Raw genomic sequence first — 55,885 nt, forward strand, 5'->3', positions numbered from 1 at the left:
TGACGGCGGCAGCATCCGGCGACGGGCTGAACAATCTTGCCGGGCGCAATGCCGGCCAGACGAATTCCGCAGGCAAGGATGAGCAGGCGGCGCAGGCGCTTGCCGCGACCTTCTTTGATCCGACGCCACGCATCTCGCTTTCGGCCGATGCCCTGCTTTATCTAGGCCAGACGAAGAAGGGATCCGACGGCCAGCCGGCGCTCACCCGCGAGGAATGGAACAACCGACTGTCGCCGCAACTGGCCTCGCGCGAGTACCAGGCCTTCGGCAAGTTTCTCGATTCCGGCGATCACCAGGCCTATTACAAGAACTTCATCGACTACTACGACGGCCTTCGTCCGGAGGACCAGAACAGTTTGCGCTATTTCGGGACACGCGAGGCGGCGGTGGCCGGTCTGCGGTCGCTCGAATATGAAGAAGCAAGCGGTGCGGACGGAGACGCGGCGTTCCAGACTTTGGTGAGCGTCCTGCTCGACGAAGACAAGACGGCGCAGTCCGAAACCCTGGCGCAGCCGGCCGGTCGCCAGATTTTTGCCTGGGACCTGACGAGCATCAGCTACGAAGAAGACCAGACGGAGCGGCGATCCGTGTCCGAGATCGAGCGCCTCTATTCCGAACTGATCTAGCGCTAGGCTCCTCGTGCCCGGGCGGCAGCTGTGACGCTGCCTCTAGCATGCCCTTGACGGGCGACGGTCGACCTATGGTTAGCATTTGGTCAAATTAGTCCTTTGGTGGGGTCTGCCTTAACCACGCGGTAACTCTAATACGCTTTAATCAATCCACATCGAGTTGCGTTCGGAGTGGGTAAGCGTCATGCGTAAGTTTGTATCTCCCGGGGTTGGAAAGTCGACGATCCGCCTTTGCGTGGCGGTCCTGCTGGCAGGCGTCGCAACAGGCTGCAGTTCGGATGCAAGCCGGTTTGACGGCCTGTTCTCCCGGTCCGACAACATCACCACAAATTCCATCCCCCGAGACGCAACGCCGGTTCCGCGCGGCGATGTGTCCGTCGGTCAGATGGCGGCAGCGCCGGTTGATAACCGTGGTTCAGCCCTCGGTCAGCCCTATCCCGCGGCAGCCGGGCAGGGTGCCTACGATCCGGTAAACACGGCCTCCACGCCCGTATCCAACGCCCGCGTCGCCTCGACCCCGATCTCCGTTCAGCGCACCACTCTGGCTGACCCGAGCGCTGCTGGAAACCAGCGCGCCGAAGCCCAGCCGTTCCCGGCAGCACGCCAGCAGGCCGCACTCGCCACGCAGCAGACGCTTCCCGCAACGGTCAAGGAAACCGCAAGCAAGAGCGGCTGGACGACGCAGAACGCTCCGACGATCATGGTTCGCCCGGGTGACAATGTCGCCGTTCTCTCCAAGCGTTTTGGTGTCCCGGAAAAGGAAATCCTGAAGGCCAACGGTCTGCAGTCCGCAGCGCAGGTCGAGACCGGTCAGCGTCTCGTCATCCCGACCTTCGGCGTCGCAGGCAGCGCTGCCAAGGCGGCAGCCACGAACTCGATCGCCGATCTCGATGGCAACAGCCGCCAGCCGTCGCCGCTGCCGGTCAACCAGCGCGACGTTGCGATCCTGCCGGGTTCGGCCCAGTCCCGCGAAAAGGGTGAAGGCAAGTCTGACGTCGTTGCAGGCAAGCCGGCAACGAACGGCGAGGGCGCCGGCGGTGGATCCTACACCGTCAAGCCGGGCGACTCGCTCAACCGTATCGCCAAGACGACGGGCGTATCCGTTGCCGCCCTCAAGCAGGCAAACGGCCTGACGGCCGAATCGATCCGTGTCGGCCAGACGCTGCAACTGCCGGGCGCAAATGGTGCCGCTCCGGATCAGCTCAAGACGGCCTCGGTTCCCAAGAAGGCCGAGCAGCCGCAGGTTGCCTCGCTCGACAAGAACAAGCCGGCTGAATACCAGGCGCCGGTTGCCAAGCAGAGCGTCAGCGAAGTCGCCAGCAAGACGACGGATATCGACGACGATTCTCCGAAGTCGACCGGCATCAGCAAGTACCGCTGGCCTGTGCGCGGCGCAGTCGTCGCCGGCTACGGCGCCAATGTCGATGGCAACCGCAACGACGGTATTAACATCTCGGTGCCCGAGGGCACGCCGATCAAGGCGGCTGAAAACGGTGTCGTTATTTATTCGGGCAGCAGCCTGAAGGAACTCGGCAACGCCGTCCTGGTGCGCCACGACGACGGCACGGTCACGGTTTATGGTAACGCTTCCGAACTCAAGGTTCAGCGCGGCCAGAAGGTTCAGCGCGGCCAGACGCTCGCTGCTTCGGGCATGACCGGCCGGGCAAGCCAGCCGCAGGTTCACTTCGAGGTGCGCAAGAACGCCACCGCGGTAAACCCGGCGACCTTCCTCGAATAGTCTCGATCGGTCGCAAAGCCGATCCGGATCCGATGTTTGCACCGCTTGCCCTCTCGGGCAGGCGGTGCTTTCTATTTCAGGATGTCGGCAAGGCGTGCGGTTCGCGACGCGCCCGGTTACCCGTCGAGCCTGTGGCGCAGGCGGCCGGCGAGATCCTGGATGAATTGCCAGGCGACGCGGCCGGACCGTGCGCCACGGGTCGTTGCCCATTCCAGCGCTTCGGCGTGCAAGGTGTCGCGATCGAGCTTGAAGCCATAGTGCGCGGCATAGCCGTCGATCATCGCCAGATAGTCGTCCTGGCTGCACTTGTGGAAGCCGAGCCACAGGCCGAAACGGTCGGACAGCGAAACCTTCTCCTCGACCGCTTCCGACGGGTTGATCGCGGTCGACTGCTCGTTCTCCATCATATGCCGCGGCAGCAGGTGGCGCCGGTTCGAGGTGGCGTAAAGGAGCACGTTGGAAGGGCGTCCCTCGACGCCGCCGTCGAGCACGGCCTTCAGCGACTTGTAGGACGTATCGTCGTGATCGAAGGACAGATCATCGCAGAAGACGATAACCGGGACCGGTGCCGACTTCAGAATGTCCATCAGCGCCGGAAGCGTGGCAATATCTTCGCGATGCACCTCGACCAGCTTGACCGCAACACCGGTGTCGCGCGCAACCTGCGCATGAACCGATTTTACCAGCGAGGATTTGCCCATGCCGCGTGCGCCCCAGAGAAGCACGTTATTGGCCGTGTAGCCCTCGGCAAAGCGCAGCGTGTTGTCGAGCAGGATGTCACGGACATGGTCGACCCCGGTGATCAGGGACAGTTCGATGCGGTTCGGCTTGGTGACCGGCTGCAGATGGTGTGTCGCCGGGGCCCAGACGAAGCACTCGGCAGCGGTCCAGTCGTTCGCTGCAGCGGCGGGTCCGGCCATGCGCTCGATCGCCGCGGAAAGCTTCTGCATTTCCCTGATGAGAACGTCGATCTTGGCTTCCGGCATATGTCTCTCTCCACTCGCTGAATCAGGTGTTTGGCCGTGCCGTCATGATTCGAGGCGGCGTGGCCCTGGTGTTTACCGTAACCGCGTCGCGGCCAGGTCCCACCAGAAACCCGGTAGCACGCAGGTTTACGCTGGAAAAGGTCACCGAGGCCCGCGCGAGGGGTTCTCCTCTTGTGTAAATTGTGTCAGAGGCACAGGAACGGGTACGGGTGCCCGCGGCTTTGCAGAGCGGCGGGGCGTCCCTATATTCCGGCCGATTTGGCGCGGAGGAACCGCCGATATTTGAACTCAAGGAGTGATCGATGTTCATTACCGAAGCTTTTGCGCAGACTGCCGGCGCCCCTTCCGCCGGCGGCGCGGACATTCTCATGTCCATCCTGCCGTTCCTGCTGATTTTCGTCGTTATGTATTTCCTGATCATCCGTCCGCAGCGCGCTCAGATGAAGCGCCGCGAGGAACTCCTGAAGAACATCCGTCGCGGTGACCAGGTCGTGACCGGTGGCGGCATCGTCGGCAAGGTCACCAAGGTCGTTGACGACAGCGAACTCGAAGTCGAAATCGCCGATGGCGTGAAGATCCGCGTCGTCCGCAGCGGCGTGTCGGAAGTTCGCGTCAAGGGCGAGCCTGTCAAGGAATAAGGCAGGAACAGCCACCACCAGCCGAGCAACTGGAGCGTTTGAGGCATGCGCAGATTACCGCCGTTGAAACGTATCCTCGTCTGGTTGGTGGCGCTTGCCGGCATCGCCTTTGCGCTGCCGAACGTTCTAAGCCGGGAGGAGGCAGCCGAACTTCCGTCTTGGCTGCCCCATCGCCAGGTGGCGCTCGGGCTCGATCTCCAGGGTGGCTCCCATTTCATGCTGCGGGCGGCGCGCAGCGACATCGTCGCTGAACGGCTCGAGACGATCGCCAACGAGGTCGGCAAATCGCTGCGCGATGCCGACATCGCCTATATCGGCCTTTCCGGCGAAGGCCAGTCGATCGCCTTCCGCGTTCGCGACCGGTCGCAACTCTCTGCCGCTCGCGAGCGGCTGAGGCCGCTGACGGCGCCCGTCGATATCGGGGGGTTCGGCTCCGAGCCGATTTCCGAGGTCGTGTTCGACAGTGCAGAACCGGATGAACTGGTTCGCCTGCGCCTCACGGACGAAGGCATCGACTACCGGCTCTCGCTGGCCGTGGCGCAGTCCATCGACGTCGTACGCCTCCGCGTCGCCGAAGTTGGCGCCATCGAGCCGCTGATCCAGCGCCGTGGCGATGACCGGCTGATCGTGCAGGTGCCTGGCCTCGGCGATCCGCAGCGGTTGAAGGATCTGCTCAGCCAAAGGGCCAACCTGGCCCTGCGGATGCTGGATACCTCCGTGCCCGTGCAACGCGCCGTGGAGGGCCAGCCTCCGTCCGGCACGGAAGTCCTATATTCCTTCGACGACCCGCCAGTGCCCTATCTCGTCGAAAAGGCACCGCTGCTTGCAGCGGCGAATTTTGTTGCAGCCCAGCCGGAACCTGATGCTTCCGGCGAAAGCGCGTCGGTCGCCATCAAGATCGATACCGCTTCGCAGCAGCGTGTTGCCGCCCTTGCGGCGCAGCAGCCGCCAAAGGATGCAGCGATCGTTCTCGATGGACAGGTCATCGCGACGCTCAAGCTGTCGGAGGCTGTCAACGGCGACACCTTGCGCATCTCCGCAGACCTGCCGACCGAAGGTGCGACCGACCTTGCCGCTCTCGTGCGCACAGGGCCACTCGCGACGCCCCTGACCTTCGTCGAAGAGCGAACGGTCGGCCCCGGCGTCGGTGGCGACGCCATCGCAGACGGCCTGAAGGCGGGTCTGGTTGCGGCTGTCGCAGTCGCCGCATCGATGATCTTTTTCTACGGCGTCTTCGGCGTCTTTGCGGTCATTGCGCTCGCCCTGAACATTGTCCTGATTATCGCGGCGCTTTCCCTTTCGGGCGCGACGCTGACCCTTCCGGGCATTGCCGGCATCATTCTGACGATCGGCGTGGCCGTCGATTCGAACGTGCTGATCTACGAGCGCCTGCGTGAAGAGGTTCGCGGCGCCGAGCCCCTGCGGCGCACCATCAACAACGCCTTTTCGCGTGTCTTCAGCAGCATCTTCGATGCCAACCTGACGATGCTGATTGCGAGCGCCATCCTCTTTTATCTTGGCTCCGGATCGGTGCGCGGCTTTGCCGTTACGCTTGCGATCGGTAGCGTGACGACGCTCTTCACCGCTTACACGGTCACCCGCCTGATCGTGAAGCGCTGGCTGCGCCAATGGAAGTCGGAACGCTTGCCGAAGGGTATTCGGACCGGCCGCTTCAGCGACCTGGACATCCGCTTCATGCGGATCCGCAACCCGGTCTTCATCCTGATGGCGGCGCTGTCGCTCGCCTCCGTCCTGCTGCTTGCCGGCATCGGGCTCAATCTCGGCGTCGACTTCAAGGGCGGCTCGATCATCGAGCTGCATTCCAAAGGCGGACCGGTCGATGTCGCCGATCTTCGCGCGCGCCTCGACGAGCTGAATTTCGGCGAGGTCCAGGTGCAGCAGCTCGGCTCGGGCGAGGACGTTCTGGTGCGGGTACCGTCGCAGGAGGCGGGAGACAACGCCGAACAGACGGCCGCCGGCGTCATCCGGTCGGAACTTTCGGACGAGTATGATTTCCGCCGCGTCGAGGTGGTCGGCCCCGTCGTATCCGGCGAACTGACACGCGCCGGCACTATCGGGCTTGCTGTTTCGTTCCTTGCTATCCTGCTCTATGTGTGGCTGCGCTTCGAGTGGCGCTTCGCCGTCGGCGCGATCATTGCCACGACGCACGACGTCCTGCTGACGATCGGTTTCCTCGTGCTGACCGGCATCGAGTTCAATCTCGGCAGCATTGCCGCGGTTCTGACGATCGTCGGCTACTCGCTGAACGACACGGTCGTCATCTACGATCGCATCCGCGAAAACCTTGCACGCTACAAGCGCATGCCGTTGTCGGTGCTGATCGATACGTCGATCAACCAGACACTGTCGCGCACCATCCTGACAGCGCTGACGACCGTTCTGGCACTGACAGCGCTTTATCTCTTCGGTGGCGGCCTTATCCGCGCCTTCAGTGTTACAATGCTGTTTGGCGTTATCGTCGGAACGATCTCGTCCATTTACATCGCCGGGCCGATCCTCATCCTCTTCAGAAAGCGCACCGACCACATTCCGGGGGACGAGAACGCCTCCGGCGCGGATACGGGTGCGGCGGGCGCGGCAAAGGGTGCTGTTTGAAATGCCTAAGGGAATTGAAATTCGCGAAGCCCATTTTCCGGGACGTGCGCCCATTGATGCCTACGGCAATGGTGGCTTTCGCTTCGCAGACATGTCGCATCGTGGCTCGATCCTGATGCTGCCCTCGGGCGTCTATGCATGGGACGTCGCGGAGGGCGATGCGCTGACGGTCGAGAAGTTCTACAAGGTCGTCGATGAAGCGAAGGACATTGAGGTGCTGCTGGTCGGCACCGGCAAGGACATTCGCCCGCTGCCGGCCGATGTGAAGACAGCTTTACGCGCCGCCAACATATCGTCGGATCCCATGAGCACCGGGGCCGCTGTCCGCACCTACAATGTGATGCTGGCCGAATCGCGCGCAGTCGCCGTCGCACTGATCGCAGTCTGATCGGCCTGGGGAAGACGACGTGCACGACAATTCTGCCCAGATTCTGGCTGACCTGCGGGATACGGACCGCGACCGCTATCTCGCCTGCCTGCTTGCGCCGGCCGACAAGCAGCCCGCGCTTGCCGCACTCTATGCCTTCAGTGCGGAGATCGCCCGCATCCGCGATCTCGTGCACGAGCCGATCCCCGGTGAGATCCGCATGCAATGGTGGCGGGACCTCATCGGCAACGACGCATCGACCGGAGAAGGGCATCCGCTTGCTGAAGCGCTCCTTGGCTGCATTCGCACGCATCGGCTGCCGGTCTCCGTGTTCGAGAACATGATCGATGCCCGGATCTTCGATCTCTACGACGATCCGATGGAAGACCGTTCGGCGCTTGAGGGCTATGCCGGCGAGACCGCCTCGGCGCTGATCCAGCTCTCATCCCTGGTCCTTGATCCAGAGAATGCCGCGAAATCGGCCGAAGTCGCCGGTCACGGCGGTGTCGCGCAGACGGTCGCAGGCCTCCTCATGCTGTTGCCGCTGCATTTGCGCCGTGGCCAGGTCTACCTGCCGGCTGAATTGCTGCGCGCCACCGGTCTCGATCGCGAAACGCTGATCGCCGGCGAAGACAGCGCCGCGATCAGCCAGGCGATCCGGGCCTTCGCGGGCTTCGGGCGAGATCATCTCGCCAGGGCGCGTGCGCAGCTGGCGGCGATCGCGCCGTCGAATTTCCCCGCCTTCATACCGCTTGCGCTTGTCGAGCCTATCCTTAACCGCGCGGAGGCTGCGGGCGCCGGGCTTCTGCAGAAACCCATCCGCCCGGCCCAATGGCAGCGGCAATGGTGGATGTGGCGCGCGGCACGGCGCCGCCGCTTCTGATACGTCAGAGGTTCGGCCTGATCGGTCTGCTCGGGGCTTTGGCGCAGACGCGCACGCCGTGACGACAAATTGGCGCAAGCCTCGCAGCGTATAGAAGCGCTTTATCGGCGTCATGCCGAGCGAAGGGGAGCGCCCGCGGATGCTTTGGTTATTGCTCATCGCCGTCATCGTCTTGGTCGGCGCATTCTACATGTGGATGAACGCCCGCGCCGAGCGGGACTGGGACAATCCCGATGCCGGCTCTGCGATGGTGGAATTCGGGCGTGCCTTTCCGGACGAGGCGATCCGGGCGCTGCACTCGACGGCGGACCGCACGGCGATCTTCCTGCGGCTGCATGACGGCAAGGCGGGCTTCATCCAGTCGCACGGCACCCACTATGTCTGCCACGTGATCCAGCCCGGAAAGGTTCGGGTCAATAGCTCCGAGACCGGCCGAGGCCTCATCGTGCATTTCCCCGATTTTGCTTATCTCGACAACGACTTCGAGTTTCAGAGCGCCGGCGAGGCGGCCGAGGTTTCGCTCTGGCTGCTCGGCAGCTTCAGTCCGAAATCGGAGTTCGAGCAGCCCGCCGCCGAGCCGCCGCATACGGCACAGGCGACCGAGTAGCTCTCACCGCGTTCTTCCATAAGAAAAGGCCCGCTTGCATCACTGCAGGCGGGCCTTTTGTCGTGGAACAAATGCGTGTCCGCCTGTCAGGCGGACTTGCCGAGCCAGGCGGCGCAATCAGCGAGCGCGCGCGACGCCGTCGCCTGCTTCTTGGCGACTGCCTTTTCCTTACCACGGAAGCGCTTGACGCCTTCCGGCTTGGTGATCGCGCCCGGATCGAGCGGCGGGAACAGGCCGAAATTGACGTTCATCGGCTGGAAAGAGCGCTTGCCCGGTTCATCGTCGGAAACGATGTGGCCGCCGGTGATGTGGTTGAGCAATGCGCCGAAGGCGGTGGTCGCCGGCGGGGTCGCCAAAGTCTCGCCCTTGCGTTCGGCAGCGGCGAAGCGGCCAGCGAGCAGGCCAATGCTGGCGCTTTCGACATAACCTTCGCAGCCGGTGATCTGTCCGGCAAAGCGCAAGCCCGGCCGCGACTTCAGCGTCAGCGTTCCGTCGAGCAGCGTCGGCGAGTTGATGTAGGTGTTGCGGTGCAGGCCGCCCAGACGGGCGAATTCGGCATTCTCGAGGCCGGGAATCATGCGGAAGACTTCGGCCTGAGCGCCATACTTCAGCTTCGTCTGGAATCCGACCATGTTGTAGAGCGTGCCGAGCGCATTGTCCTGGCGCAGCTGTACGACGGCATAGGGCTTGACGGTGGGGTTATGGGCATTGGTGAGGCCCATCGGCTTCATGGGCCCGTGGCGCAGCGTCTCGCGGCCGCGTTCCGCCATCACCTCGATCGGCAGGCAGCCGTCGAAATAGGGCGTGCCTTCCCATTCCTTGAAGCCGGTCTTGTCGCCGGCGATCAACGCATCGACGAAGGCATTGTACTGCTCCTCGGTCATCGGGCAGTTGATATAGTCCTTACCGGTTCCGCCGGGGCCGACCTTGTCGTAGCGCGACTGAAACCAGCAGATGTCCATGTCGATCGTCTCGGTATAGACGATCGGCGCGATGGCGTCGAAGAAGGCGAGCGCATCGGCGCCCGTTTCCGCGCGGATCGCTTCGGCAAGACCGGGTGCGGTCAGCGGGCCGGTCGCGATGACGGCGAGATCCCAATCTTTCGGCGGCAGACCGGTGACTTCTTCGCGCACCACCGTGATCAGCGGATGAGCGGCGATCGCCGCGCTGACCGCGTCGGAGAAGCCGTCACGGTCGACCGCAAGCGCACCGCCCGCAGGCACCTGGTTGGCGTCGGCGGATTTCATGATCAGCGAGCCGGCAAGGCGCATTTCCGCATGCAGCACGCCAACCGCGTTGCTGGTCGCGTCATCCGAGCGGAAGGAATTGGAACAGACGAGTTCGGCAAGGCCGTCGGTCTTGTGCGCGTCAGTGCCGCGCACGCCGCGCATCTCATGCAGGATGACCGGTACGCCGGCTTCGGCGATCTGCCAGGCGGCTTCCGATCCGGCAAGGCCGCCGCCGATGACGTGGATGGGGGAGTGGGAAGAAGTGTCTTTGCTCATGGCCGGCTTCCTATCACGGCTCGGCCTTTCGTTCCAACGCCTATAAACGAAAACGGCGCCTTGAAGGCGCCGTCTTGGAAGTCCTGGTCGTTCGTTCCGATTAACGGAAGGAACGGGCCGCAATGTTGCGGATGTCGTAACGGGTGATGCCGATGTCATTGAGAGCGTGGTTCGACAGGTTGCCGAGCTCGCTGACGGTGCGGCGGTAGTTGATCCAGCTTTTTGCGATACGAATCGGGTTCATGGTCTTTTCCTCAAAATCAGGTTGTCGCGACAGCCATCTGTCTGCGTCGTTGAGGTTCTTATACGCTTGTCTAATTAGAAGGTGGAGTGCAAAGAAAATGCAGCTGCTATGCATTTGTGCAGTGCATCGCCGCATAGATGGGCACCGCTTCAAAAGGCGGCATCGATTAATGATTGATTAAAAGCTTAATTGCCCGTTGATAAGCGATTGTTTTCAAAGGGACTTACGAGCCGATGGTGAGCAAGGACGCAGCGTCTGTCGATGGACGCGGTTCGGCCGCATGGGCAGTCGCAGATGGCGAAGCATCCGGGCCTCTCGCAAGTGCGAAGGCGTCACCTGGATCGTACTCGCTGCGACAAAAGAAAACGCCCCCCGGAATGAACCGGAGGGCGTCTTACTTGGAGGTCGGTTGCGCTTGACGCGCAGCCTGAACTACTTGATCGCCTGGCGAGCAACGTACGGGATGTCGCCACGGCCGATGCCGAGGTCAGACAGTTCGCGGTCGGTCATACGGCCGAGTTCGTTGCAGGTCTGACGATACTTGCGCCAATTGTTGAAAGAACGTGCGAGGTTCATGATCCTATCCTTTCTAGGGTCGTGTGCCAGCGCTCATCTCTCTTGCTGGCCGTCATCTGATGCTCTGAAATATAATCTTTTTGAGCAGAAGTTACAGAGACAATGCTGCATCGCACCCATGCAGGCCGTGCAAGCCTCTACGCGATGGCGTGTTCGCAGCTGGCGCCTAAAACGCGCGGCGCAATCGAGTTGTCGTGGCTGGAAAGCTGCCCGAAATGTGAGGGGCCAAAAACAAACAACGCCCGCTGGGGGAGGAGATCCAGCGAGCGTCGCTTTGTTCTGATCGGCAACCGGGAGGAGGAGTGTCGCCGATCCAAATCGAGGGGCGCTGGGAGGAGGAGTGCGCCGCCCCGATCGATGAGTTGAAGATAGTACGCAGGCGGGTGGAAGGGTAGCGCTGTTCCAGAATGGCACCTATGCATCCAGTGCATGGCGTGGGGCGAGCGCAGCGAAATTATGCACGAATATTGTGCAGGTGCGCAGACGCAGGCTTCTTTGTGGAGAGGAGGGCTGAAAAGAATAACGCCCGCTGGGGGAGGAGGTCCAGCGAGCGTCATTAGGGGTGATTGGCAACTGGGAGGAGGAGTGTTGCCAATCTGATCGGAAGAGCGCTGGGAGGAGGAGTGCGCTCGTCCGAATTCCGTCGGTTTTACCCGGGCCTTTCTCAGCAAACTGAGGCGGCTGGCCATTTCCGCTGGCGACCGTCTGGCTTCATGCCTTCGTTCGCCTTTGATGATTTGAATATAGGACCTTTAAATCGATTTGTGCAGTGCAATATCTGCATGGAAGATATGCGCATTGCGCAAGCCGTTCGTTCGTCCTCATCGGTTTGGTGCGCAGTCGCGAGTGAGCGATTGTGTTTCCGCACCGATACGTGATTAGTTGGGAGCTGAACCGGACCATTTCAAGCATCGGATTCTAGGCTGGGGGCAGGATGTACCGCGCGCGTCTCGAACGAGACTTCAAGCACTGGATGGACAAGGGGCTGCTGCAGGAGAATGCAGCACGCGCAATGCTGGCCGAATATGACGGTCGCGAGTCCACGTTCCGGGCAGGGCGCGTCCTGCTCATTCTCGCCGCACTCCTGTTGTCCGCCTCAATCCTGCTGCTTGTCGCCGCCAACTGGGAGGCGCTGCCACGCCTTGCGCGGGTGGCCGGCATCGTCGCTCTGGTCTGGGGCTTTCATTTCGCCGCTGCCTGGCTGACCCAGACCGGCCGCACGACGCTTGCCGCAGCGGCCCTCGTTCTGGGGGTGGCCGCCTTTGGGGGCGGCATCGCGCTGATCGGGCAGATGTATCACCTGTCGGGTGACGCGGCCGATGCCGCGCTGCTGTGGTTTGCCGGCGCCGTCCTCTCTGCCTTGGCATTTCGCTCAGCAGCAATGACCGCAGTTGCGGGTGGGCTTGCCTGGTTCTATTTCGGAACGGTGCTGCAGGACAATGGGTTCGGCGCCACGCCGGACTGGCGCGTGTGGTCCGTTCCGGTGCTCGCGGTGATCGTCGTTCTGCTGGTGCGCCTCACGGCCGCCGACCGGGCCCGTCATCTCCCCTATCTGCTGGTCCTGTCGTGGCTGGCCTGGCTTTACCTCGACAACGCGTCGCTTGCCTTGGCAGGTGGCCTTGCGGCGTTCGGCCTCGTGGCCTTTCTGGCGGCGACGCTGCCAGGCTCTCCGCTTCGCGCCCTGGCGGTCGATGCCGGTTCGGCACCCGCTTTCTATTCCTTCGCGCTCGCCTTGCTCGGATTTACCGCTCTTCAATTTGAAGCCGTCGGAGTGACAACGGAGGTCGCGACCGGGGCGGGCACGCTGCTGGTGGCCCTCCTTGGGATCGCGCTTGCCGGGGCGCAGAACGGCGCCGTGCGCTATCTCGGCTACGTCGCCTTTGCCGGTGAGCTTCTCTATCTCGCCTTCGAAACCCTTGGCTCCATGCTCGGTACCTCCGGTTTCTTCCTGATCTCCGGATTGGTGGTTGCCGGCATCGCCTGGCTCGTCATCCGCATCGAGGGGCACTTGGCAAATGCGCGCGGGACGGAGGCGCCACGATGACCACCGCAAAGACCCGTTGGTTGAACCCATTGCTGGCGGCCCTGCTGGTTGCGGGCGTACAGACGGCGGCACTTGGCTATATGATCGAGAGCAGGGCCTCGATCCTCAGAAGCGGCCGTGACGTGCTGTTGAAGACCGTGCCTGTCGATCCCCGCGATCTGCTTCGGGGCGACTACGTGATCTTGAGCTACGACATTTCAAGGCTCCAGCCGGAATTGTTCAAGGGCGATACGCCGAAGCAGTCGGAAGAGGCTAAGGTCTACGTTCGGCTGGAAAGGCAGCTCGACGGCTTTTGGGCGGCGACCGAAGCGTCCTTCGCGCCGCTTAGCCCTGCCGGCGACAGCGTCGTCCTTCGCTCTCTGCCATTTACCTACTATCCCTCGTCTGCGCTCTCGTCCGTCAATGTAGAATACGGGATCGAGCGTTTCTATGTGCCGGAAGGCGAGGGGCGGACGCTGGAGGAGGCGCGCAACGCCGAGGCGCTCTCCGTCAATATCCGCGTGGACGCCAAGGGAAAGGCCCAGATCCGCGAGATCGCAGTCAATGGCAGCCCGGTCTATGAGGAGCCTCTCTATTGAGGCACGCCGTGCCAACCCGCTTGGTCGTGGAATTCCCGCATTTTCCCTTTGATCCCGCGAAAACGAGTGATATAGAGACGCCGCGCTCGGGAAAGCCCTGAACTTTCAGCATGCCCATTCTATCCGCGGTATTCCGCTGGTTGGTCTTGCGGGAATACGGTCAGGCGGTGCGATTGTCTGAACGCGGGTATGGTGAAATTGGTAGACACGCCAGATTTAGGTTCTGGTGCCGTAAGGCGTGGGAGTTCAAGTCTCTCTACCCGCACCAGATCAGCGATCGCGCCCAAAGTCCGGATTCTGCGAGGATGAGGGGGGCTGGAGTGCCATTTTGCTTGCAAAACGGTTGCAGAACTGCGTAAAGCCACTCCCGGCAAATGGATCGGCTCACGTGCTCGCCAGACCTTTCGAAGGGGAAGAGCACAGTCAACGTGAAATGAAGGTTTGAACATGCAGGTTATCGAAACGCTCGCTCAAGGGCTGAAGCGCGAACTCAAGGTCGTTATCCCGGCCAAGGACATGGAAGCTCGGATGAACGAGCGTCTGGCCGAAGTGAAGGACCGTGTGAAGATCAACGGCTTCCGTCCCGGCAAGGTGCCGGTTGCGCATCTGAAGAAGGTCTACGGCAAGTCGATCATGGCTGACCTGGTCAACGAGATCGTTCGCGACAAGCCGACCGAGATCCTGTCGGGCCGTGGCGAAAAGTCGGCCACCCAGCCGGAAATCGCGATGACCGAGGACGAGGCCGAAGCCGACAAGATCCTCAACGCTCAGGCCGACCTCGAGTTCACCGTTGCCTACGAAATCATCCCGGCGATCGAACTCAAGGACGTCAGCGGCATCAAGGTGACCCGCGAAGTCGTCGAGATCGCTGAAGACGAAGTCAACGAGCAGATCCTGAAGATCGCCGAAAGCGCCCGCAGCTACGAATCGAAGAAGGGCAAGGCCGCCAACGGCGACCGCGTCACCATCGATTACCTCGGCAAGGTCGACGGCGTCGCCTTCGACGGCGGCAAGGACGAAGACGCTGAGCTGGTTCTCGGTTCCAACCGTTTCATCCCGGGCTTCGAAGAGCAGCTCGTTGGCCTGAAGGCTGGCGACGAGAAGGTCATCACCGTGACTTTCCCGGCTGAATACCCGGCTGCAAACCTTGCTGGCAAGGAAGCCACCTTCGACATCACCGTCAAGGACGTGGCTGGCGCCCAGGACATCGAAATCAACGACGAACTGGCCACCAAGCTCGGCCTCGAATCGGCTGACAAGCTGAAGGAAATCGTCCGCGGCCAGATCGAAAGCCAGTACGGCAACCTGACCCGTCAGAAGGTCAAGCGTCAGATCCTCGACCAGCTCGACGAACTCTACCAGTTCGAAACGCCGGAGCGCCTCGTCGAGGCCGAATTCGAAAACATCTGGCGCCAGATCAACACCGACCTGCAGCAGGCCGGCAAGACCTTCGCCGACGAAGAAACCACCGAAGAAGAAGCCCGCGCTGAATACCGCAAGCTCGCTGAGCGTCGCGTTCGCCTCGGCCTCGTTCTCTCGGAAATCGGTGAAAAGGCCGGCGTCCAGGTCAGCGACGACGAACTGCAGCGTTCGCTGTTCGAACAGCTCCGCCAGTTCCCGGGCCAGGAGAAGCAGATCCTCGACTACTTCAAGAACACCCCCGGCGCTGCTGCTTCGCTGCGCGCTCCGCTGTTCGAAGAAAAGGTCGTCGACCACCTGCTCGGCGAAATCTCGGTAACCGACAAGACGGTTTCCAAGGAAGAGCTGACGGCTGACGACGAAGAGACTGAAGGCAAGGCTGCCAAGAAGGCTCCGGCCAAGAAGAAGGCCGCCGCCAAGGCTGAAGCCACGGAAGGCGAAGAAGCCGCTGCTCCGAAGAAGAAGGCTCCGGCCAAGAAGAAGGCCGCTGACGACAGCGCCGAGTAATCGGATCGAAGCCTTAGGAATCGAAAGGCCCTGCCGCTTGCGGCAGGGCCTTTTTCGTTGCGGGAGGCGAGCTCTTCGTCCAGCGCTGGCCGAGAGCATGCTGCTTTCAGCGACACACGGAAGTGTCAGCTGATTCAGCCAGAGCCGACTTCGTGGCTCAGTGAAACCCGCGGCGCGCTAAGCGATGTCGAGGAGGAGGGCGCGATGGTCGGAGACTTCGGGCTCTGCGACGACATCGAAGCGAGCGACGCTGACTGCACCGTTCGCCAGCATGTAATCGGCAAAGCGGCCGCTCTTTAGATAGTGCGACGTGCGCGTGTCCGTGTGGCCGCGGGAAACGACGAGGTCGACGAGCCCCAACTGGCCGAGCGTCTGAAACGTTTGGCTGTCTGGGAGCACATTGAAATCACCGCACACGACAAGCCGCTCGTCTCCGGGCCAGACCTGGTGGACGAGACCTACCAGCGCCTCCGCCTGCGCGCGGCGTGCCGGACTGTCGTTCTTGCCGCCGACCTCCCGCAGGCCGTGCATCTGCGCGATGGTGATGGGAGTGCCAGCGTCGTGATCGAACAGGCGAATGCAATGGGCGTTGCGCGCACGCGGATGCGGCCCCCAGCTGTCGGGCGAAAAACTGCCATGCACAAAACCGAGGGCCTGGCCGATGACGGAATAGCCCCGCCGAACGAATGTTGCCAGACCGAATTCCGATGCCACGGGCGTGTCTCCAGAAAAGAGCGTCCCTCGCGCGGTCGGGCAGAAGAATCCATCATGTCCCGGTAGTACGGCGGCGATCTCGTCGAAGAGGTTGGCGCGTTGCGGCAGTTCCACATCCGCATCGCGATAGCTCAGCCATTCGGCCTCGGTCGTCGGTGATCGTGCGACCTCCTGCAGGCACAGGACATCGGCGTCGACATCGGCGAGATATTTCATCAAGGGCGAATGGAGCTTGCCGCCCCAGGCATTGAGCGAAAGGATGCGCATGGTGTTCGGCTCTCTTGATCGGGAGAGGTGAAGCTAGCCGATTCGCCGGCGTCCTGCGCACTTCGGATGCGGTCTGCGGGATGGCAAACCCGGAGAGATCGGTTCGGCAACGCGGAACCAAAATCGTTGCCCTCTAGGCACGTGGCCGCCGCCGTCAGCGTTGACGGCGGTCAGCTCTGTCGCTGGATGCTTACGCTTTCGGCGCTTCCTGCTTGATCTCGCCCATACGGTTCCAGGCGTCGAGGCCGGCGATCTTGTAGGCCTCGGCCAGCGTCGGGTAGTTGAAGGTGTTTTCGACGAAGTACTCGACCGTGCCCTTGAGGTTCAGCACGGCCTGGCCGATATGCACTAGTTCTGTCGCGCCTTCGCCGATGATATGCACGCCGAGCAGGCGGCGGGTCTTCAGCGAGAAGATCATTTTCAACAGGCCGGAATCGAGCCCCATGATGTGGCCGCGCGAGGTCTCGCGGAAGCGGGCGATGCCGCATTCGTAGGGGATGCCGCGTTCCTTGACCTCTTCTTCCGAGAGACCGCAGGTGGAGATCTCAGGCACGGCGTAGATGCCGTAGGGGAAGTATTTCTGCGGCTCCATCGCGATCGCGCCGATGGCGACCCGGGCGGCGATGCGCCCCTGTTCCATCGAGGTTGAGGCGAGGCTCGGGAAGCCGACGACGTCGCCGGCGGCGTAGATGTTCGGGACGGAGGTCTGGAACGTCTCGGGATTGACCTTGAGGCGCCCTCGGTTGTCGGCTTCGAGCCCGGCTGCGGGCAGGTTCAGCGTATCGGTGGCGCCCATGCGGCCCGCGGCAAAGAGCACCATGTCGGTTGTGATCTTGCGGCCGTTGTCGAGCGTCAGCAGCACCTTACCATCGTCGAGCCGCTCCACCGTGTCGGCCTTCTGCCCGAGGTGCAACTTCATGTTGCGGTCACGCAACTGGTAGATGAAGTCTTCGACGATTTCCTTGTCGATGAAATCGAGCATCGTCGTCTTCGGATCGATCACCGTCACCTGGGTGTCGAGCGCGCTGAAGATCGTCGCGTATTCGATACCGACGACGCCGGCGCCGATCACCACCATGGAGCGCGGCAGGGTCTCGATATCGAGCAGTTCATCGCTGTCGAGCACAGTCTTGCCGTCGAACGGCATGTAATCCGGGCGGAAGGGCTTGGTACCGACGGCAAGCATGATGCTGGTGCCGGACACGAGCATGGTCTCGCCGTCGTCCTTGACGACTTCGAGCGTGGTCGGATTGACGAAGCTGGCTTTCCCGCGCATCTGCTGCACGCGGTTGCGCGCGAACTGATGTTCGAGAACCTCGACTTCATGATTGAGGGTGATGATCAGCCGCTGCCGGAGGTCATCGGCGCTGATCTCCTGCTTGACGCGATAGGAGCGCCCGTAAAAGCCGCGCTCGCGCCAGCCCGAAAGATTGAGCGCCGTTTCGCGCAGCGTCTTGGAGGGAATCGTACCGGTGTGAACCGAAACGCCGCCAACGCGTTTTCCCTGTTCGATGACGAGGACCTTCTTGCCGAGCTTGGCTGCCTGGATGGCGCCGCGGCGGCCGGCAGGTCCGCTTCCGACAACGATGAGATCGAACTGGTTCATAGGCGTTTCCGTTAGAAGGTGGAATCGTTGTGCGTTGCGAAAACTCTCGCTCGCAAGCCTCTATACCGTCAATGGCACGGTTTGATGAAGTGGTTTTCATAGCCGAAACAGTCGGATGAGAATATATAAGGGAGTGCGCGTATGCTTGGCTTCGTTACGACATGCGGAGCCCGTCGGTGTCGTATTTGCCTGGGAGGCTGACGATGGGATTGGAGCTGACGAACAGGGCTTTGCCACAGTCTGGCGCTGAGGGCGTCATGCCGCATTCGCAGCCGCAGCCGGGCGTCGTAGCGGCCGCGGTCTACGAGAACGGCGTTCGCGTCCGCGATATCCGCATCGAAGACGCAGGCAAGTGGCGCGGCCGCCCGGGCACAGTGATCTGGATCGGCCTGCATGAGCCCGATGCGGAACTGTTGCGGCAGATCCAGCAGGAATTCGATCTGCATGACCTGGCGATCGAGGACGCCTGCAAGGCGCACCAGCGGCCGAAACTGGAGATCTATGGCGACTCGATCTTCGTCGTCGCCCGCACCGCGCATATGGTTGGCGACGAGATCGCCTTCGGCGAGACGCATCTGTTCGTTGGGCGCGGTTACGTCATCTCGGTCCGGCACGGCGCGTCGACCTCCTACATGGCCGTGCGCCAACGCTGCGAAGCATCTCCTGCAGCCTTGGCCCACGGCGAAAACTACATCCTCTATTCGATCCTCGATTTCATCGTCGACAACTACATGCCGGTGATCGAGGCGATCCACGAAGAGGTCGAGGAACTGGAAGACCGGCTGCTGCGCGAGCGGCTGGTCAAGGGCGACATCGAACGCCTCTATCTGCTGCGGCGCAATCTCTTGCGCCTGCGAAACGCGGTCGTGCCGCTGGTCGACGTCTGCCGACGGCATGAGCACATCGATCTACCGGGCATGGATGCAGCACTGCAGCCGCTCTTCCGCGACGTTACGGACCACGTGCGCCGCGTTCAGGAGGATATCGACGCTTTGCGTGAGGTTCTTGCCTTCACCTTCGAGGCGAGCCTGATGGTCGGTCAATCCGAGCAGACGGAAATCTCGCGCAAGCTCGCGTCCTGGGCCGCGATCCTCGCGGTGCCAACGGCGATCGCCGGCATTTACGGCATGAACTTCGACGACATGCCGGAACTGAAGTTCCGCTACGGCTACTTCGTCGTCCTTGCAGTGATCATCGGTCTTTGCGGCACGCTCTACCGGTTCTTCCGCCGCGCGAAATGGCTTTAGGCCGGAGCACCGACCGGCAGACCTTACCAATTCCCGAACTCGGAGGATGTGGTGGCAACCCTTCTGCAAACGCTCGGCGACCTGATCGGTACGAACTGGAAACATCGCGAGGTACCCAAGCGGTACTCGCGCACCTTTGTGTGTCGCTGTGGCAGTCACGTGTTTTTCGGCAACATGTTTTGTAACAGCTGCCAGACGCCGCTCGGATATCTGCCAGGTGAAGATGCGTTGCTGCCGCTCGACCCCGGCCCACAGCCAGGTATCTGGGCCGCAGGCGAGGAACGGCCATTGCTGAAGTATTGCGGCAACCGTGACACGCCGGCGCAGTGCAACTGGATGCTGATGGCCAGCGAGCCGGGGGAACTTTGCATCGCCTGCCGGCTGAACCGGACAATTCCGAATCTCGATCGCGAGGACAATGCCCGCTACTGGGGTCTGCTTGAGGTGGCGAAGCGACGGCTCGTGTCGCAGTTGCTGGCACTCGGCTTGCCCGTGAAGTCCAAGGTCGACGAGGACGAGAAACACGGTCTGATGTTCGATTTCCTGCGTTCGCCACCGAGCGGGCCGCGCGTGCTGACCGGGCACGCCGACGGTTTGATTACGGTCAACATCGAGGAGGCGGATTCGGTCCAGCGCGAGAAGATGCGGCTCGAATTCTACGAGCCCTATCGGACGCTGCTGGGCCATCTTCGACATGAGGTCGGTCACTACTACTGGAACCGGCTCGTTTTCAACGGACCCTGGCTGGAGCCGTTTCGCACGCTGTTCGGCGATGAGCGGGCCGATTACGCGGCGGCATTGAAGGCGAACTATGACAATGGCGCACCCCCAGACTGGGCCGATCGGTACATCAGTTCCTATGCTTCCACACATCCCTGGGAAGACTGGGCCGAAACTTGGGCGCATTACCTGCATATGATCGATAGCCTGGGCACGGCACTCGGCTTTGGGCTCGATGCAGAGGATCTTGAAGCGATTGTCGAGCCATTCGAGCGCGACGCCTTGTATGCGCCCGACGACACCGGCGCCGACGGGTTTCTGTCGCTGTTGAACTCCTGGATCGAAATGACGATGGTGCTTAACGAGTTGGCGCGCAGCATGGGCCAGCCGGACTTCTACCCCTTCGTAATGTCGAAACCGTCAGTGGCGAAACTGCAGTTCGTGCATATGGTCGTCGAGGCTTCACGCTCGGCGGGGACGGAGTCTGTCGAAGCCGGCTTTTTGGGGTAAACGCCTTCGCCACTGTTTGCGGCAGGGCGGCGTCACCACCGGGCTGCTACCTCCGCCGCGCGAAACGGCTGGGTGCCAGCGCGCTCAGAACAGCCGCAGCCCTTTCAGGCTCACGTGGCCGTCCTTGCCGATGATGATGTGGTCGTGCACGGCGATCCCCAGCGGTTTCGCCGTTTCGACGATCAGCTTCGTCATGTCGATATCGGCGCGCGACGGGGTCGGATCGCCGGATGGATGGTTATGCGCCAGGATGATCGCGGTGGCCGAGAGTTCCAGCGCGCGCTTGACCACTTCACGCGGGTAGACCGGCGTGTGGTCGATCGTACCTTTCTGCTGCACCTCGTCGGCAATCAGCGTGTTGCGCTTGTCGAGGAACAGGATGCGGAACTGTTCCTTCGTCTCGTAGGCCATCGCCGCGTGGCAATAGTCGATGACGGCGCTCCAGGACGAGAGAAGCTGCTTCTGGCGAAGTTCGCTCTTCAGCGTGCGGTGACCAATTGTGGAGATCAGCTTGAGGTCGAGGGCGACGGCCTCGCCGATACCGCTCACCTCCTGCAACAGCGCGATCGGGGCGCCGAAGACACCGGCGAGCGTGCCGAAGCGCGCGAGCAGAGCCTTGGCGATCGGCTTGGTATCCTTGCGTGGGATCAGCCGAAACAGCAACATTTCCAGGATTTCGTAGTCGGCGAGTGCGGCATCGCCGCTTTCGCGGTAGCGCGCCCTGAGGCGATCGCGATGACCGTGATAGTGCGCCTCGAGTGCCGGCGCCTTCTTGGCGGCCGGCGAGTTATCTAACTGCAATTGCGGAAAAAACGTCCTCTCGTCCGCCGATGGCACAAAATCGCCGTCAGGGGAGATCGAGCGTTTCGTCATGCGGCGCCGAGCGTGCTGACGCCGGGCTTGAACAGGCCGGCGGGCGAAAGCGTGAAGATCTCGCAGCCATCGGCGGTGACGCCGACCGTGTGCTCGTATTGCGCCGACAGCGACCGGTCGCGGGTCACGGCGGTCCAGCCGTCCGAGAGCACCTTCACATGCGGGCGGCCGAGATTGATCATCGGCTCGATGGTGAAGATCATGCCCTCGCGCAGTTCCGGCCCTTCATTGGCGCGGCCGTAGTGCAGGATGTTCGGCGCGTCGTGGAAGAGCTTGCCGACGCCGTGGCCGCAGAAATCGCGCACGACGGAGCAGCGCTCCGCTTCGGCATAGACCTGGATCGCTTCACCGATGGCGCCGGTGCGGGCGCCGGGGCGCACGGCGGCTATGCCGCGCATCAGGCTCTCGTGGGTGACGTCGAGCAGTCGCTCGGCCGCGCGCTTGATCTCGCCGACCGGATACATCCGGCTCGAATCGCCATGCCAGCCATCGACGACGTAGGTGACGTCGATGTTGACGATATCGCCCTCGCGCAGCGGCTTGTCGTTCGGGATGCCGTGGCAGACGACGTGGTTGATCGAGGTGCAGGACGATTTCGTGTAGCCGCGATAGTTGAGCGTCGCCGGCAGCGCGCCATTGTCCATGCCGAACTCGAAGACGAACCGGTCGATCTCGTCGGTGGTGACGCCCGGCTGTACCCGCGAGACGAGCTCGTCCAGACAACGCGCAGTCACCTGGCAGGCCTTTCGCATGCCCTCGAAACCTTCCGGTCCATAGAGCCGGATTACGCCGGTGTTCTTGTAGGGCGCAGACCCTGCCTCGATGTAAGTCACCATTCGAAAGCTTTCAGTTGTTCCAGTCGGATTTCATAGAGCAGCGAGGGCCGCTTCGTCCACTGTCATCAATCCAGTTGGGCGGATTTGCGTTGGCGAAACCTGACATTTGACCGCATAGGCCTCAACCCCACGTGACATCGCGCGGTCGAATGCGCGCGCATAGGCGGGATCGAACTCGCGGCAGATCCTCAACCGGTCACAATCGTCGCGCTGCACGAGATAGATCATCACCGCGCGGTGACCGGCCTCAACCATATCACCGAGTTCGTCGAGATGTTTCGCCCCCCGCGTGGTCGGACTGTCAGGAAATTCGGAAAGACCGGGCGAGCGGCTGAAATGCACGTTCTTGACCTCGACATAGGCACGGCCGCGCTCGGGATCGCTGAGGAGAATGTCGATGCGCGAGTTGCGTCCGTATTTCTGCTCGCGTGCACTATGCTCATAGGTATGCAGGTCGGAAACGAGCCCCAGCCGGATGGCTTCTTCCGCAAGCCGGTTGGGCAGGCCGGTATTGATGCCGACCATCGTTCCGTCGGCTTCGACGATTTCCAGCATCTGGCGGTACTTCCGCGTCGGGCTGTCGTGTTCTGACATCCAGATGCGTGAACCGGGTGTCGTCAGCCCGCGCATCGATCCCGTGTTGGGGCAGGATCCGGTCATGGCCGTGCCATCAGGCAACAGGGCGTCGAAGAGAAAGCGCTTGTAGCGCTGCACAAGGGTTGCGGTCGTCAGCGGAGGATCGAAGATCAAGGCAGGTCCTGCGAATGATTCAGGCGCGGGCGCGTACGTAGGAGCCCGGCGCTTCCTCGAGCGAGTTCAGCGGACCGCCCGGCTTGCGGGGCGCAACGCGTCGCTTGTCGAGTTTCTCGATCCATTGGTGCCAATGCGGCCACCAGGATCCCGGTGTTTCCTTGGCGGCCTTGAACCAATCGTCGAAGTCACCCGTGGGGGCGCCTCCGGTCCAGAACTGATACTTGCCCTTGTCCGGCGGATTGACGACGCCAGCAATGTGGCCCGAACCCGAGAGAACATAGGTGACCTTGCCGCCGAACGAAGCGCTGCCGAGAAATACAGAGCGCGGCGGGGCGATGTGGTCTTCCTTGGTCGCGAGATTGTAGATCGGGATCTTCACGTCGCCGAGCGATACCTGCTTGCCGGCAAGAACCATCTCGCCCTTCGAAAGCTTGTTATCGAGGTAGCAGTTGCGCAGATAGAAGGAATGGTTGGCGGCCGGCATCCGCGTCGAATCGGAGTTCCAGTAGAGCAGGTCGAAGGGCAGGGGTTCCTGGCCCTTGAGGTAGTTGTTGACGAAGTAGGGCCAGATCAGCTCCGAGGCGCGCAGCATGTTGAAGGCGGTCGCCATCTTCGAGCCGTCGAGATAGCCGGTCACGCTCATGTTCTGTTCGATCTGGCTTATCTGGTCCTCGTCGACGAAGACCTTGAGGTCGCCAGCGTGAGTGAAATCGACCTGCGTCGTGAACAGTGTCGCCGAGCGGATGCGATCGTCGCCCTCGGCCGCATGCAATGCGAGCGTCGCGGCAAGCAGGGTGCCGCCGACGCAATAGCCGATGGCGTTGACTTCCCGCTCACCGGTGGCCTGCTCGACGATATCGAGCGCAAAGCCGATGCCTTCGCGGGCATAGGCTTCCCAGTCCTTGGTCGCGTGCCGTTCGTCCGGGTTCACCCAGGAGATGACGAAGACCGTGTGTCCCTGATCGACCGCCCATTTGATGAAGGATTTCTGCGGGTTGAGATCGAGCACGTAGAATTTGTTGATCCAGGGCGGGCAGATCAGCAACGGCCGCTTCAGCACGGTTTCCGTCGTCGCCTCATATTGCAGCACCTGGCAGACGTCGCTCTGGGCAATGACCTTGCCCGGCGTCATCGCGATATTCTCGCCGATCGCAAACTTGCTGGTGTCGGTTTGCCGGAGCTTGAGGTCGCCGCGACCGGCGGCGATGTCCTCGGCAAACATCTGCATGCCCTTGACCAGATTGGCGCCGCTTGAGGCAACCGTCTCGCGGTAGAGCTGCGGATTGGTGGTGACGAAGTTGGTCGGAGACAGCGCGCTCGAAACCTGGCGAACGTAGAAAGCAGCCTTGTGTTTCGTGTGGTCGTCGAGCCCCTCGGCGTCTTCGACCATGCGTTCGGCCCAGTCCGACGTTACGAAATAGGCCTGGCGAATGAAGTCGAAGAACGGGTTCTTCACCCAGTCCTCGTCGGTAAATCTCTTGTCGTTGCGCTGGAGGCCGGCCGGCTCCGCCGTCTCTTCGCCGGACATCCGGTGCAGCGTGCGCGACCAGATCTCGAAGAAGCTGCCCATCAAGTGAGTCTGCGCTTCGAGCGTGCGGCGCGGATCGGAAAGCCAGTACTCCGAGACCTTGGACAGCGTCTTGACCATGTCGGTGACGGGTTCGGCGAAGGTATCGGACTTCTGGCCCGATTCCCGCGGCGCCAGCCAGGCGGAAGCCGCTTTGCCAAGCTGTTCCATGGCGCGGGCGAGGTTGACTGCGAGGCTTTCCGGATCCTTGACGATATAAGGTTCGACGGATTTGGGATCGAAGCCTGCGTAGCCGTCCTTGCCTTCCGCATTCCTCTCTGCTGTCACCCGGCGTCCTCCACAGCATCTTGTTTGTTTTGTATTTTTACATTCTGCCCGAAAATGATTACAAGGGCTAGCGCATCGTCGCGCCATCAAAATAGAGGTCGTCTCCAGTATGCTTGCCGTCGGAAAACAGCGTTCCATCACCTGGGTTGCCGGGATCGTTCTGCTAGGCACGCTTGCAGGCTGCAACAGCCAGGGGACCAACTTCGAGAACTATCCGTCGGTTTACGGCCAGAAGCCGGCCGCAACGACGCAGATGACCAACGATGAAGCGGCAAGCATGCAGGCGCGCCTGAGCTCTCTCGGCGCTGCACGCAAGTCCGGCGCGATCTCCGAAGCCGAGTATCAGCGTCGCCTGAAAGAAATGCGCGCGCTGGCCGAACAGCACGGCGCCGACACGCTGAAAGAGATCCAGAATTAGCGCTTGCCTTTCCGGTGATTTGGACGCAAAGCGTTCAATGGCCGCATGGACGGCCGTTCACCACAGCGCACGGTTTCGCAAAGGCTTGAGCCGCTGGCGGGAGCGTGCGCCAAACGAGGTTTGGAGATGGAAGAGTTTCACAAAGTCCGGCGTTTGCCGCCCTATGTTTTCGAACAGGTCAACCGTTTGAAAGCAAGCGCGCGAGCGGCCGGTGCTGACATCATCGACCTCGGCATGGGCAATCCGGATCTACCCACACCACAGTCGATTGTCGACAAGCTCTGCGAGGCCGTTCAGGACCCGCGCACGCATCGTTATTCGTCGTCGAAGGGCATTCCCGGGCTGCGTCGTGCCCAGGCCGCCTATTACGCCCGCCGCTTCGGCGTCAAGCTCAACCCGGATACCCAGGTCGTCGCTACCCTTGGCTCCAAGGAAGGCTTCGCCAACATGGCGCAGGCGATCACCGCACCTGGCGACGTCATTCTGTGCCCGAACCCCACCTATCCGATCCACGCCTTCGGCTTCCTGATGGCCGGCGGCGTCATCCGCTCGATCTCGGTCGAGCCGGACGAAACCTTCTTCGGACCGCTGGAACGCGCCGTTCGCCATTCAATCCCCAAGCCACTGGCGCTGATCCTCAACTATCCGTCGAACCCGACGGCGCAGGTTGCGACGCTCGACTTCTATAAGGACGTGATCGCCTTTGCGAAAAAGCACGACATCATCGTGCTTTCGGACCTTGCCTATTCGGAGATCTACTTCAACGACGCGCCGCCGCCGTCGGTGCTGGAAGTGCCGGGCGCGATCGACTGCACGGTCGAGTTCACCTCGATGTCGAAGACCTTCTCAATGCCGGGCTGGCGCATGGGCTTTGCCGTCGGCAACGAGCGGCTGATCGCAGCCCTGACACGCGTGAAATCCTACCTCGACTATGGCGCCTTCACGCCGATCCAGGTGGCCGCCACCCAGGCGCTGAACGGTGACGGCAGCGACATCGCCGAAGTGCGCAATATCTACAAGCGCCGCCGCGACGTCATGGTCGACAGCTTCGGCAAGGCCGGCTTCGAAGTGCCGCCGCCGGCAGCGACGATGTTTGCCTGGGCAAAGATCCCGGAGAAGTTCCGTCATCTGGGCTCGCTCGAATTCTCGAAGCTCCTCGTCGAGAAGGCGGATGTCGCGGTCGCTCCGGGCATCGGCTTCGGCGAACAGGGCGACGACTATGTGCGCCTCGCTCTCGTCGAGAACGAGCACCGCATCCGCCAGGCGGCGCGCAACATCAAGAAATTCCTGTCGACCGCCGACGAGACGATGCACAACGTCATCTCGCTCAACGCTCATAGGTAAGAAGTCGGGAGGCGGGCTTGACGCGCGCCTCCTTCCACACTGGCCCCGCTGTTCTCGCGGGCGCCCTCTACATGTTAGGAAATGGCTATGGCAGATGCCCTCAAAATCGGCATTGCGGGCTTGGGTACCGTCGGTGCCTCGCTCGTGCGAATCCTCCAGGATCGTCACGAGATGCTTGCGACAACGTGCGGACGGGCAATCGAGACCACGGCCGTAACGGCGCGCGACCGCAACAGGGACCGCGGCGTCGATCTTTCGAAGACCGCCTGGTTCGACGATGCCATTTCGCTTGCGCGTGACGCCGATATCGACGTTTTCGTCGAGCTGATGGGCGGTGCCGGCGATCCCGCCTATTCGGCCGTCAAGGCGGCGCTGCAGCGCGGCATTCATGTGGTGACCGCCAACAAGGCGCTGCTGGCTGCCCATGGCATCGAACTTGCAAAGATCGCCGAGGAGAAGGGCGCGCTGCTCAACTACGAAGCGGCTGTTGCCGGCGGTATCCCCGTCATCAAGGCGCTGCGCGAATCCATGACCGGCAATACGATCTCGCGCGTCTATGGGATCATGAACGGCACCTGCAACTACATCCTGACGAAGATGGAGAAGGAACAGCTTTCCTTCGAAGCCTGCCTCAAGGAGGCGCAGCGCCTCGGCTATGCCGAAGCCGATCCGGCCTTCGACATTGAGGGCAACGACACGGCGCACAAGCTGTCGATCCTGACGAGCCTTGCATTCGGTACGGCGATCGCTGCCGACGACATCTACCTCGAAGGCATCACCAATATCTCGATCGACGACATTCATGCAGCCGCCGATCTCGGTTACCGCATCAAGCTCCTCGGTGTCGCCCAGCGCACCGAAAGCGGCATCGAGCAGCGCGTCCACCCGACGATGGTGCCTTACGATTCCGTCATCGCCCAGGTCGATGGCGTGACCAATGCCGTTGCGATCGAATCCGACATTCTCGGCGAGCTCCTGATGGTCGGCCCGGGTGCCGGCGGCAACGCGACGGCGTCGGCCGTGCTCGGCGATATCGCCGACATTGCCAAGAGCCGCCCGGGCGCCCAGCACGTTCCGGCCTTCGGCCGTCCGACCAATGCGCTGCTGCCCTATAAGCGCGCGCAGATCCAGAGCCACGAGGGCGGCTACTTCATCCGCCTGAAGGTCGTTGACCGCACCGGCGTCTTCGCCAGCATCGCGACCCGCATGGCCGACAACGGCATCTCGCTGGAATCGATCATGCAGCATTCCAAGCATCTGATGGACACGGGCGAGCCGCAGACGATCATCTTGGTCACGCACGCGACATCGGAGCACTCCGTTCGCGATGCGATCAAGGCGATCAAGGGCGAGGGCTACCTCGTCGGCGAGCCGCAGGTCATTCGCATCGAACGCCCGAAGGCAAACTGACGGCGAAGGACCTCGGGCCGTTCGGCATGACGGTGCGCAGTGCCGTTTGTGGCCAACAAATTAGAAGCCTCGCCGCGCAAGCAAGCCGGCGAGGCTTCTTTTTTGGGAATTGGGCGCCTGCGGCGGCCCAACCCCCTACGAAACGTGGATCTCTGTGTATGCCGTTCCAAAAACGGTCACGATTTCCAGGGTTATGCGCTAAGAGGAATGAAGCGCCAAGCGGATGGACGAGCATGGAAGAATTGGTGGATCCGGTACAGCGGGCCTTTCTGAATGTCGAGCGGTCGGTCAGCGGCCAGCGATGGGTGTCGCGCCTCGACCAGGCGGGCCAGAACCGCGCGCTCGCCATTAGCCAGGTTCACGGCTACTCCGATCTGCTCGGTCGCGTCCTTGCCGGCCGCGGCGTCGTACTCGACGATGCCGCAAGCTTCCTTGATCCGACGCTTCGCTCGCTTATGCCGGACCCGGACACGCTTACCGATTGCCGCAAGGCTGCAGAGCGTCTGGCGGCCGCCATCAAGCGCCGTGAAAAGACGGTGATCTTCGGTGACTATGACGTCGACGGTGCCGCGTCTTCGGCTTTGATGGCGCGTTTCCTGCGCCATTTCGGCGTCGACGCGGAAATCTACATTCCCGATCGGATCTTCGAGGGCTATGGCCCGAACCCGACGGCAATCGAGCAGCTGATCGACAAGGGCGCCGATCTCATCGTCACCGTCGACTGCGGCTCGACCAGCCATGAGGCGCTCGCCGTTGCCGATAAACGCGGCGTCGATGTCGTCGTCATCGACCACCATCAGGTCGGCTCGGCGCTGCCGCCCTGCCATGCGCTCGTCAATCCCAATCGGGAGGACGATCTTTCGGGGCAGGGGCATCTTTGTGCTGCCGGTGTCGTTTATCTGGTTCTCGTCAATACCTTGCGCGTTTTGCGCAACGCCGGCGACAGCCGCGTTTCTTCGTTCGACCTGCTGTCCCAGCTCGATCTGGTGGCTCTGGCGACGGTCTGTGACGTGGTGCCGCTCAAAGGGCTCAACCGCGCCTATGTCGTCAAGGGACTGATCGCGGCGCGTCACATGGGCAATGTCGGGCTTTCGGCACTGCTGCGGAAAGCTGCGATCGGCGGCCCCGTCACGCCCTATCACCTGGGCTTTCTCGTCGGCCCGAGAATCAATGCCGGCGGACGCATTGGCGATGCGGCGCTCGGCAGCCGCCTGCTGGCGATGGAGGATGCGGCCGAGGCGGAGAAGATCGCCGCGCAGCTCGATGAGCTCAACCGCGAGCGGCAGGCGATGGAAGCCGTCATGTTGGCCGAGGCGGAAGCTGAGGTTCTGGCCGAATACGGCACGGGCGAGGGCGCTTCGGTGATCGTTACCGCGCGCGAAAACTGGCACCCGGGCATCGTCGGACTGCTCGCCGCCCGCATCAAGGAAAAATTCCGACGACCGACTTTTGCCATCGCCTTTGATCCGAACGGACGCGGCACCGGTTCGGGCCGCTCGATCAATGGCTTCGACATGGGCAAGATGGTTCGGGCCGCCGTCGATGGTGGCCTGCTGGTAAAGGGCGGTGGCCATGCCATGGCTGCCGGTCTCACCGTCGAGCGCGCGAAACTCGGCAAGCTCAGGCAGTTTTTCGAGGGACGTGCGGAAGCGGCGGTGCGCGAACTCGTCGCCATCCAGACGCTCAAGGTGGACGGCGCGCTTGCAGCCTCCGGCGCGACCCTGGAACTCATCGATCTCCTGGAGCAGGCCGGCCCCTACGGCTCGGCCCACCCGCAGCCGGTCTTCGCCTTCCCGCAGCATCGCCTGCGCGACAGCAGGCAGGTCGGCGCCAACCACATCAAGGTGATGCTGGAGGGGCAGGACGGCAGCCGCCTTGACGGTATTGCTTTCCGGGCGACCGAGACACCGCTCGGCGACTTCCTGCTGTCGAGCCGCGGAACATCCATCCACGTCGCGGGATCGGTGTCCGCCGATCTGTGGCAGGGCCAGCGACGGGTACAGCTGCGCGTCACGGACGCGGCAAAGGCGCTGTAGCACCCGTCGCGAAGTGTGCTGACAGATATTTCGCTGGGCCGTGTTATGGCTGACCGTACCGCACACGCTTCAAAACATCTCGAGGATTCACAGCGAGGATGGTGTTGAAGAACGTCGTTTCGACGATGGTGTCGCCATCGGCTTGCAGGCGAAAATGCACGCTCTTGTTGCCGCCACAGTTCGTTGCGTCGATCATCGCGATAACTCTTTCGACCTCGTCGGGCGTCTTTTCGTCCAGCCTGACAAGGGCAGGATAAAGGGGGGCGCAACTTGCATCGCCGTCGCGAACAAGTTCTCCTTGTCGATCAAAGAGATAGCTGAGGCGTGCGAACTCTCCCTTGTGCGAGCCGCTATGGGCGCTGCCCCACATGGCACTTAGGTACTGAGCCACAGCGCTCAAAGATCCGAGATCATTGAACGGTCGCAAGGCTTCAACATTGTAAACCACGGAGTAGAGGCGACTGCCGCTGAGTGGTGAATTCAGTGTGAGCGAGTAGGTACGACGGAAACCCTGCTGCTGGTCCAGTCGGGTAATGTGTATGCGCTGCAGATAGGGTGCTTTGGCATAAGCTGGGAGCTTCGGGTCTTTGCGATTGTTCAGGCTTCGCGTCGTTTCGGAGCGTTCCCAGTCTTTGAAATCCCGCTCGAGCAACGTTTCTAACTCTTCAATTGGCATCCCCAGCTTGAACACCGGACTCGGTACCAAGTCTGCAGGCGTCAGCGTTTGCTCGCCAGAAACCGCGTTGGTTGGGGCCGCAAAAGGAGATCCGGGACAGCACGAAATTGTGATTGTGGCGAGCGCGGCAGCAATGACGCGAAACAAAACTAGATTCCCGTTCAACTGATTCGAGGAACGCCCGACTTGCGATCGGAGCGTGTTTCCCCAGCGATCAAACGATCAAGAATCAGGTCGAAATCGTCGGCGCGTTGAAGTTGCTCCTGAAGAGCAGGAAGATATTTCGCACGGCTTCGGATGGCGTCGCCAGCAGATCGAAGGCTGAGCAGAATCTGTTTAGAGATTGCGTATTCGCTCTGCAGTCCTTCTGCCTTTTGCCAGATATGGTCTTCCAGAGCGTCAAATGCCGACGCATCGAAGGTATCGGACTTGAGAAGCCGGCCGACTGCTTGATCCGTCAGCCTCTCCAATACGACGTCAAACTGATTTTCCGACACCCGAGTGCGCCTCATTCTGTTGAGCTGTAAACTCAAAGCAGAACTGCAATATTTCGTCGAGTCCGGGTTTTGACATCTGTAGCCGCATCAGAAATCAGGCGGTGAAGGCTGCCGCGCGTGGTCGAGAACGCGAGTCGCCACCGATGCAACAGAACGGCCCCTGCGACCGCGCCGTTGCAGGAGTCCCTGCTTTGGAAAGCTACGCACATACCCCTGGTGTGCGGAAACCGGCCACGATCCTGTTGCCGCTCACGTCGCTGTCTCTTCCAAAGGATATCTGCGAAACACCAGTATGCGCTTGGGAATTACGTGAGACGCGCATCAGTGTGGGCACCCGCATTCGCCAGCAATAGCAATCGGGAATTTGCCGAACCGGCCTTGGCACGCCCAACGGGAATCGAACCCGTGTTGCCGCCGTGAGAGGGCGGCGTCCTGACCGCTAGACGATGGGCGCATCTCTATTCGATTGAGCGCAAGCGGTTGCTGCGCAACGCGCTATCCTAGTCCTGTTCGACGAAAACGACGAGAAGAATCGAAGGCGATCCGTCAGCCGATGGAACAAGGCTTTCGATGTAGGGGAGGTTCAACACAGTGGCACGCCCTAGGGGAGTCGAACCCCTCTTCCCAGAATGAAAATCTGGTGTCCTAACCGATAGACGAAGGGCGCACTCGCTGTGTGGGCGCCTTATAGCCAGCGACTCTGAATAGAGCAAGCGCCAATCTCGGGAATGTTGTGATTTTCCTGTTCAAAATACCAAGAAAGATTCATGGCGGCACGAGGCGGAAATTTAGGTGTCGAAACGCGCGGTAAATCGCTGTTCCAACAACAGAAAATCGATTTTCATTTGGGGAGAAGATCAACACAGTGGCACGCCCTAGGGGAGTCGAACCCCTCTTCCCAGAATGAAAATCTGGTGTCCTAACCGATAGACGAAGGGCGCACTCGCTGTGTGGGCGCCTTATAGCCAGCGACTCTGGATACCGCAAGCGCCAATCTCAGTTTTTTTGTGCTTTCCCTGTTAAAACCGGTGAGAAAAATTCGGCGGTCAAAGAGCTGGAATCGGAGATGCGTACGGTGCAGCGGAGTTGCTGCTTCAGATGCTTAAAACGTCGATTTTCGGGAGAAGGAGATCAACACAGTGGCACGCCCTAGGGGAGTCGAACCCCTCTTCCCAGAATGAAAATCTGGTGTCCTAACCGATAGACGAAGGGCGCACTCGCTGTGTGGGCGCCTTATAGCCAGAGGATTTCAGAACCGCAAGCGGCAATCTTCATATTTCTGTAAAAATTCCACAGGCCGGAAGCAAAGGAGGCTTCTCGTCGAATCCTCCATGGAAACAAATGCTTGCCTTCAGCCCTTGGCGCGCCGGCAGCGCCAGTTCCAGTCCCGCTGTGCGCCGATATCGATATGGACCGACTCCGTGTGGCAATAGGTGCCGACGCCGCCGCGGCCGGGGACGCTACGCAGGAATTCGGCGAGATCCCACTTGCTGACGCCCTGAACCTGAATGTCAGCCGCCTCGCAGCGTGTATGCAGCGATTGCTTGGCGCGGTTGACCTTGATCGGCCTGAGGCCCGAGGTCACCATGACCTGCTTGCCGTAATGCGTTTCCACCTTCTTCAGCATCTGCATGAGCTCGGGCTTGAAACAGCCGGCATCGACTTTCTCGGTCTGCAGAATGAGCCCGCTCGGCGCCAGTCGAGCGAGCCCCGAGAGCGAGGCGACCTGAACCGGTGCGCCGTCGTCGTCATCGCCGAGGTGCTCTTCGTGCTCGTAGTTGTAGAGCGAGTTCAGTTTGACGCCCGGAAGCGTGTAGGCGAGGGAGGCCGTTTGCGGCTGGCTCGCATTGCTGGTGGTAATCGTCTTCTTTTCCGCCGGCGGAGCCGAGCGAAGTGCCGCCTGCTGCGGCTTCTCCTTGCGCTTGCCGGCAAAAAGGGCCGCGAGCGTCCAGGTTTTGGACGTGTCCTTGTTATCGTCTGCTGGCGTGGCTTCTGGTGCTGCCTGCTGCGCGGCGGCGACCTCGGTCGCTGCTGGTGTGGCGTCGGCATTGGCCACCGCCTGTGGCGTCGAAGAGGTCTGGCCGCTGGCGGCAGCCTCGGCGCTCAGCGGCACCGGAACGGCAACAGGAAGGGTGGCGTCCTGCGCGGGAGAGGGAGCATAGGCGGCGACAGCGGCGTCCGTCACGACGTCGTTGGCCGTGTTGGCGGCCCCCTGTTGCGGCGCTATTACCGGCAGCGGCTGTCGCTGGGTGCCGCTGAAAAGACTGTTGTTGGTTGCGTTCATGCCGGGCTGGCCGGCGGGTAGCGGAACAGTTCCCGTCGTCTGCGGCTGGACGGTCGTCGTTGCCTGTGCGGCAGGTGCCTGGCCATAGATGCTTGAGGAGGCGGCGCGCAGGCCGGTGCCCTGCATCGTCAGCGATTGCGGCTGTCCGCCATCGTGGGGAACTGTGGCATTGCCGGCTGCCTGTTGCGCCTGCGGATTGCTGCCGAGCGCAACCACCTGTCCATCCTGGACTGTGGCCTCCGATTCGGCGGTTTGCACAGGGGCTGCTTGCCCCTCGGCCTTCAGCGCGGTCGCTGCATCGTTTTCCCCGACCGCCGACATGCAGCCGCTCAAGGCCAGCAGCGATACGGATAAGGCTGCCGCCCGCGCAATGGTGACGAGCACCGCGCCCTTCGTGTCCGGATGTTGCAACGTCCTATCCCCGCTCTCCGTGCATGACCGACGAAGCCTCGCCTTGTCATGCATTAAGTCTCAGTTCCGAAACATCGCTCAGAACAAACAAACTCATGCTTCTCGCGGCGATCGGAATGAGCGCCACGGGAAAAGATCAGGCCAAGTACAAAAGGGGGTCGCCGCCACGAGATATCGCGGATAGGACCCGGCATCAACGTTTCGCGCGAAAAAGTACTCAACGATACGCGATTTGTAAACCGGCGCTAACCTTGAGCCCGCATGTTTCCAACATGCAAAGGCCCGGATAGACCGGGCCCTGGATCATTCATAGCTGCTGCTGATCGACGGCTCGGCCATGCCCGCCGGATTTCACCGACAGCACGGGGCCATCTTCGTTCGCGAGAATTGTGCGGAGCTTACCAGGCGCCCGTATTGGCCATCGACGCCCAAGGTTCCTGCGGCGGCCGGTTTTCGCCTTTCTGTAGGATCTCGATCGAAATGCCGTCGGGAGAGCGCACGAACGCCATGTGGCCGTCGCGCGGCGGCCGGTTGATGGTCACGCCGTTCTCCATCAGGTGCTGGCAGAAACCGTAGATGTCGTCGACTTCGTAGGCGAGGTGCCCGAAGTTGCGCCCGCCCGTATAATCTTCCGTATCCCAGTTGTAGGTGAGCTCGAGGCAGGGAGAGAGTTCGCCGCGGGCGCGATCGATGTCGCCGGGAGCGGCCAGAAACACCAGCGTGAACCGGCCCTTTTCATTTTCGTAGCGGCGGATCTCCGTCAGGCCGAAAATCTTGCCGTAGAAGTTCAAGGCCTCGTCCAGATTCTTGACGCGAACCATCGTGTGCAGATAGCGCATTGCAATGTCCCTGTTTTGCAGAAGATGGCGTATACTGGTCCGTCAGCAAGCCAGAGGCAAGGCTGCGTCCCCATATTAGTTCTCGGCCAAAATATGCCGAGGGTCTTGCGTATCCGCGGCGGGACGATGTTATTCTGGTCAATAAGAATCAGTTAACCGTATCGGTAGTCGCGCGTAAACGAGGGGCTGGGAGAGAATGGCGGATAGGACATCTTCAAAAGACGTCATGCATGGTGACGACTTTGGCAGCGACGCTCTCGACCTCATCGAAATCACCGGCGTGATCAAGTGGTTCGACGTCGCCAAGGGCTTCGGCTTCATCGTTCCCGACAACGGCATGCAGGATGTGCTGGTGCACGTGACCTGCCTGCGCCGCGACGGCTACCAGACGGTTCTTGAGGGTGCGCGGGTCGTTGCTCTCATCCAGAAGCGGGACCGCGGTTACCAGGCGTTCCGTATCCTATCGATGGACCAATCCACGGCGGTGCATCCGTCGCAGCTGCCGCCGGTCCGAACCCACGTGCAGGTAACGCCGACCAGCGGCCTTGAGCGCGTTCTCGTCAAGTGGTTTAACCGCACCAAGGGCTTCGGCTTCCTGACCCGCGGCGAGGGAACCGAAGATATCTTCGTCCATATGGAAACGCTCAGGCGTTTCGGCCTGACGGAACTGCGGCCAGGCCAGGTGGTGCTCGTCCGGTTCGGCGATGGCGAAAAGGGCCTGATGGCCGCTGAGATACATCCGGATGGACCGTCGCCGACGAGCCGGGCGCACTGATGGTCGCGGCTCGAAACCTTGTCGGAAAAAGCGCCTTCCTGGCGCTTTTTTTGTTGCTTGCCCTGACGGTATCGTCTTTCGCCGACGTTCAGTTCACAACGGACAAGATGCGCCTGGTCACCGCGGACAAGGCTGTGCACGAACTGACGGTCGAACTGGCCCTCGATCCGGCCCAGCGTGAGCAGGGCCTGATGTTTCGTACCTCCATGGCGCCGGATCACGGCATGCTGTTCGATTTTGGCGAGACACGCCGCGTGATGATGTGGATGAAGAACACCCATTTGTCGCTCGATATGCTGTTCATCGACAACAAGGGCGTTGTGCGCACGATCCATGAAGGCGCCGTGCCTTTTTCGGAAGCGATCATTGATTCGAAAGAACCGGTGGCTTTCGTGCTTGAGCTCAATGCCGGCGCGGTCAAGCGGCTGAATATCCGGCCCGGAGACCGGCTGGAAGGTGCCCGCATGCCGTCTTCGAAGCCGTAGACGCCGGGGCCACTTCGCGGTCCGCCTTGCCCTTGCCCGATCATTTCCTAAATTATGTGTCTGAACCCCACGGGTTTCATGGTTGAGATCATGGAGCCTTTCGGGCAGACTGCGCGTTAACGAGTTGCTAATATTCTTCTGGCGACAACAGGAGGCAGCCGTGATGATCCGGAGTGTGCTTGTTGCAATGGTAGCGGCCTGCGCCGTTGCGCAAACAGCGATGGCAGCGGACTTGGCAGCCGATCTGAGCCAGCCGCCGGCACCGGTCGCGCAGCCATCTCCAGGATTCGTCTGGACCGGCGGTTATGTCGGCCTCCAGGGCGGCGGCGGGTGGCTCAATGGCGATTTCAGTGCGCCCGGCAGCAGCGCTTCAGAAGACTTCAATGGCGGATTGCTCGGCGCCTTTGCCGGTTTCAACTTTCAGCAGGGCGACTGGGTTTACGGCATCGAGGGTGACGTCAACTACAATTGGAACGACAAGACGTTCGACGTCGGCGGAACCTCGACCGAAGTTGGTACCGACGTTTCCGGCGCAATACGCGGCCGGGTCGGCTACCTGCTGAATGACAAGGCGCTGCTCTATGGCGCCGGCGGCTGGGCGGTGACCCGCGGCTTCGTCGATGTGCCCGGCGCATCGAAGGAAAAGGAAACCTTCAACGGTTGGACGATCGGTGCCGGTGTCGACTATTCGTTCACCGACAGCGTCTTCGGCCGCGCCGAGTACCGCTACAACGACTACGGTGACAAGGACTTCGGCGGCGTCAATGTCGATCTCGACCAGCACCAGTTCACCGTTGGTGTCGGCGTAAAGTTCTGACCAGCAACCATTGGCATCGCGGAGCGCGCCGGCATGCTGCCGGACGCTCCGCGGTATCCTTTCAACTACGGGCCGCCGCGGGCACGCCGGGCAATCTCGGCACGGTCATCTTCCGCGGTAAGATCGAGGACGATGCGGCTGCCGTCTCTGATCGGGCGTCGCAGGGCCTTCCGCGACTCGGGCAGAAGCGTGAGTCGCCCTTTGGTTTCGAGCTTGCTCAGTCTGGCGCGTGAAAGCGCGAGTTCCGCCGATAGCAGGCGGTCGACGCGCAGGCTGCTTGCCTGGCGCACGACAAGGACAATCTCAAGCCGTGCGCAACCTGCACTCCCACCCAATACGTGCCGTTCCACGTTAGAATCGGCCAAATCCTCGATCCGGTCCGTGCATTGGCGAAGACCTTCGATGTCGAACGCCGCCTGGCGGACCCAGACGGGATCGTTGCTTTGAAGCGCTGCGAGCGCATCCGGGGCGACGCTGGCGACATTCCGCCGCTCGAAGATCGGACGGTTCCAGGTGTCTTCGCAGACGGCGCAGCGATAGATCAGCCAGGCGTCGAGCCGCCGCCCGTTGGCGTTCAACCGTGTCTTGCCGCTGCATACGAAGGGGCGGTGGCCGCCGCAGCGGCTGCAGACAAGCCACGGGCGGGGGGCGGATTGGGGTTCGATGGTCCACTGGACCGTCAATGTATGAGACATGTCGTCTGGTTCTTCCAATTGGAAGTCCATCGAGACGACGGTTTGAGTACCCGTTCCGGGGACGCGGCCTGGCAGCTGTTGGACGTGATGGTTCCGCCTGACGAAGTTACGTCGGGCTTGAGATCGGCAATGCCATTCCGGTCTCGAACCGCCACCTCAACGAACGCATGAAAATTCTATCCGACAGCTGGAGTGCTATCGGGCGTACGGGGTGAAACTAGCGAGACCGGATTTTACAAAGGCAAAGCGAAACTCCAGGAGAGACAGCGCAATCGTGGCTGCCTGAACGTCCTATACGCTTGCGCGGATGGCGAAAAGTGCAACGATGCCACAGGCTCGCGCCAAGGTGGCGTGCGATGGCGCGCTAGGCGAAATTTGGCCACAAGCGAATTCGGCGCATTGCGGTAAAATACGCCTTACACCTCCAATCTGAAGCGGATCGGAAATGCTTGGATCCGCTTCTCTTTTTTGAAGGTGGTCTGCGGCGAAGCATCGCCTGATTAGCCGGCGCGGTGAAGGCTCGCCGCAAGCGGCTTCGAATCCGCAAGCTCCGCATCGGACGCGACACGGTTACGCCCGCCTCGTTTGGCCGCGTAGAGCGCCGCATCTGCCCTATTGAACAATTCCTCCCAGGAACGCTCCGTGCCGCTGGCGGTGGCAACCCCGATGCTGATGCTGACTGCTACGCTTTGCCCGTTGCTCACGACCCGCAGTTCTTCCACGGCGCGGCGTAGCCTTTCGGCGATTGCAAACGCCTGTGTCTCGCTTGTCCGCGGGAGATAGAGCCCGAATTCCTCGCCTCCGAGACGCGCGAAGCTGTCGCCCCTGCGCAGGTTCTTCCTGACCAGATCGGCGAAGGCGACGAGCACCTGATCACCCGTATGATGACCGTAGCGGTCGTTGATACGCTTGAAATGGTCCAGGTCCATGACGAGGAGGCAATCGCCCTGCCAGCTCGCCTGAGGCAGTTGCGCCAGAAACCAGCGCCGGTTGCCGACGCCGGTCAGCGCATCGGTATCGGCAGACCGGCGCAGCTCCGCTTCCGCCCGCTCCTTGACGAGCACGAGGGCGAAGAGCGCGATGGCGAAATGGCAGATGATCGAGAGAAAGAAGGCGTAGGTCGTGGTGATCGGCACGATGCCGGGCTTGAGGAGGCCAATGACCACCGCGAGGCAAAGGCAGGCCCCGACGGCCATGGCGGCCGCCAGCATGGCGCGCGCCGGCAGCGGCTCCTTCGAGCGATCGGCGATGACGGCGACAGCCGAAGCCGCGAGGAAAAGAAAGGCGGCGGCGTTGAAGACGCTGGCCCTGACGACGTTGACGACATGGAAATCCGTGGCGAGTCCGATGAGCGCGCCGGCAAACGGCACAAGAAGCGCCAGCCAGTCCGCCAGCCGGCGCCGGCCGCCGCTGAGGCGTCGCACGCCGATCCAGAACAGGGCGTATCCGCCGATCCCGAGCGTGAAGCTGGAAAGCCTCCACAGAGTGGGCGGCAACAGCTTTTGCTCGCCATAGCCCGCGAGCGTCGAGGCGAGCGCCAGGAAGAGGAAGCCGCTCGCCAGGATACCAAGCCCTTCGTCTCGCGGCGATTGCCAGCGCGCATAGAGGAAGCAGAAGGCGCCGATCAGGAACGACGACTTGTGAAGCAACAGAACGGTGGCAAGGTCGAGTTGGGCAGTCATTGGATCGCTCGGGCGGGCTTGGGGGGCGCGCAGGGCACAAAAGCGCGCCGATTCGCTCTATCCACAATGGATTTAGCGATTCCTAAATTCGTATGACAAATAGGCATTCTTGTCCCAACTCGGGACGATTCGATCGTTTGCCAACGCAATCGAGTGATCTACGGCGATGTTAGCCTGCAGATCTGCGATCACGAACAGATTGAAAAAAAAGGAGAATGACGCTTCCGTCTCAATGAATGGTCGGAGTGGAGAGATTCGAACTCCCGACCCTCTGGTCCCAAACCAGATGCGCTACCAGACTGCGCTACACTCCGTGCCAACGGCGCCGGAGATACACGCTTCGCAGCAGGGCTGCAACAGCAAAATTTCCCAATGCCTCATCTTAGACTGGGACAAGCCCACAAGTTCGCTCATCTCCGACTGAAAGCCAAATTTATCCGCCCAAAAGTCATTCCGTTTTAAATCATTCTGCGTTATGGGAAGACGGAATGCTGGCGCCCGTGAATGTTGCCAGCGAAAGTATGGAGCCGTTCGAAACCATGTCCGCAAAGATCTATCGTCCAGCAAAGACCGCCATGCAGTCTGGCAAGGCCAAGACGAATCTGTGGGTGCTGGAGTTCGATCAGGAAAAGCCGCGCACCATCGACCCGATCATGGGCTACACCAGCTCGGGCGACATGAAGCAGCAGCTGCGGCTGACCTTCGAAAACGCCGAGCAGGCGATCGCATACGCCGAGCGAAACGGCATCGAATACCGCGTCATCGCGCCGAAGGAAGCGACCCGCAAGAGCGTGTCCTATCCGGACAACTTCCGTTTCAACCGGATGCAGCCCTGGACTCACTAAGGTCCTTCAGCCGCATTCGACGGGCACAGCCCGGGACGGCCCCTTAGCTCAGTTGGATAGAGCACCTGCCTTCTAAGCAGGTTGTCGCAGGTTCGAATCCTGCAGGGGTCGCCAATAATTTCAAGAACTTAGAAGCTTTTTTTGGGAGTTCGAAAGAAGCTCGTTTGCAGCTTCCTATTGCCGATAGCCGAATGCGTCGGCCTGGTGATCTCTCATCCGCGAAACGGCACTGTCGCTGGCCCGTTGTCTCCCGGTAGATTTGTTCGTCCGCCGTGAGCGGCAGATCTCCGGTACGCCACCACGCGGCGGATAAGTCCGGCGGTTCGCGCCGCACCACTCAAGGAAAGCTACGCGCTCGTTTCCGGAAGCAGGAAAGAAGCGCGGTAACAGGCTTGAACAAGAGCCTGTGGCCCTTGGTGAACATGCGGCCCGGACGATGGATCGTCAGTGCGTAGAGATACGAGCGCTTTCCTTGCAGGTAGGACCGGAATTTCTGGATCATCTGGCGCCGGGCATCGTTCTCCTGGATTCGACACTTCCGTGATCGAGAGGCGGATCGTTGCAGAGCAGATGGAGCGCAACCGTGTCGCTGACCATCGGAAGTGTAAATGCCCGTGCGCTGAAATCGCTCCATAAAAAAACGGGCCGGCGGACGGTTTCCGACCGGCCCGTTCCGGCAAAAGGCGGAAAGGGGAACGTCTCTGCGCGGGGCTGCAGCGCCGCGCGTAGGGAGATCGATACGGTCTGATAATGCCCGAAAGGCAGCATTGGAATTGACATTTCCCGCTTGAAATTTGACATTTCCCGCATGCCTTCCGATGGACGTCTACAATCTGTGATCGAAGTTTCCGTCGTTATCCTGCCGGAGTCGTCGATCATGTCGCTTGCCTCAGTGCTGGACCCGATGCGCGCCGCAAACCGTATCTCGGGGCGCGAGGTGTTTCGCTGGCGGCTGCTCTCGGCCGATGGCAAGCCGGTGGTCCTGACCTGCGGCGTGCCGATTGCGGTCGAGGGCACACTTCGCCCGCCGCTTGCCGGCGACGCGCTGCTGGTGATCGGCGGCTTCAACCTTGATCGTCACGCCGGCAAGAAATTCATCGGTGCATTGCAGGAGTGCTCGCGCCATTTCGATATCGTCGCCGGCATCGAATCGGGCTGCTGGCTGCTCGGCCGCAGCGGTCTGCTCAATGGCCGCAAGGCGACAGCGCATTGGGAGGAGCTCGAGGATTTCAGCCAGGCCTTTCCGGAGTTGACGGTGCTTGGCGACCGGTTCGTCATCGACGGCAAGTTCTGGACCTCGGGCGGCGCTTCGCCGACCTTCGACATGATGCTGCACTGGATCACCCAGCGGCTAGGGTCTGCACTGGCGCTCGATGTCGCCAGCATCTTCGTCTACGACCAGACGCATAGTGCAGCCGACGTGCAGCCCTATGTTTCGCTCGGGAGGATCGAGACGCGCGACCCGAAGCTCGCCGAGGCCATCCGCCTGATGGAACGCACGCTGGAGCGTCCCTTGACGATCGCCGCGTTGACGAAGCGGCTGTCGATCTCGCAGCGCAAGCTGGAGTTGCTGTTTGCGCGCGGACTATCGACGAGTCCCGGCGCCTATTACCTACGCCTGCGTCTTCAGTTCGCCCATCGGCTGGTGCGCGACTCCGCTAGCCCGATCCGCGAGATTGCCCTTCGATGCGGTTTCGACAGCCTGTCTGCATTTTCGCGCGCCTATAGCCGCGAGTATGGAATGAGCCCGCTGAAGATGCGACTGGCCCGCAGAGGAGCGGAAGCATAGGCAGCGCCGTCAGGCACGCGACTAATGGGAGGCCGGGGTGAGGGGCCCGCGAATTGCTCACGGCATAGCCGATCCGGATTGTTCGCGTGTTTTGAGGCAACCGCGCAGACGGCACCCGCTGATGCGTCCCCATCATGCATGGAGTGCGACGTCGTTCCGCACGCCCGGCGTCGCCGGGCCGCATCCGGCCGGGCGCAGTCGCGGGGTCATTATGCCCTAATGAACCGTTTGTGGCGGCTCGTCGGTAAAGGCTTGGATGCCGTCGCGCTGGACCGTGGCGATAAACTCCTCGAAAGCTTCCCTGTCGGTCGGGAAGGGCTCCTCCCATGTCGTAGAGAAGCCTTCCTCGTCGATGACCTCGAGGGTCCAGTCGCGATTCGTGCCCGCCTCCCGGTAGATCCGCAATTCCACGACGACGCCATCGTCACTGAATTGGCCGGAAAATTCCGAAAACTCGTAGTTCTGTTCTTCGTCAGTCATGTCTGAAGTGTAACACGCTTGCTTGAGGACGTCCTGCCATGTTCGGCCTCGACGATATTGCTCGCAGCTTCAGCCGGGCACACAGGCGCATTCGCCGGCCTCCACGAAGGTTTGGACCGGGGATGCGCCTGTCACCTTGGCGAATGGTCTTGCTGTTACCGGCAGCGGGCTTCGTAGCGGCGGCCGTAGCGGTCGCGATAGATGCAATAGCCCTGGCGCTCCTGGGAGCGTCCGATCAGGTTGCCGATAACGCCACCGGCGACCGCGCCGATTGCCGCGCCGCCCCAGCTGTCGCTGACCGCGCCACCAATGATCGCACCGGTGCCGGCGCCGATCGCCGTGCCTTTCTCGGTCTGCGTGCAGGAAGCAAGCGTACCAATCATCAAAACCGCAATGACAAGCTTTCTCATGCCTTCACCCCTTTGCTCGATACCAAACTGGGCAGTTCACCGCCTTGCATCCTCAGCGTGAGCCTCAGCATCTACTCAACGCGTCGAATTGTCGATAGCACGGAATGCAACAGGCGAAGATACGGCGGGGTTCGCTCCAAAAAGTGTAGAGAATGGGCTCGCATGGCGATGCATTTTGATGTCCAAGGACACCAGCAAGCGATTGATTTCGATGGGGTTTGCGTGGTGAGCGCGCAGGGATTCGAACCCTGGACCTACTGATTAAAAGTCAGTTGCTCTACCGGCTGAGCTACGCGCTCCCTGGCCGCGGCGGTGAAGCCCGGCGGAAGTGGCCGGACATATGCACGCGTGTTTCCCCCCGGTCAACCGAAAAATTGCGGGTTTTGTGAAGAAACGGTGCATGGCGCAATGATCGCCAAAAGGTGATTGGTATCATCATGATCCTGCGGCTAAGGAATGGCCCAAATGCCGCGTGCCGGAGTTGTTGCCGTTGTCGATCGCCGATATTTCCATCTGGACCGCCGTCCTTGCCGGCGCCCTTTCGTTCCTTTCTCCCTGCGTTCTGCCGCTCGTACCGCCCTATCTCTGCTATATGGCGGGCGTCTCGGTCGATCAGTTCCGCAGCGGTGATGCGGCGACCATCGGCAGCACGAGACGCGCTGTCTTGCCGGCAGCCCTGTTGTTCACGCTCGGTTTTGCCACCGTCTTCGTGGCGCTCGGGGCGGGGGCCTCGTCGATCGGCATGCTGCTTCGGCAGCATATGGACCTGCTGTCGCGCGTCGGCGGCGTGATCATCATCATCATGGGCCTGCATTTCCTTGGCGTGTTCAAGATCGGGCTGCTCGCGCGGGAAGCGCGATTCCAGGGCGGCGGCAAGCCGGCGACGCTCTCGGGCGCCTACATCATGGGTCTTGCCTTTGCCTTCGGCTGGACGCCCTGCATCGGCCCGGTACTCGGCACGATCCTCGGCGTTGCTGCCGCACGTGACACCGTGTCCGACGGCGCAATGTTGCTGGCGATCTATTCGCTGGGCCTTGCCGTGCCGTTCTGGATCGCGGCTGCGTTTTCCGGCTCCTTCATGCGCTTCCTCTTCCGCTTCCGTCGCCATCTCGGTCTGGTCGAGAAGCTGATGGGCGGCCTTCTGGTGCTGGCGGGCCTGGCTTTTCTCTTCGGCTTCATCAGTTCCGTCGCCATCTGGTTCCAGACGACCTTCCCGATCCTGATGAAAATCGGCTAGGGCATACCCTCGTATTTTAGAATCACTTTTCGGCTTAACCGGCCTAATCGTCAGGCCGGTTCGTGCGCTAGGCGTGCGGGCGTCGGCGCGGGAAGGTGAAGGATGCGAGGGACAAGATGACGGAAATCGCGGGCCTGGTGCTGCCGTTCTTCGGCCTGATCTTCCTCGGTTATCTGACGGCGCGCTTCGTCCACCATCCGGGCGAGGCGATGGGGTGGCTGAACACCTTCATCATCTACCTCGCGCTGCCGGCGCTGTTCTTCAAGCTCGTCTCGCGCACGCCGATTGAACAGCTGGCGCGTGCCGACTTCATCCTGACCACCGTCGGGGCGACCTACATCGTCTTTTCGCTGATCTTCCTCATCGGGGTTTATGTCAGGCGAAACTCCATTGCCGAGGCGACGATCCAGGGTTTTGGCGCTGCTTATGGCAATATCGGCTACATGGGGCCTGGCCTTGCGCTCCTGGCGTTGGGCGATGCCGCTGCCGTACCGGTGGCGCTGATCTTCAGCTTCGAAAACGCCGCGCATTTCGCGGTCGCACCGGCGATGATGGCGATATCAGGCGGTCGGCAGGAAAAGCCGCTGGCGCTTGCAGCCAGCGTCGCGCGCAAGATCATTCTGCACCCGTTCATCCTGGCCACACTTGCCGGTGTGGTCGCCGCTTTTTTCGCCGTGCAGCCGCCAGTTCCGGTTCAGCGGCTGATCGATTATCTCGCCCAGTGTGCGGCGCCCTGCGCGCTCTTTGCCATGGGGGTGACGCTGGCGCTGCGCCCAATCAAGCGCATTCCCGTCGAGATCGGCTACATCGTCCCGGCGAAGCTGCTCTTGCATCCGCTCGTCATGTTCACGGCAATGAGCCTGACGGGGAATTATGATCCGGTCTGGGTGCAGACGGCGGTACTGCTCGCAGCCCTTCCGACGGCGACGAACGTCTTCGTTATCGGCCATCAATATGGCGTGTGGCAGGAGCGAGCCTCGGCGACGATCCTCATCACGACGACACTGTCGGTCGCAACGGTGACCGGCCTGCTTTACCTGATCCGTTCAGGCGCTCTTCCGCCCGATCTTTTCCCTTAAGCCTTCCTTGAAGACGTTGAGCGCGCTGCCGGGGTGCACGCCTTCGCGCATCAGCAGGCTGCGGAGCGGCCCAACCGCGGAAAGCACGTGCAGCCCCAGCGCGCGCAGCGCCTGCACCGGCAGGAAGCCGGAGAGCAGCGAGCGGTTGAGCAGATCCACACTTGCGGTGCGGCTGATGATGTCCGGCCGGCGGCGGCTGTCGAAGCGGTCACCGATATCGCCGGCAAGCGGCTCGCCGCTGGATACACCGATGATATCGACGAGCGTCATCACATCGCGGAGGCTAAGGTTGAGCCCCTGAGCGCCGATCGGCGGGAAGGCGTGCGCTGCTTCGCCAAGAAGCACGGCGCGGCCCTTGCCGAAGCGCTGGGCGGTCATGCCCGAGAGCGGGAAGGATTGCGGCGTGCCCTCGACGGTTACCTTGCCGAGGATTGATTGCATCCGGTCTTCGACGGCGCGGGAGAGTGCTGCGAGATCCAGCGCCAGCGTTTGTGCGGCATCCTCGGGTTTGCGGACCCAGACCAGGCTGGAGCGGTTGCCCGGCAGGGGCACTTGCGTGAAGGGACCGCTTTCGGTGTGGAATTCGGTCGAAATGTTCTGGTGCGGCAGCTCGTGCGCAAAGTTCAAGACGACCGCCGTCTGCGGATAGGACCAGGTGCTGACGGAGATCTTCGCCGCTTCGCGCACCGGCGACCGACGACCATCGGCGCCGACGAGGAGATAGGCGCTGCATTGGCTGCCGTTTGAAAGCTCGATCGTTGCGACAGCGTCCGAAAGTTCAAAGCCGATCGCCGACGTGGTGATGCGTGTCAGCGTCGGGCTCTCTTCGGCGCGGTGGCAGAGAATATCGATGAAGGGCGCATTGGGGATATTGTAGCCGAAGGCGTCGAGCCCGACTTCCGAGGCACGGAAGTTGACCGGTGGCGCCCGCAGCAACCGGTTGGTGCCGTCGAGGATACGCATGGTCGAAAGCGGAGCCGTCAGCGGCTCGACCTTTTCCCAAAGGTTGAGCGTCTTCAGATACTCGATCGATTGGTCCATCAGCGCGGTGGTGCGTCCGTCGGCAACCGCCGGCTCCGGTCCGATCAAGGCCACGCGGTAGCCCGCATCGGCAAGCGCGATGGCCGCAAGCGATCCGGCAAGGCCCGCACCGATAATGGAGATGTCGAAGTGGTCCATGATGCAAAAGCCCTTTCGCGCAAGCTGTGAGGCGTCTTTGCCCAGCCTCGATCATACCTCTAGTCGCCGGCGCCTGCGAAATAAATGGGTAGAATCAGCGCAGAAGCAATTTGCAGGTGTCCACAGGACAATGGGGCGAGGGGAGGCTGTAATACTTGAATTTTAGTGGCGATGCGTTGCAAAGGGTGCATATTACGGGCAACGCGCCGCACAGCGGTCGAGGCGGGTCAAGGCCCGCACGGGGAAAACAGCAGGGGTGGGCGGCATCCGCAGATGAAGTTCTTTAACTATAGACGAGTTCCCTACGCCGAGATTCGCGCCTTTTCCGTGCATATCTTGACCGCCTCGGGGTCGTTTCTCGCCTTCCTGGGTGTCGTGGCTGCGGCCGAGCATCGCTTCGTCGACATGTTCTGGTGGCTGGGGCTGGCGCTGCTCGTCGACGGCATCGACGGGCCGATCGCCCGCAAGGTGCGCGTCAAGGAAGTGCTGCCCAACTGGTCGGGCGATACGCTCGACAACGTCATCGACTATGTGACCTATGTGCTGTTGCCTGCCTTTGCGCTCTACCAGAGCGGCATGATCGGCGAGCCCTGGTCCTTCGTGGCGGCCGGCGCGATCGTGGTTTCGAGCGCGATCTACTATGCCGATATGGGCATGAAGACGGACGAATACTTTTTCTCCGGTTTCCCCGTCGTCTGGAACATGGTCGTCTTCACATTGTTCGTCATTCAGGCGAGCGAGCTGACCGCGTCGATCGTCGTTTTCGTGTCGGTGGTCTTGACCTTCCTGCCGATCAACTTCCTTCATCCGGTTCGCGTCCAGCGCTTGCGACCGCTGAACCTCGGCATCTTCCTCTTGTGGTCGGCGCTCGGCATCTATGCGCTGCTCCTGCATTTTGCGACGCCGGCATGGGTCGTGACCGGCTTCGTCGTCACAGGCATCTATCTCTACGTGATTGGCTTCGTGCTGCAGATTTTCCCAAGTCTCGGCCGGAAATAGGAGCAGGCAATGGCACAGGCGATTGTGGTACGCGAACTCGGAGGACCAGAGGTCCTGAAGCTCGAAGGCGTGACACTCTCGCCGCCGGGGCCGGGTGAGGTACAGATCCGGCAGGTGGCCGTCGGCCTCAATTTCATCGACGTCTACTTCCGCACCGGCCTCTACAAGTCGGCTTTGCCCTTCGTGCCGGGCAAGGAAGGTGCCGGCATCGTCACTGCGGTTGGCGACGGAGTCAGCCTGTTTTCCGTCGGTGATCGCGTCGCCTATGCCTCGGCCGATGGTGCCTATGCGAGCGAGCGCAACGTCGATGCTGCGCAGTTGGTGAAGGTGCCCGACGGCATCAGCCTCGAGACTGCGGCTGCGATGATGCTGAAAGGCATGACGGCACAATACTTGCTCAACCAGACCTATCAGGTCGGTCCGGGCACGACGATTCTCTTCCATGCCGCAGCCGGCGGCGTCGGGCTGATTGCCGGCCAATGGGCGAAGGCGCTTGGCGCGACCGTTATTGGCACAGCGGGCTCGCAGGACAAGATCGATCTGGCGCTGGCGCATGGCTACGACCACGTGATCAACTACCGCACCGACAATTTCGTCGCGCGGGTCAAGGAATTGACCGACGGCCGCGGCGTTGATGTCGTCTACGATTCCGTCGGGCGCGACACCTTTCCGGCGTCGCTGGATTGCATCAAGCCGCGCGGCCTCTGGGTCAGCTTCGGCAATTCGTCCGGACCGGTGGAGGCTTTTAGCATCGGCATCCTGGCGCAGAAGGGGTCGCTTTTTGCGACGCGTCCGACACTCTTTGGTTACGTTGCCACGCGGCCTGCGCTGGAAGCGTGTGCAAATTCCCTGTTTGATATTGTGCAAAGCAACAAAGTGCGTATCAATATAAATCAGACTTATCCGCTTGCCGATGCGGGGCGAGCGCATACGGATCTCGAGACAAGAAAAACAAGTGGAACAACACTGCTGATTCCGTGATCGAAGCCTTAAGGCGGACGCGGATCAACAGAGGGGAAAGAGGGCAGCGTGCCTGTTGAGGGAGTAGCGGCGAACGGTCATCTATTGGCTGTGAGCAACCTGACGAAATTGTTTGGCAGCTTCGCGGCCTGCAATGGGATCAATCTGCAGATTGAACCGGGCGAAATTCACGCCCTTCTCGGCGAAAACGGCGCCGGAAAATCGACCTTGGTGAAGATGCTGTTCGGCGTATTGGCGCCGACGGCCGGCGAGATCCTCTGGCAGGGCCAGAGCGTGCGCATCGCCAATCCCGCGGCTGCACGCAGGCTCGGCATCGGCATGGTTTTCCAGCATTTTTCGCTGTTCGAGGCGCTGACGGTCGCCGAGAACATCGCGCTTTCCATGGATGCGAACATCTCGCTGGCGAGGGTAGCGGAAGAGGCGTCGCGCCTGTCGCATGCGTACGGCCTTCCGCTCGACCCCAAGGCGCATGTGGCGGATCTCTCGGTCGGCGAGCGCCAGCGCATCGAGATCGTGCGCGCGCTCTTGCAGAACCCGCGCCTCATCATCCTCGACGAGCCGACCTCGGTGTTGACGCCGCAGGAAGCCGACCGCCTGTTCGAAACGCTCTACAAGTTGAAGGCGGAGGGGCGCTCGGTTCTCTATATCAGCCACCGACTGGAAGAGGTGCAGCGCATCTGCGACCGCGCCACGGTGTTGCGTCACGGCAAGGTAACGGGCGCCTGCGACCCGAAGGCGGAAACCCCGTCGTCGCTGGCGCGCATGATGGTTGGCGGTGACGTCGCGGCGGTGACGGCCGAAGGCACCAGCGCCAAGGGCCAGGTGCATCTGGAAGCGCGGCACTTGACCGTGCCGGCGCGCACGCCCTTTGCCGTTTCGCTGAAGAACATCTGTCTCAAGGTGCATGCCGGCGAGGTGCTGGCGATTGCCGGTGTTGCCGGCAACGGCCAGGGCGAACTGTTCGATGCGCTCTCGGGCGAGTACCCGGTTGCCGACGATAATGCGGTGCAGATCCGCCAGAAGCCGGTCGGCAACCGCAACATCAATGCGCGCCGCCTGATGGGCGCGGGCTTCGTTCCCGAGGAGCGCCACGGCCATGCCGCGGTATCGGCGTTGCCGCTTTCGGACAATCTCGTGCTTGCCCGCAGCCGCTCGGACGCCAAGGCGTTTCTCGGCGGCGGCTTCCTCAAGATCATCCGTCGCGATGCGGTGACGAGCGCCACGAAGCGCATCTCCGAGGCGATGGACGTGCGCAAGAGTGGTGAGGATCCGCCGGCCGGCTCGCTTTCCGGCGGCAACCTGCAGAAGTTCATCGTCGGGCGTGAGCTCGACCGTCAGCCGAGCGTGCTCGTCGTCAATCAGCCCACCTGGGGCGTCGATGCGGGTGCTGCGAGCCGCATCCGCCAGGCGCTCGTCGACCTCGCCAAGGCCGGCTCTGCCGTGCTCGTCATCAGCCAGGACCTCGACGAAATCTTCGAAGTGGCGACGGAGATCGCCGTCATCAGCGACGGAAAGCTATCCGATCCCTATCCGGCAAAAGAGCTTTCGCGCGAAAAGATCGGCCTGCTGATGGGCGGCATGTACGGCAAGACGGAAGGCACGGAGGCCGCACATGCGCATTGAACTGGAAAAGCGCGCCAAGGTCTCGACGCTGTTTTCGATCCTGTCGCCGTTCATCGCCTTCCTGCTGACGATCGTCTTCGGCGGCATCATGTTTGCGCTTCTCGGCAAGAATCCGGTCATGGCGCTCTACAGCTTTTTCGTCGAGCCCTTGAGCGAGGTCTGGTCGCTGCACGAGCTGGCAATCAAGGCAGCGCCCCTGATCCTGATTGCCGTCGGGCTTTCGGTCTGCTTCCGCTCCAACAACTGGAACATCGGCGCCGAGGGCCAGTTCATCATGGGCGCGATTGCCGGCTCGATCCTGCCGGTGGTGTTTTATGACTGGCAGTCGCCGCTGGTGCTGCCGCTAATGATGCTGATGGGCATGCTCGGTGGTGCGCTGTTTGCCGCCATCCCCGCCTTCCTAAAGGCGCATATGAACACCAACGAGATCCTGACGAGCCTGATGCTGGTCTATGTCGCCCAGCTCTTCCTCGATTGGCTGGTGCGTGGACCCTGGCGCAATCCAGGCGGCATGAACTTTCCGGAGACGCGCACCTTCGCCGTCGATGCGATCCTGCCGGAAATGCTTGCCTCGGGACGCACCCACTGGGGCTTCGCCTTCGCCATCATAGCGGCGATCCTCGTCTGGTTCATGATGCGTTACACGCTGAAGGGCTTCGAGATTTCCGTGCTTGGCCAATCGGAGCGGGCAGGGCGCTTCGCCGGTTTCTCCTCGCGCAAGATGATCTGGTTTTCGATGCTGCTTTCGGGCGCTTTTGCCGGTCTGGCCGGCATCTCCGAAGTCAGTGGCGCGATCCAGCAGCTGCGCCCGGTCATCTCGCCCGGCTACGGCTTCACCGCCATCATCGTTGCGTTCCTCGGCCGCCTCAATCCGCTTGGCATCGTCGCCGCCGGCCTGGTGCTGGCGCTCACCTATCTCGGCGGTGAGGCGGCGCAGCTGTCGATCGGCGTTTCCGAGAAGGTGACGCGCGTCTTCCAGGGTCTCCTGCTCTTCTTCGTGCTCTCCTGTGACACGCTCATCCACTATCGCATCAAGCTGGTCTTCGACCGGTTGACCGCGACCAATAGCGAGGGGAGCCGCTGATGGGTATCGTCGAAGCGATCCTTCTGAGCGTCATCACTGCCGCAACGCCCCTGGTGTTGGCCGCGATCGGCGAACTGGTGACCGAACGGTCCGGCGTGCTGAACCTCGGCGTCGAGGGCATGATGATCATGGGGGCGGTCTCCGCCTTCGCGATTACCCAGATTACCGGTTCGCCCTATCTGGGCATACTTGCCGGCATCGCCTGCGGCGCACTGTTCTCGCAGCTCTTTGCCTTCCTCACGCTGAGCCTGGTAGCAAACCAGGTGGCGACGGGCCTGGCTTTGACCCTGCTCGGCATCGGCGTCTCCGGCATGATGGGCGAGAGTTTCCTCGGCATGCAGGGCGTCAAGCTGCAGCCGATCGCGATACCGCTTCTCGCGGATATCCCCTATATCGGGCCGCTGCTCTTTCGGCAGGATATCATTTTCTATCTTTCGATCGCGATCGTCGCGGGCGTGCATTGGTTCCTGTTCAAGAGCCGTGCTGGCCTCAAGCTTCGCGCCGTCGGCGATAGCCACGCCTCCGCGCACGCGCTTGGCGTCAACGTCATTCGCACCCGCTATCTCGCCGTGATGTTCGGCGGCGCCTGTGCCGGGCTTGCCGGCGCGCAGCTGTCGCTCGTCTACACGCCGCAATGGGTGGAAAACATGTCGGCCGGTCGCGGCTGGATCGCACTGGCGCTGGTGGTCTTTTCGTCCTGGCGCCCCTGGCGGCTGGTGGCCGGTGGCTATCTCTTCGGTGCCGTATCGATCAGCCAGTTGCATGCGCAGGCCTTCGGCCTCGGCATTCCCTCGCAGCTCCTTTCGTCGCTCCCCTATGTCGCGACGATCGTCGTCCTCATTCTCATTTCGCATAACCGGCGCATGACCCTGATCAATACGCCGGCATCGCTCGGCAAACCGTTTGTGCCGGACCGATGATTGCAAGCATTTCATACTGACGTTTCTCAAACCGACAGAGGTCAAGAAAATGAAAAAACTACTGCTCGTTCTCGCAAGCTCCGCGGCAGCGATCGGCTTTGCCACCGGTGCAAGCGCCCAGGAGAAGGCCAAGGTCTGCTTCGTCTACGTCGGTGCCAAGACCGACGGCGGCTGGACCCAGGCGCACGACATCGGCCGCCAGGAGCTGGAAAAGGCGCTCGGCGACAAGATCGAGACGCAGTATCTCGAAAGCGTGCCGGAAGGCCCGGATGCCGAGCGCGCGATCGAGCGTCTCGCACGCTCGGGCTGCGGCCTGATCTTCACGACGTCCTTCGGCTTCATGGACGCGACGATCAAGATCGCGCAGAAGTTCCCGGACGTGAAGTTCGAGCATGCGACCGGCTACAAGACCGCGCCGAACGTCGCGACCTACAACAGCCGCTTCTATGAAGGCCGCTACATCCAGGGCGTGATCGCCGCCAAGATGTCGCAAAAGGGCGTCGCCGGCTACATCGCCTCCTTCCCGATCCCGGAAGTGGTGATGGGCATCAACTCCTTCATCATCGGCGCGCGCTCGGTCAACCCGGACTTCAAGATCAAGGTCGTTTGGGCAAACACCTGGTTCGACCCCGGCAAGGAAGCCGATGCTGCCAAGGCATTGGTCGACCAGGGCGTCGATATCCTGACGCAGCACACCGACACGACGGCACCGATGCAGGTTGCCGCCGAGCGTGGCATCAAGGCCTTCGGCCAGGCCTCCGACATGATCAAGGCCGGCCCGGAAACGCAGCTGACGGCGATCGTCGATACCTGGGGCGCCTACTACATCAAGCGCACGCAGGCCTTCCTCGATGGCAAGTGGGAAACGACGTCGAGCTGGGACGGCCTGAAGGACGGCATCTTGACGATGGCGCCCTACACCAACATGCCTGACGACGTGAAGAAGCTCGCTGAGGACGCCGAAGCCAAGATCAAGTCGGGCGAACTGAAGCCCTTCACCGGCCCGCTGAAGAAGCAGGACGGCAGCGAGTGGCTTGCTGGAGGGGCGACGTCTGACGACGGCACGCTGCTTGGCATGAACTTCTACGTCGAAGGCGTCGACGATCAGCTGCCGAAGTAAGCAAGAGCCTACGAAACAGAATGCAAACCCCGCCATTTCGGCGGGGTTTGTCGTTTGGAAAACGCGTAAGGGTTGTTTCATCGTTCGGCGGTGCGCGGTTTACGGTTTTGCGGCCACCCTGGGGCTTTCCGGAATCGACTGTTCAAACTACATTCATTTGCGCAGGTTTAGGGGTGCCCCGCGTGCTCCGCACGAAGGCCTTGTGGCGCGTCGCGCCGTATGAAATCAGGCAGGGGAGTGCCTGGAGGAGATGGATTGAACAGGAGTTTGCTGGAAACCGTCGTGTCCGGCTCGCGCAAGCGCACGAGCCACGCACATGTTGTCGATCAACTCGGCAAGGCAATCATATCCGGCGAATTTCCGGTCGGCTCCATTCTTCCGGGTGATCCGGAACTTGCGGCACGCTTCAAGGTATCCCGAACTGTTCTGCGCGAAGCCATGAAGACGCTGGCCGCCAAGGGGCTGGTCGTGCCGCGTGCCCGCATCGGCACCCGCGTGACGCCGCGCAACGACTGGAACCTGTTCGACAACGACATCCTGACCTGGCACTTCGAATGCGGTGTCGACGAGGACTTCCTCTATCACCTCAGCGAAGTGCGCCTGGCCTTCGAGCCGCATGCGGCAGCACTTGCGGCGCGAAACGCGTCTGAGGCCGAAATCAGCCGCATGATGCGGCTCGCGGTTGCGATGGGCGAGGAGGGGCATAGCGCCGAGAGCCTCGCAAGCGCCGACCTGAAGTTCCACCTGGCTGTCGCCGAGGCCTCCGGCAACCCATTCATGCGCACGGTCGGCGGGCTGATCGAAGCGGCGCTGGTCGGTGTCTTCAAGCTGAGCTCTCCGGTCGCCGAAAAGGGCGGCATAGACGAGGTTGCCCGCAACCACATCCGTATCGTTGAGGAGATCGGCAGGCGTGACGAGGTCGGCGCACGGCTTGCCATGGAAAACGTGATCAAGATCGGGCGCGAGCGCGTTCGCAGCGCGCTGCAAAGTCGCAGTTGAGGCTGCGACCGGTCGAGATTGTTCAACAAAACAGCGCTCGGCCCTTCCAATGTTCAGAAGATTGCAGCGATTTCATTGCTTGTGCTTGCTCGGATCGCGCGCTGGCCTTATTTGGTGAGGGCTCGCTCCTTGTGGAGCGGCTTTCGTCAACGGTGATCTGGAGACCATGTCCGAGTTTTTTGTCATTTTCGTCCTGCTTTTGATCAATGCATTTTTTGCTCTCTCGGAAATGGCAATCGTCTCGGCAAGCAAGCCAATGCTTCGCCAGATGGCAAAACAGGGAAATGCCCGCGCCGAAGTGGCGCTGAGGCTCGCTGAAGATCCCGGCAAGTTTCTTTCTACCGTACAGGTCGGCATCACGCTCGTCGGCACCTTAGCCGGCGCCTACGGTGGCGCGACAATCGCTGCGAAATTTGCACCGCTGCTCGATGAGGTCGCTTGGATCAATCCTTACGGCAACACGGTTGCCCTCGTACTCGTCGTTACCCTCATCACCTTCCTGTCCGTGGTTATCGGCGAGCTCATTCCGAAGCAGCTGGCGCTGAAGAATTCCGAGGCGCTGGCCATGTTCGTCGCGCGCCCGATGCACTTCTTGTCGCGGATCACCGCGCCGGTCGTCTATCTCTTCGAGACCGCGGCGTCGCTTGCCATGCGTCTCCTCGGCATCCGTCCTGACGATCCTGATCATGTGACGGAAGAGGAAGTCCACGCGATCATGGCCGAAGGCGTCGAAAGCGGCGCCATCGAAAAGTCCGAGCACGAGATGCTTCGGCGAATCATCCGCCTCGGCGACCGCAACGTGAAGTCGATCATGACCCACAGGACCGAAGTGAGCTTCATCGACGTCAATGACAGCTTGGAAACGGTCGGTCGTAAGATCGATCAGTTCGGCCATTCCCGCTATCCGGTGGTCGATGGTCCGAGCGGCGACGTTCTCGGCGCGGTTCTCGCCAAGGAAATCCTGAACGCGCCGACCTCCGGTCCGTTCGACGTGCGTAGATACATCAAGGAAATCCACACCTTGCCGGAGACGGCGTCGTGCCTAAAGGCACTGGAAGCCTTCAAGTCGTCAAGCATCAACATGGCGATGATCGTCGACGAATATGGAAGCACTGAGGGCATTATCACCATCGCCGACATTCTCGAGGCGATCGTCGGCGTGCTGCCGTCGAACTACGACGACATCGAGCATGCGTTGATCCGCCAGCGCGAAGACGGAAGCTACCTTGTCGACGGCCGCACGCCGATCGACGAAATCCACCTGACGATCGGCATCGAGGGAATCGACGCCGACGGCAACTTCGAGACCATCGCCGGCTTCCTGGTGCAGCAGTTGCGCAAGACGCCGGAGGAGGGCGATGTCGCGATTGCCCATGGCTACCGCTTCGAAGTGGTCGACATGGATGCGCGCCGCATCGACAAGATCCTGGTCAGCCGCTCCGACGAGACGGTCAACTGATCCATGCGCGGCCAGGGGCGCACCCCGGCCTGCTGCGGCAAGAGCGGTGGCTGCCCCATGCGGCCACTTACACCGCTGCAAAGTGCTTCGTCACAAAACGTAGAGGGTCCGTGTCACGGCGCCGAATTGATGGCGCTCAATGACGAGGCCACGTGATCATCGCTGAGATTGTCCGAATAAGGATGATCGAGAGGACCCGCCATGAACGCGAAAAAGGTCGGGTTCTGCCCGGTCTTTTGTTTTTGCGCTCCCAGAGGTGGCTCGCGCTTGGTTCGTTCAGCGAAGCCTGAGAATGTCGCAGGTTGTGCCCGCAGGCGCTTCGGTGGCGTGCGGCGGGCGCACGATCAGGCAATCAGACTGCGCGAAAACCTTCATCATCGACGAGTCCTGCCGCGAGAAGGGATGGGCGACCAACGTGCCGTCGCTGTCCCGCGTAAGGCGCGCGCGCACATAGTCCTGCCTGACGTCGTTGCCCGGAAGCGGGCCTGCAAGCCGCGCGGTCGTTATGCGGTCGCGCGATGGTAAGCGGGCGAGCTTACGGGTCAGCGGCTCGAGGAAGAGCAGGGCGCAGACGAGGCTGGAGACCGGATTGCC

The 55,885-nt window shown here is 61.7% G+C and carries 52 protein-coding genes and 8 tRNA genes (2 of these 60 only partly in view); 33 read left to right on the forward strand and 27 right to left on the reverse strand.

What is annotated here, in order from left to right; all coding sequences use genetic code 11:
• On the forward strand, positions 1-626 hold the 3' portion of the coding sequence (locus tag IB277_RS05890) for a hypothetical protein (protein WP_034796617.1). The gene continues 19 nt to the left of window position 1, outside the view; 626 of the gene's 645 nt are visible here — the last part of the coding sequence; its start codon lies beyond the left edge, outside the window; its stop codon occupies positions 624-626.
• A 187-nt stretch (positions 627-813) separates the two neighbouring features.
• Positions 814-2,367, forward strand: a complete 1,554-nt coding sequence (locus IB277_RS05895; RefSeq protein WP_090295629.1) for a peptidoglycan DD-metalloendopeptidase family protein — start codon at positions 814-816, stop codon at positions 2,365-2,367.
• Positions 2,368-2,483: 116 nt separating this feature from the next.
• Here IB277_RS05895 and IB277_RS05900 read toward each other — a convergent pair whose 3' ends face one another.
• A complete protein-coding gene (locus IB277_RS05900) occupies positions 2,484-3,353 on the reverse strand; it encodes an ATP-binding protein (RefSeq protein ID WP_090295626.1) in 870 nt (289 codons plus the stop codon).
• Between the two features lie 302 nt (positions 3,354-3,655).
• On the opposite strand from IB277_RS05900, the gene yajC reads away from it, so the two are divergent.
• From yajC to IB277_RS05925, 5 genes are all read left to right on the forward strand, one after another.
• Positions 3,656-3,991: a preprotein translocase subunit YajC gene (yajC, locus tag IB277_RS05905; RefSeq protein WP_034796611.1), complete on the forward strand. Its 336-nt coding sequence runs from the start codon at positions 3,656-3,658 to the stop codon at positions 3,989-3,991.
• Positions 3,992-4,036: 45 nt separating this feature from the next.
• Positions 4,037-6,607 carry a protein translocase subunit SecDF gene (gene secDF, locus IB277_RS05910; protein ID WP_090295623.1) on the forward strand — a complete coding sequence of 857 codons (2,571 nt, stop codon included), beginning with the start codon at positions 4,037-4,039 and terminating at the stop codon, positions 6,605-6,607.
• A gap of 1 nt (position 6,608) precedes the next feature.
• The gene (locus tag IB277_RS05915) at positions 6,609-6,995 is read left to right on the forward strand and encodes an Mth938-like domain-containing protein (RefSeq protein ID WP_034796607.1); all 387 of its coding nucleotides are present in this window, start codon (positions 6,609-6,611) and stop codon (positions 6,993-6,995) included.
• 19 nt (positions 6,996-7,014) lie between these two features.
• Positions 7,015-7,857, forward strand: coding sequence for a phytoene/squalene synthase family protein (locus tag IB277_RS05920; protein WP_060583192.1), 843 nt, complete (start codon positions 7,015-7,017; stop codon positions 7,855-7,857).
• A 139-nt stretch (positions 7,858-7,996) separates the two neighbouring features.
• Positions 7,997-8,464: a hypothetical protein gene (locus IB277_RS05925; RefSeq protein ID WP_034796603.1), complete on the forward strand. Its 468-nt coding sequence runs from the start codon at positions 7,997-7,999 to the stop codon at positions 8,462-8,464.
• Positions 8,465-8,550: 86 nt separating this feature from the next.
• Here the strand turns inward: IB277_RS05925 and trmFO are convergent, their stop codons facing one another.
• The 3 genes from trmFO to IB277_RS05940 all read right to left on the reverse strand — a co-directional run bounded on the left by trmFO (position 8,551) and on the right by IB277_RS05940 (position 10,789).
• The gene (gene trmFO / locus IB277_RS05930) at positions 8,551-9,969 is read right to left on the reverse strand and encodes a methylenetetrahydrofolate--tRNA-(uracil(54)-C(5))-methyltransferase (FADH(2)-oxidizing) TrmFO (protein WP_034796601.1); all 1,419 of its coding nucleotides are present in this window, start codon (positions 9,967-9,969) and stop codon (positions 8,551-8,553) included.
• 100 nt (positions 9,970-10,069) lie between these two features.
• Complete coding sequence (locus IB277_RS38855) at positions 10,070-10,213, reverse strand: DUF1127 domain-containing protein (RefSeq protein WP_064816989.1); 144 nt, start codon at positions 10,211-10,213, stop codon at positions 10,070-10,072.
• A gap of 432 nt (positions 10,214-10,645) precedes the next feature.
• The gene (locus IB277_RS05940) at positions 10,646-10,789 is read right to left on the reverse strand and encodes a DUF1127 domain-containing protein (RefSeq protein ID WP_064816990.1); all 144 of its coding nucleotides are present in this window, start codon (positions 10,787-10,789) and stop codon (positions 10,646-10,648) included.
• Positions 10,790-11,723: 934 nt separating this feature from the next.
• Here IB277_RS05940 and IB277_RS05945 point away from each other — a divergent pair.
• From IB277_RS05945 to tig, 4 genes are all read left to right on the forward strand, one after another.
• On the forward strand, positions 11,724-12,833 hold the full coding sequence (locus tag IB277_RS05945; protein WP_090295620.1) for a DUF2157 domain-containing protein: 1,110 nt from the start codon (positions 11,724-11,726) through the stop codon (positions 12,831-12,833).
• A complete protein-coding gene (locus IB277_RS05950) occupies positions 12,830-13,411 on the forward strand; it encodes a GDYXXLXY domain-containing protein (RefSeq protein ID WP_034796596.1) in 582 nt (193 codons plus the stop codon). The genes IB277_RS05945 and IB277_RS05950 overlap by 4 nt, the downstream gene beginning before the upstream one ends.
• 183 nt (positions 13,412-13,594) lie before the next feature.
• Positions 13,595-13,679, forward strand: a tRNA-Leu gene (locus tag IB277_RS05955).
• A 179-nt stretch (positions 13,680-13,858) separates the two neighbouring features.
• The gene (gene tig / locus IB277_RS05960; RefSeq protein ID WP_034796594.1) at positions 13,859-15,337 is read left to right on the forward strand and encodes a trigger factor; all 1,479 of its coding nucleotides are present in this window, start codon (positions 13,859-13,861) and stop codon (positions 15,335-15,337) included.
• 177 nt (positions 15,338-15,514) lie between these two features.
• Here tig and IB277_RS05965 read toward each other — a convergent pair whose 3' ends face one another.
• Entirely contained in the window at positions 15,515-16,318 is an 804-nt protein-coding gene (locus IB277_RS05965) for an endonuclease/exonuclease/phosphatase family protein (protein ID WP_090295617.1), read from the reverse strand.
• 190 nt (positions 16,319-16,508) lie between these two features.
• Positions 16,509-17,924: a Si-specific NAD(P)(+) transhydrogenase gene (gene sthA, locus IB277_RS05970; protein WP_034796590.1), complete on the reverse strand. Its 1,416-nt coding sequence runs from the start codon at positions 17,922-17,924 to the stop codon at positions 16,509-16,511.
• 257 nt (positions 17,925-18,181) lie between these two features.
• On the opposite strand from sthA, the gene IB277_RS05975 reads away from it, so the two are divergent.
• Both IB277_RS05975 and IB277_RS05980 read left to right on the forward strand, forming a co-directional pair.
• Entirely contained in the window at positions 18,182-19,171 is a 990-nt protein-coding gene (locus IB277_RS05975; protein ID WP_244546742.1) for a magnesium and cobalt transport protein CorA, read from the forward strand.
• A 138-nt stretch (positions 19,172-19,309) separates the two neighbouring features.
• On the forward strand, positions 19,310-20,401 hold the full coding sequence (locus IB277_RS05980) for a putative zinc-binding metallopeptidase (protein ID WP_255380921.1): 1,092 nt from the start codon (positions 19,310-19,312) through the stop codon (positions 20,399-20,401).
• Positions 20,402-20,485: 84 nt separating this feature from the next.
• Here IB277_RS05980 and radC read toward each other — a convergent pair whose 3' ends face one another.
• The 4 genes from radC to phaC are packed head-to-tail and all read right to left on the reverse strand — an operon-like array spanning position 20,486 to position 24,718.
• Entirely contained in the window at positions 20,486-21,274 is a 789-nt protein-coding gene (gene radC / locus IB277_RS05985) for a DNA repair protein RadC (RefSeq protein ID WP_192370799.1), read from the reverse strand.
• Positions 21,271-22,110 carry a type I methionyl aminopeptidase gene (gene map / locus IB277_RS05990; RefSeq protein ID WP_034796583.1) on the reverse strand — a complete coding sequence of 280 codons (840 nt, stop codon included), beginning with the start codon at positions 22,108-22,110 and terminating at the stop codon, positions 21,271-21,273. Before map ends, radC begins: the two co-directional genes overlap by 4 nt.
• A 30-nt stretch (positions 22,111-22,140) precedes the next feature.
• The gene (sfsA, locus tag IB277_RS05995) at positions 22,141-22,860 is read right to left on the reverse strand and encodes a DNA/RNA nuclease SfsA (RefSeq protein ID WP_034796581.1); all 720 of its coding nucleotides are present in this window, start codon (positions 22,858-22,860) and stop codon (positions 22,141-22,143) included.
• A gap of 19 nt (positions 22,861-22,879) precedes the next feature.
• Positions 22,880-24,718: a poly(3-hydroxyalkanoate) polymerase subunit PhaC gene (phaC, locus tag IB277_RS06000; RefSeq protein ID WP_060517017.1), complete on the reverse strand. Its 1,839-nt coding sequence runs from the start codon at positions 24,716-24,718 to the stop codon at positions 22,880-22,882.
• A gap of 109 nt (positions 24,719-24,827) precedes the next feature.
• Between phaC and IB277_RS06005 the strand changes: the two genes are divergently transcribed.
• From IB277_RS06005 to recJ, 4 genes are all read left to right on the forward strand, one after another.
• A complete protein-coding gene (locus tag IB277_RS06005; protein WP_089044642.1) occupies positions 24,828-25,136 on the forward strand; it encodes a hypothetical protein in 309 nt (102 codons plus the stop codon).
• 126 nt (positions 25,137-25,262) lie between these two features.
• Positions 25,263-26,480 (forward strand): LL-diaminopimelate aminotransferase, encoded by a 1,218-nt coding sequence (locus tag IB277_RS06010; protein WP_034796568.1) that lies wholly within the window; start codon positions 25,263-25,265, stop codon positions 26,478-26,480.
• A gap of 87 nt (positions 26,481-26,567) precedes the next feature.
• Entirely contained in the window at positions 26,568-27,890 is a 1,323-nt protein-coding gene (locus IB277_RS06015; RefSeq protein WP_034796566.1) for a homoserine dehydrogenase, read from the forward strand.
• 233 nt (positions 27,891-28,123) lie between these two features.
• Positions 28,124-29,926 (forward strand): single-stranded-DNA-specific exonuclease RecJ, encoded by a 1,803-nt coding sequence (recJ, locus tag IB277_RS06020; RefSeq protein WP_110818922.1) that lies wholly within the window; start codon positions 28,124-28,126, stop codon positions 29,924-29,926.
• A 43-nt stretch (positions 29,927-29,969) separates the two neighbouring features.
• On the opposite strand, the gene IB277_RS06025 is transcribed toward recJ, so the two are convergent.
• The 8 genes from IB277_RS06025 to IB277_RS06060 form a co-directional block, all read right to left on the reverse strand.
• Entirely contained in the window at positions 29,970-30,749 is a 780-nt protein-coding gene (locus IB277_RS06025; RefSeq protein WP_143034212.1) for a hypothetical protein, read from the reverse strand.
• A 14-nt stretch (positions 30,750-30,763) separates the two neighbouring features.
• Positions 30,764-31,099, reverse strand: a complete 336-nt coding sequence (locus tag IB277_RS06030; protein WP_127889031.1) for a hypothetical protein — start codon at positions 31,097-31,099, stop codon at positions 30,764-30,766.
• A 379-nt stretch (positions 31,100-31,478) separates the two neighbouring features.
• Positions 31,479-31,553 (reverse strand) — tRNA-Glu (locus IB277_RS06035).
• Between the two features lie 138 nt (positions 31,554-31,691).
• Positions 31,692-31,766 (reverse strand) — tRNA-Glu (locus IB277_RS06040).
• Positions 31,767-31,965: 199 nt separating this feature from the next.
• Positions 31,966-32,040 (reverse strand) — tRNA-Glu (locus tag IB277_RS06045).
• Positions 32,041-32,239: 199 nt separating this feature from the next.
• A tRNA-Glu gene (locus IB277_RS06050) sits at positions 32,240-32,314 on the reverse strand.
• A 136-nt stretch (positions 32,315-32,450) separates the two neighbouring features.
• Entirely contained in the window at positions 32,451-33,794 is a 1,344-nt protein-coding gene (locus IB277_RS06055; RefSeq protein ID WP_034790899.1) for a YcbK family protein, read from the reverse strand.
• A 398-nt stretch (positions 33,795-34,192) separates the two neighbouring features.
• The gene (locus tag IB277_RS06060; protein WP_060517024.1) at positions 34,193-34,633 is read right to left on the reverse strand and encodes a VOC family protein; all 441 of its coding nucleotides are present in this window, start codon (positions 34,631-34,633) and stop codon (positions 34,193-34,195) included.
• A gap of 196 nt (positions 34,634-34,829) precedes the next feature.
• Between IB277_RS06060 and IB277_RS06065 the strand changes: the two genes are divergently transcribed.
• The 3 genes from IB277_RS06065 (at position 34,830) to IB277_RS06075 (ending at position 36,710) form a co-directional block, all read left to right on the forward strand.
• The gene (locus tag IB277_RS06065; RefSeq protein ID WP_034790903.1) at positions 34,830-35,408 is read left to right on the forward strand and encodes a cold-shock protein; all 579 of its coding nucleotides are present in this window, start codon (positions 34,830-34,832) and stop codon (positions 35,406-35,408) included.
• Entirely contained in the window at positions 35,408-35,893 is a 486-nt protein-coding gene (locus IB277_RS06070; protein ID WP_034790906.1) for a DUF192 domain-containing protein, read from the forward strand. Before IB277_RS06065 ends, IB277_RS06070 begins: the two co-directional genes overlap by 1 nt.
• Positions 35,894-36,056: 163 nt before the next feature.
• Positions 36,057-36,710, forward strand: coding sequence for an outer membrane protein (locus IB277_RS06075; RefSeq protein WP_060517027.1), 654 nt, complete (start codon positions 36,057-36,059; stop codon positions 36,708-36,710).
• A gap of 65 nt (positions 36,711-36,775) precedes the next feature.
• Here IB277_RS06075 and IB277_RS06080 read toward each other — a convergent pair whose 3' ends face one another.
• From IB277_RS06080 to IB277_RS06090, 3 genes are all read right to left on the reverse strand, one after another.
• Entirely contained in the window at positions 36,776-37,405 is a 630-nt protein-coding gene (locus IB277_RS06080; RefSeq protein WP_060517029.1) for a DUF1062 domain-containing protein, read from the reverse strand.
• A 500-nt stretch (positions 37,406-37,905) separates the two neighbouring features.
• Complete coding sequence (locus IB277_RS06085) at positions 37,906-39,087, reverse strand: GGDEF domain-containing protein (protein ID WP_110818921.1); 1,182 nt, start codon at positions 39,085-39,087, stop codon at positions 37,906-37,908.
• 237 nt (positions 39,088-39,324) lie between these two features.
• Positions 39,325-39,401 (reverse strand) — tRNA-Pro (locus tag IB277_RS06090).
• A 225-nt stretch (positions 39,402-39,626) separates the two neighbouring features.
• On the opposite strand from IB277_RS06090, the gene IB277_RS06095 reads away from it, so the two are divergent.
• Both IB277_RS06095 and IB277_RS06100 read left to right on the forward strand, forming a co-directional pair.
• On the forward strand, positions 39,627-39,932 hold the full coding sequence (locus tag IB277_RS06095) for an ETC complex I subunit (RefSeq protein WP_034791376.1): 306 nt from the start codon (positions 39,627-39,629) through the stop codon (positions 39,930-39,932).
• Positions 39,933-39,969: 37 nt separating this feature from the next.
• A tRNA-Arg gene (locus tag IB277_RS06100) sits at positions 39,970-40,046 on the forward strand.
• Between the two features lie 384 nt (positions 40,047-40,430).
• Here IB277_RS06100 and IB277_RS06105 read toward each other — a convergent pair.
• Positions 40,431-40,811, reverse strand: a complete 381-nt coding sequence (locus tag IB277_RS06105; protein ID WP_176960282.1) for a hypothetical protein — start codon at positions 40,809-40,811, stop codon at positions 40,431-40,433.
• Between IB277_RS06105 and IB277_RS06110 the strand changes: the two genes are divergently transcribed.
• Positions 40,741-41,721: a GlxA family transcriptional regulator gene (locus tag IB277_RS06110; protein WP_089044651.1), complete on the forward strand. Its 981-nt coding sequence runs from the start codon at positions 40,741-40,743 to the stop codon at positions 41,719-41,721. The two genes, IB277_RS06105 and IB277_RS06110, sit on opposite strands and share 71 nt — an antisense overlap.
• Positions 41,722-41,937: 216 nt before the next feature.
• Here IB277_RS06110 and IB277_RS06115 read toward each other — a convergent pair whose 3' ends face one another.
• From IB277_RS06115 to IB277_RS06125, 3 genes are all read right to left on the reverse strand, one after another.
• On the reverse strand, positions 41,938-42,201 hold the full coding sequence (locus IB277_RS06115; protein WP_043623603.1) for a hypothetical protein: 264 nt from the start codon (positions 42,199-42,201) through the stop codon (positions 41,938-41,940).
• Positions 42,202-42,356: 155 nt separating this feature from the next.
• A complete protein-coding gene (locus tag IB277_RS06120) occupies positions 42,357-42,611 on the reverse strand; it encodes a YMGG-like glycine zipper-containing protein (protein ID WP_034790944.1) in 255 nt (84 codons plus the stop codon).
• Between the two features lie 223 nt (positions 42,612-42,834).
• Positions 42,835-42,910: transfer RNA gene (locus IB277_RS06125), tRNA-Lys, on the reverse strand.
• A gap of 191 nt (positions 42,911-43,101) precedes the next feature.
• On the opposite strand from IB277_RS06125, the gene IB277_RS06130 reads away from it, so the two are divergent.
• On the forward strand, positions 43,102-43,848 hold the full coding sequence (locus IB277_RS06130; RefSeq protein WP_034790946.1) for a cytochrome c biogenesis CcdA family protein: 747 nt from the start codon (positions 43,102-43,104) through the stop codon (positions 43,846-43,848).
• A 116-nt stretch (positions 43,849-43,964) separates the two neighbouring features.
• On the forward strand, positions 43,965-44,927 hold the full coding sequence (locus IB277_RS06135) for an AEC family transporter (RefSeq protein ID WP_060517046.1): 963 nt from the start codon (positions 43,965-43,967) through the stop codon (positions 44,925-44,927).
• Here the strand turns inward: IB277_RS06135 and IB277_RS06140 are convergent.
• On the reverse strand, positions 44,895-46,106 hold the full coding sequence (locus IB277_RS06140) for a UbiH/UbiF family hydroxylase (RefSeq protein WP_192370800.1): 1,212 nt from the start codon (positions 46,104-46,106) through the stop codon (positions 44,895-44,897). The two genes, IB277_RS06135 and IB277_RS06140, sit on opposite strands and share 33 nt — an antisense overlap.
• A 273-nt stretch (positions 46,107-46,379) precedes the next feature.
• Between IB277_RS06140 and pcsA the strand changes: the two genes are divergently transcribed.
• The 8 genes from pcsA (at position 46,380) to IB277_RS06180 (ending at position 55,291) form a co-directional block, all read left to right on the forward strand.
• Positions 46,380-47,105, forward strand: coding sequence for a phosphatidylcholine synthase (gene pcsA, locus IB277_RS06145; RefSeq protein WP_034790952.1), 726 nt, complete (start codon positions 46,380-46,382; stop codon positions 47,103-47,105).
• A 9-nt stretch (positions 47,106-47,114) separates the two neighbouring features.
• Complete coding sequence (locus tag IB277_RS06150; protein ID WP_192370801.1) at positions 47,115-48,086, forward strand: quinone oxidoreductase; 972 nt, start codon at positions 47,115-47,117, stop codon at positions 48,084-48,086.
• Between the two features lie 48 nt (positions 48,087-48,134).
• Entirely contained in the window at positions 48,135-49,709 is a 1,575-nt protein-coding gene (locus IB277_RS06155; protein WP_060582171.1) for an ABC transporter ATP-binding protein, read from the forward strand.
• The gene (locus IB277_RS06160; protein ID WP_060517054.1) at positions 49,699-50,793 is read left to right on the forward strand and encodes an ABC transporter permease; all 1,095 of its coding nucleotides are present in this window, start codon (positions 49,699-49,701) and stop codon (positions 50,791-50,793) included. The genes IB277_RS06155 and IB277_RS06160 overlap by 11 nt, the downstream gene beginning before the upstream one ends.
• Positions 50,793-51,713 (forward strand): ABC transporter permease, encoded by a 921-nt coding sequence (locus tag IB277_RS06165; RefSeq protein ID WP_090295594.1) that lies wholly within the window; start codon positions 50,793-50,795, stop codon positions 51,711-51,713. The genes IB277_RS06160 and IB277_RS06165 overlap by 1 nt, the downstream gene beginning before the upstream one ends.
• A gap of 49 nt (positions 51,714-51,762) precedes the next feature.
• Complete coding sequence (locus IB277_RS06170) at positions 51,763-52,833, forward strand: BMP family ABC transporter substrate-binding protein (protein WP_090295794.1); 1,071 nt, start codon at positions 51,763-51,765, stop codon at positions 52,831-52,833.
• 219 nt (positions 52,834-53,052) lie between these two features.
• Positions 53,053-53,832, forward strand: a complete 780-nt coding sequence (locus IB277_RS06175; protein WP_051659212.1) for a FadR/GntR family transcriptional regulator — start codon at positions 53,053-53,055, stop codon at positions 53,830-53,832.
• Positions 53,833-53,998: 166 nt separating this feature from the next.
• The gene (locus IB277_RS06180; RefSeq protein WP_090295591.1) at positions 53,999-55,291 is read left to right on the forward strand and encodes a hemolysin family protein; all 1,293 of its coding nucleotides are present in this window, start codon (positions 53,999-54,001) and stop codon (positions 55,289-55,291) included.
• Positions 55,292-55,567: 276 nt separating this feature from the next.
• On the opposite strand, the gene glp is transcribed toward IB277_RS06180, so the two are convergent.
• Positions 55,568-55,885 carry the 3' end of a gephyrin-like molybdotransferase Glp gene (glp, locus tag IB277_RS06185; protein ID WP_090295588.1) on the reverse strand. The gene runs 894 nt beyond the window's last position, so the window shows 318 of its 1,212 coding nt (coding positions 895-1,212); its start codon lies off the right edge, out of view — the gene reads right to left on this strand; it ends in the stop codon at positions 55,568-55,570.

Origin of the sequence: Ensifer sp. ENS07 (assembly GCF_014852185.1) — a bacterium.
In the GTDB taxonomy this organism is placed as follows: Bacteria; Pseudomonadota; Alphaproteobacteria; order Rhizobiales; family Rhizobiaceae; genus Ensifer; species Ensifer adhaerens.

What these genes read in the sequence shown, in the direction of transcription:
- IB277_RS06085 (WP_110818921.1), bottom strand. Translation starts at nt 39,087, where the DNA reads ATGACTGCCCAACTCGACCTTGCCACCGTTCTGTTGCTTCACAAGTCG.
- IB277_RS06150 (WP_192370801.1), top strand. Translation starts at nt 47,115, where the DNA reads ATGGCACAGGCGATTGTGGTACGCGAACTCGGAGGACCAGAGGTCCTG.
- IB277_RS06095 (WP_034791376.1), top strand. Translation starts at nt 39,627, where the DNA reads ATGTCCGCAAAGATCTATCGTCCAGCAAAGACCGCCATGCAGTCTGGC.
- IB277_RS05965 (WP_090295617.1), bottom strand. Translation starts at nt 16,318, where the DNA reads ATGCGCATCCTTTCGCTCAATGCCTGGGGCGGCAAGCTCCATTCGCCC.
- IB277_RS05950 (WP_034796596.1), top strand. Translation starts at nt 12,830, where the DNA reads ATGACCACCGCAAAGACCCGTTGGTTGAACCCATTGCTGGCGGCCCTG.
- IB277_RS06115 (WP_043623603.1), bottom strand. Translation starts at nt 42,201, where the DNA reads ATGACTGACGAAGAACAGAACTACGAGTTTTCGGAATTTTCCGGCCAA.
- tig (WP_034796594.1), top strand. Translation starts at nt 13,859, where the DNA reads ATGCAGGTTATCGAAACGCTCGCTCAAGGGCTGAAGCGCGAACTCAAG.
- IB277_RS06070 (WP_034790906.1), top strand. Translation starts at nt 35,408, where the DNA reads ATGGTCGCGGCTCGAAACCTTGTCGGAAAAAGCGCCTTCCTGGCGCTT.
- IB277_RS06060 (WP_060517024.1), bottom strand. Translation starts at nt 34,633, where the DNA reads ATGCGCTATCTGCACACGATGGTTCGCGTCAAGAATCTGGACGAGGCC.
- IB277_RS05900 (WP_090295626.1), bottom strand. Translation starts at nt 3,353, where the DNA reads ATGCCGGAAGCCAAGATCGACGTTCTCATCAGGGAAATGCAGAAGCTT.
- secDF (WP_090295623.1), top strand. Translation starts at nt 4,037, where the DNA reads ATGCGCAGATTACCGCCGTTGAAACGTATCCTCGTCTGGTTGGTGGCG.
- IB277_RS06110 (WP_089044651.1), top strand. Translation starts at nt 40,741, where the DNA reads ATGCCTTCCGATGGACGTCTACAATCTGTGATCGAAGTTTCCGTCGTT.
- IB277_RS06010 (WP_034796568.1), top strand. Translation starts at nt 25,263, where the DNA reads ATGGAAGAGTTTCACAAAGTCCGGCGTTTGCCGCCCTATGTTTTCGAA.
- IB277_RS38855 (WP_064816989.1), bottom strand. Translation starts at nt 10,213, where the DNA reads ATGAACCCGATTCGTATCGCAAAAAGCTGGATCAACTACCGCCGCACC.
- IB277_RS05975 (WP_244546742.1), top strand. Translation starts at nt 18,182, where the DNA reads ATGCCGCATTCGCAGCCGCAGCCGGGCGTCGTAGCGGCCGCGGTCTAC.
- IB277_RS06105 (WP_176960282.1), bottom strand. Translation starts at nt 40,811, where the DNA reads ATGATCGACGACTCCGGCAGGATAACGACGGAAACTTCGATCACAGAT.
- IB277_RS06015 (WP_034796566.1), top strand. Translation starts at nt 26,568, where the DNA reads ATGGCAGATGCCCTCAAAATCGGCATTGCGGGCTTGGGTACCGTCGGT.
- trmFO (WP_034796601.1), bottom strand. Translation starts at nt 9,969, where the DNA reads ATGAGCAAAGACACTTCTTCCCACTCCCCCATCCACGTCATCGGCGGC.
- recJ (WP_110818922.1), top strand. Translation starts at nt 28,124, where the DNA reads ATGGAAGAATTGGTGGATCCGGTACAGCGGGCCTTTCTGAATGTCGAG.
- IB277_RS06135 (WP_060517046.1), top strand. Translation starts at nt 43,965, where the DNA reads ATGACGGAAATCGCGGGCCTGGTGCTGCCGTTCTTCGGCCTGATCTTC.
- radC (WP_192370799.1), bottom strand. Translation starts at nt 21,274, where the DNA reads ATGACGAAACGCTCGATCTCCCCTGACGGCGATTTTGTGCCATCGGCG.
- IB277_RS05940 (WP_064816990.1), bottom strand. Translation starts at nt 10,789, where the DNA reads ATGAACCTCGCACGTTCTTTCAACAATTGGCGCAAGTATCGTCAGACC.
- IB277_RS05945 (WP_090295620.1), top strand. Translation starts at nt 11,724, where the DNA reads ATGTACCGCGCGCGTCTCGAACGAGACTTCAAGCACTGGATGGACAAG.
- IB277_RS05925 (WP_034796603.1), top strand. Translation starts at nt 7,997, where the DNA reads ATGCTTTGGTTATTGCTCATCGCCGTCATCGTCTTGGTCGGCGCATTC.
- IB277_RS06170 (WP_090295794.1), top strand. Translation starts at nt 51,763, where the DNA reads ATGAAAAAACTACTGCTCGTTCTCGCAAGCTCCGCGGCAGCGATCGGC.
- IB277_RS06165 (WP_090295594.1), top strand. Translation starts at nt 50,793, where the DNA reads ATGGGTATCGTCGAAGCGATCCTTCTGAGCGTCATCACTGCCGCAACG.
- IB277_RS06120 (WP_034790944.1), bottom strand. Translation starts at nt 42,611, where the DNA reads ATGAGAAAGCTTGTCATTGCGGTTTTGATGATTGGTACGCTTGCTTCC.
- map (WP_034796583.1), bottom strand. Translation starts at nt 22,110, where the DNA reads ATGGTGACTTACATCGAGGCAGGGTCTGCGCCCTACAAGAACACCGGC.
- IB277_RS06080 (WP_060517029.1), bottom strand. Translation starts at nt 37,405, where the DNA reads ATGTCTCATACATTGACGGTCCAGTGGACCATCGAACCCCAATCCGCC.
- IB277_RS06065 (WP_034790903.1), top strand. Translation starts at nt 34,830, where the DNA reads ATGGCGGATAGGACATCTTCAAAAGACGTCATGCATGGTGACGACTTT.
- IB277_RS06005 (WP_089044642.1), top strand. Translation starts at nt 24,828, where the DNA reads ATGCTTGCCGTCGGAAAACAGCGTTCCATCACCTGGGTTGCCGGGATC.
- IB277_RS05895 (WP_090295629.1), top strand. Translation starts at nt 814, where the DNA reads ATGCGTAAGTTTGTATCTCCCGGGGTTGGAAAGTCGACGATCCGCCTT.
- IB277_RS06140 (WP_192370800.1), bottom strand. Translation starts at nt 46,106, where the DNA reads ATGGACCACTTCGACATCTCCATTATCGGTGCGGGCCTTGCCGGATCG.
- IB277_RS06175 (WP_051659212.1), top strand. Translation starts at nt 53,053, where the DNA reads ATGAAATCAGGCAGGGGAGTGCCTGGAGGAGATGGATTGAACAGGAGT.
- IB277_RS06160 (WP_060517054.1), top strand. Translation starts at nt 49,699, where the DNA reads ATGCGCATTGAACTGGAAAAGCGCGCCAAGGTCTCGACGCTGTTTTCG.
- IB277_RS05915 (WP_034796607.1), top strand. Translation starts at nt 6,609, where the DNA reads ATGCCTAAGGGAATTGAAATTCGCGAAGCCCATTTTCCGGGACGTGCG.
- pcsA (WP_034790952.1), top strand. Translation starts at nt 46,380, where the DNA reads ATGAAGTTCTTTAACTATAGACGAGTTCCCTACGCCGAGATTCGCGCC.
- yajC (WP_034796611.1), top strand. Translation starts at nt 3,656, where the DNA reads ATGTTCATTACCGAAGCTTTTGCGCAGACTGCCGGCGCCCCTTCCGCC.
- sthA (WP_034796590.1), bottom strand. Translation starts at nt 17,924, where the DNA reads ATGAACCAGTTCGATCTCATCGTTGTCGGAAGCGGACCTGCCGGCCGC.
- IB277_RS06180 (WP_090295591.1), top strand. Translation starts at nt 53,999, where the DNA reads ATGTCCGAGTTTTTTGTCATTTTCGTCCTGCTTTTGATCAATGCATTT.
- IB277_RS06075 (WP_060517027.1), top strand. Translation starts at nt 36,057, where the DNA reads ATGATCCGGAGTGTGCTTGTTGCAATGGTAGCGGCCTGCGCCGTTGCG.